We start from the raw sequence: 46,696 nt of genomic DNA, 5'->3' as shown, positions 1-46,696 counted from the left end.
CGGAAACTCTAGAGCGAAGGTCATCGTCGCCAGCAGCGCCGCCGCCCTCGTTCAGTGACGCGGCTTATAGACCCTACCCCTTTTCTAAGTCAACTCCACTCAACAAAGTTTTTTGACATTTTTGTAACATGCTGATTTTAAAAGGGAAATTTGAGCGACCAGTTTGGGGATAACCAATCGCGTCGAAGGCGCCCCAAAACGAGCCGCAATCACCCTGGTTTTCGCCGAATCCCGAGGCTGGAAGCCGCCCAAAATCAACAAAGCTAATATATAGGGCCCTTGAGACGGCTTTCCAGCCCGGCTTGCGCCCAAGCATCCAGTTGCTAGTTTGACCGCTCATATTCTGACCAAGGAGAACGGAATGCTTGTCCTCGACGAAGCCCACACGCGCGCTGCCCTCCCATGGAGGCCGCTCATCGAGGCAATCGCAGCCATGTTTGCCGGCGAATGCGTGATGCCGGTGCGCCATCACCACGACATGGAGGTACCGGGCGAGGAAAATGCCACGCTGCTCCTGATGCCCGCCTGGGTGCCGGGCCGATATGCCGGCGTCAAGATGGTCTCCGTCTTTCCGGGAAACGCAAGCCGTTCGCTACCGGCAATCTTCGGTACCTATATCCTGTCATCGGCCGCAACCGGCCAAGTGCTTGCCGCCATCGATGGGGGCGAGCTCACGGCGCGTCGGACAGCTGCGACCTCGGCGCTTGCCGCGCGCCATCTCGCACGCGCCGATGCCGCCGAACTGCTTGTTTGCGGGACCGGCCGCCTTTCCCTCAACATGATCCAGGCCCATGCCGCCGTTCGGAACCTTGCGCGCATCCGCGTCTGGGGACGCAACCGGGACGCAGCCGAGAAGATCGCCGAGGAAGCCCGGGCAATCGGGCTTCCTGCAGAGGCGGCCGCCGATCTGGAGGCAGCGACGCGAGACGCCGACGTCATCTCCTGCGCGACGCTTTCCAGCGAGCCGCTCATTCGTGGAGAATGGCTGAAAGCCGGCGCCCATCTCGACCTCGTCGGCGCCTTCAAGCCGACCATGAGGGAAACAGACGACGAGTCGATAAGGCGCTCCCTCGTCTTCGTCGACACGCGGGCAGGGGCGCAAGCGGAGGCGGGCGACATCGTACAGCCACTGAAGAGCGGGCTCCTCAGGCAAGAGGATATCAGGGCGGAGCTTTCCGAGCTCGTGCGCGGCAGCCGGCCGGGCCGCACGGACGACAGCGCGATCACGCTGTTCAAATCGGTCGGCGCAGCGCTCGAGGATCTCGCCGGTGCAATTCTCGCCTATGAGAGATCGCGCTGATAGTCTAGACGCGGTCCAAGACTCGACGGCCCCCGGTTGCGGCGCCCGGACGAACCGGCGCCGGGCCACGCAAGCAACGAAGACGAGCAGCCTCATGCCGTTAACCCTGCCGGAGCTTCCGGTTTCCCACATCCTCCCCGAGATCGGCGACGCACTTTCCGAGAGAAGACGGGCCGTGCTTTCCGCCCCGCCGGGCGCCGGCAAGACGACCCTCGTGCCGCTCTACCTGCTCGAGCAAGCATGGCGCGGCGATGGCAAGATCATCCTGCTCGAACCGCGGCGGCTCGCCGCGCGCGCAGCCGCAGGCCGGATGGCCTCCCTTATCGGCGAGGAGGTCGGCGAAACTGTCGGTTATCGCATGCGCCTCGACAACAGGGTATCCGCCAGGACACGCATCGAGGTGGTGACGGAGGGTGTGTTCGCACGGATGATCCTCGACGATCCCGAGCTTTCGGGCGTCTCGACGGTACTTTTCGACGAATTCCACGAGCGGTCGCTGGACGCCGATTTCGGCCTGGCGCTCGCCCTCGACGTGCAGTCGGCGCTGCGTGAGGACCTGCGGCTCCTCGTCATGTCGGCGACACTCGATGTCGAGCGTGTTGCAACCCTGCTTGGCGATCCGCCGGTCATCGAAAGCATGGGGCGCAGCTACCCCGTCGAACTGCGCTATCAGGAGCGGCCGAGCGGCGAGCGTGTCGAGGACACCGTCAGCCGCGCGATTGACGCGGCGCATGCGGCAGAGCATGGCTCGATCCTCGCCTTCCTGCCGGGGCAGGCGGAGATCACGCGCACTGCGGAGCGACTGGAGGGGCGCTTCGGCGCGGATACGTTGATTGCGCCGCTCTACGGCAACCTGACCCAGAAGGAACAGGACGCCGCCATTCGCCCGGCGCCAGCGGGCAAGCGCAAGATTGTCCTTGCCACCTCGATTGCCGAGACCTCCATCACCATCGACGGTGTCAGGATCGTCATCGACAGCGGCCTGCAGCGCCTTCCGGTCTTCGAGCCTTCGACCGGCATTACGAGGCTGGAAACGGTCCGCGTCTCCCGGGCCTCGGCCGACCAGCGCGCCGGCCGTGCCGGCCGCACCGAGCCCGGCATCGCGATCAGGCTCTGGCATCAGGGGCAGACGGCCGCCCTTCCCGCTTTCACGCCGCCGCAGATCCTCTCTAGCGATCTTTCGGGCCTCGTGCTCGACCTCGCCCATTGGGGCGTCCAGGATCCGCAAACGCTCGCCTTTCCCGACCAGCCTTCGGCGGGCGCGATCAAGGAGGCGCGAATCCTCCTTCGGCAACTTGGGGCACTCAACGAGGATGGCTCGCTGACGGCGCGGGGAAGATTGATGCGCGAACTCGCGCTTCCTCCGCGCCTTGCCTCGATGGTGGTTTCAGCGGGAGAGTCTGGCCATTCCCGGGAGGCGGCTTTGCTCGCCCTGCTGCTCACCGAGCAAGGCCTCGGCGGAACGAGCATCGACCTCGAGGAACGGTTGCGCCGGTTCAAGCAGGAAAGAGGCGAGAGGGCCGAATCGTCGCGACGCCTCGCAATGCGTCTGGCTTCGGCCGCCGGCGGCACCAAGGGGGATACTGTTCCGCCATTGCCTGGCGCATTGCTGCTGCACGCCTTTCCGGACCGCATCGCCCTGCAGCGGGGCGGACGGGGCCGCTTCGTCATGGCAAACGGTCGCGGAGCGGAGCTGCCGGAGACGGAACAGCTTGCCGGCGCGCATATGCTGGTCGTCGCGGACCTCACCGGCAGGGCCGCGCAGGCACGCATCCTCGCCGCGGCTGAAATCTCCCGCGCCGATGTCGAGGAATACCTGCCGGACGAGATCAGGAGCGAGGATCAATGCATCTTCGACAGGGCCAGCCGCCAGGTGCGCGCGCGCCGGGTCACGCGGCTCGGGGCGATCATTCTCGACGAAAAGCCCCTGCCGCGCCCCGTCGGAGAAGCGGCAGCTCGGGCACTGGCCGAGGGGGTTCGCGAGCTGGGGCTTGGCGTGTTGCCGCTCTCGAAGGAAACAGCCCAGCTCCGCGATCGTATCGGCTTCCTGCACCGGACGATCGGCGATCCCTGGCCTGACGTCAGCGACGAGGCGCTCCTCGAACGGCTCGACGACTGGTTCGTGCCGTTCCAGACCGAGACGCGCGGCCTTGCAGACATTTCCGGCGCGAGCCTCGCCAACGGGCTGATGTCGCTGGTGCCGCACGAGGCGCAGCGAGAGCTCGCGCGATTGGCGCCGACGCATTTCGAGGCGCCCACCGGGCAACGCCACCCCATCCACTACGACGGCGAGGAGCCCGTGCTCGCCATCCGGGTGCAGGAGCTTTTCGGACTGAAGGTCCATCCGACGATCGGCGGCGGCCGTCTGCCGCTGCTTCTCGAGCTCACCTCGCCGGCACACCGGCCGATCCAGACAACGCGTGACCTGCAGGGTTTCTGGGCAGGATCCTGGAAGGACGTGCGTGCCGAGATGCGCGGGCGCTATCCCCGTCATCCCTGGCCGGAAAGCCCCAGCGAAGCGATACCGACGACAAGAGCGAAGCCTCGTGGTACATGATCTCCAGGGCGCATTGAAATACGAAGATGACCGACGAAGCGGCGAACAAACAGCAGGACGATCAGCACACAAGCCGAAGGCTGCGACTGCAGACGCTCGTGCGTCTGCGATGGCTTGCGGTCGCCGGTCAGACGGTCACGGTGCTGATCGTCGCCTTCTGGTTGAAATTCGGGTTGCCGCTGACGGCATGCGCTGTTCTGATCGGGCTGCTCTCGGCAATCAACTTCTACCTGACGATCCGCTTCAAGCCGACGCATCGCCTGGAGCCGCCCGCCGCATTCGCGCTGCTTGCAACCGATCTCCTGCAGCTCTGCGCGCTGCTCTTCATCACGGGCGGGTTGGTCAATCCCTTCTCGGTGCTCGTTTGCGTGCCGGTGATCATTTCCTTTGCCTCACAGCCGATCCGCTACAGCACTGTGCTGATCACGCTCGCGATGATCTGCATCACGATCCTCGCCTTCTCGCCCTTCCCGCTACCCTGGTTCGAGGGCGCAGAGCTCAGCGTCCACAGCATCATGCAGCTGGGCCTCTGGTGCTCGATCGCCTCAACCATGTCTTTCGCCGCCTTCTACGCCTACCGTGTCTCGATGGAGGCGACGCAGCTCGCCGACGCGCTTTCGGCGACCGAACTGGTGCTGCTGCGCGAAAAGCATCTCTCCCAGCTCGACGGGCTGGCGGCCGCTGCGGCGCACGAACTCGGCACCCCGCTTGCCACCATCAGCGTGGTTGCGAAGGAGATGGAGCGCGAACTCATCCATGACGAGCGGTTCCGCGAGGACATATTGCTGCTGCGCAGCCAGAGCGAGCGTTGCCGCGATATCCTCCGCCGCCTGACGACGCTGTCGTCCGAGGGCGAGGCTCATATGAGCCGGCTGCCACTTTCATCGATGATCGACGAGATCATCGGGCCGCACCGGGAGTTCGGCATTACCGTGGAACTGGTGGAGAAGAGCCCGCGAAGGGGCGAGCCCGTGCCGAACCGCAATGCGGGCATCATGTATGGCTTGGGAAACCTCGTCGAAAACGCGGTGGATTATGCAAGAAGCAAGGTCATCGTCACGGTAGAATACGATTCCGAAAGGGTCGTCGTCGTCATAGAGGACGACGGTACTGGATACTCGCCCGACATCCTGACGCGTATTGGAGACCCCTATGTCACCGAGCGGCAGCGGGACGCGCGGGCGGGCGGATTGGGGCTAGGATTGTTCATCGCAAAGACTTTGCTGGAGCGCTCGGGTGCGACTCTCCTCTTCGAAAACCGGCTTCCTGAAAATTCCGGCGCGCGCATTCGCGTCGAGTGGCCGCGCATGCTGATGGATACGAGTTCGACAAAATGAGTTTTGCGGCATAAATGAACATGTAACCAACAGCCGTATGGACAGGCCAAGGGCCACCGGGATTTTATATCATGATGGAGAAAAACCAGAACCTCAGTGTCGAGCACACCGAAACAGCCAAGGCGCCAGTAGTCCATCTCGGACCCGACGCGACGCTTCTGATCGTCGATGACGACGGACCGTTTCTGCGCCGCCTGGCGCGTGCCATGGAAACGCGAGGCTTTTCGGTCGACACCGCCGAGTCGGTTGCCGAAGGCGTGACCAAGTCTCGGGCGAACCCGCCGAAATACGCGGTCGTCGACCTGAGGCTCGGCGACGGCAATGGCCTCGACGTGATCGAGGCGATCCGCCAGCGCCGCGACGACACCCGCATCATCGTCCTGACGGGCTACGGCAACATCGCAACCGCGGTGACCGCCGTGAAGCTTGGCGCAGTCGACTATCTTGCAAAGCCTGCCGACGCGGACGATGTTTTCGCGGCGCTCACGCAGCGTCCCGGTGAAAAGGCCGAGCTGCCCGAGAACCCGATGTCGGCCGACCGCGTGCGCTGGGAGCATATCCAGCGTGTTTACGAGATGTGCGAGCGCAATGTCTCCGAGACCGCGCGCCGGCTCAACATGCATCGCCGCACCCTGCAGCGTATCCTCGCCAAGCGGGCGCCCAAGTAAGCCTCATTCACCGGAGATCGGCTTTCCCGCCGCCCATTCCGCCAGCATCAGGCGCTCGGCGGCGGTGCGCGAGAAGCTTAGCGTCACGGCCTTGCGCCTTGCCGGCGCAAGCCTGTGTTCAGGCGCCTCCCTGATCAGGTGCGCGCCGTAGCCATCGGAAAGAAAGAGGCCGCAATCCTCCGGGAAGATATCGAGCGGTACGTCCTTGTGGGTGGCGAAGAAGAGCCTGTCGCAATGCATTCGGTAGTCGGGCCACTTCCGGTCGACGCGGAAGTCTTCGATCGAGGATTTGATCTCGATGATCCAGATCTCGCCCCGCTCCGACAGCGTTATGAGATCGGCACGCCGGCCGCTCGCAAGCGGCAGTTCGGGAAGCACCGCAAGGCGCATCTCGCGCAGCAGGATTTGCATGCCGCGGCGCACGTGCATGGCCCTGTCGGACTGCCTTCCGTCTATTAACGGATTATTATTGTAAACACTCAAAATCGTCATGGATACGCGGCAAAGGCTCCCAATCATTGTTGCAAAAAAACAATGCGTTTCTAATTTGCACTGCAGATGAACTTCATCGCACTGCAGCACCTTGCAAAGATGAATTTAATCGAAAATAAGCTATATTCAAAGATGGTTGGAACAACCAGATTTCCCTCGCCAGATCCCAAGAGACATCCATGCAACTGCGCAATGCATTGACCGTTTTCGGCCTCGTGGCGGCGTTTGCCGCGGCCGGCGTTCCCGCCGTTTCCCAGGCCACCGCCGTGGACAAGACCTCCACAGGCTCGACCAGCCAGACCATCCAAACTTTTGACGACGCTTACGGGATCACGAAGGATGCAAGCTTCTCCTTGCCGGCGATCCCGATCAATCGTGTCGATCCGCGGTTCCACCGTCAGGTGGTGAGCTTCGAGACGACCGAGCGCCCCGGAACGGTCATCGTGAACACCAAGGAGCGCTTCCTTTATTACATCCTGCCGAACGGCCGGGCGATGCGCTACGGGATTGGCGTCGGCAAGCAGGGCTTTGCCTGGGCAGGCACGGCCTACGTGGCCTGGAAGCAGGAATGGCCGACCTGGCATCCGCCGAAGGAGATGGCCGAGCGCAAGCCGGAAGTCGCGAAATATCTCGAAGGCGGCATGGGACCTGGTCTCAGCAATCCGCTCGGTGCGCGCGCGATGTACCTCTTCAACGAGCAGGGCCAGGACACGCTTTTCCGGTTGCACGGCACCCCTGAATGGGCCTCGATCGGCACCGCTGCATCGTCCGGCTGCATCCGCCTCATAAACCAGGACGTCATCGACCTTTACAGCCGCGTTCGTCCCGGAAGGAAGACCAAGGTCATCGTGATCCAGTAGGATCAGGCACCCTCAAATCAGAAAGGCCGCGGATCGTCTCCGCGGCCTTTCTTTTTGCTCTGGCCGATCAGCCGGCAAGCTTCGCCTTCAATTCCTGGCGACGGCGATGCAGAACCGGTTCCGTATAGCCGTTCGGCTGCTCCCTGCCCTTCAGGACGAGTTCGAGCGCGGCCTGGAAGGCAACCGATCCTTCGAAGTTTCCGGCCATCGGCCAATAGTCCGGATCGGAGGCATTCTGCCCGTCGACAACGGCGGCCATGCGCTTCATAGTCTCGACGACCTGCCCTTCTGTAACGACCTTGTGGTGCAGCCAGTTCGCCATGTGTTGTGCTGAGATGCGGAGCGTCGCGCGGTCTTCCATCAGGCCGACATTGTTGATGTCCGGTACCTTCGAGCAGCCGACGCCCTGGTCGATCCAGCGCACGACGTAGCCGAAAATCCCCTGCGCATTGTTGTCCAGCTCACGCTGGATCTCCTCAGGCGTCCAGTTGGGCCTGACAGCCACCGGAACCGAGAGGATATCGGAGAGCTTGGCGCGGGCGCGATCCTCCAGCCCGTGCTGCAGCCGCGCGACGTCGACGCGGTGATAGTGAGTGGCATGCAGCGTTGCCGCCGTCGGTGACGGAACCCATGCGGTATTGGCGCCCGCCTTCGGGTGGGCGATCTTCTGCTCCAGCATCGCTGCCATCAGGTCCGGCATCGCCCACATGCCCTTGCCGATCTGCGCATGGCCGGAAAGGCCGCATTCGAGGCCGATGTCGACGTTCGAGTTCTCGTAGGCGGCGATCCACGGCGCGAGCTTCATGTCGCCCTTGCGTATCATCGGCCCGGCTTCCATCGACGTATGAATCTCGTCGCCGGTGCGATCGAGAAAGCCGGTATTGATGAAGAACACCCTTTCCTGCGCTGCGCGGATGCACTCCTTGAGATTGACGGTCGTGCGCCGCTCCTCATCCATGATGCCCATCTTCAGCGTGTTGCGAGGGACGCCCAACGCTTCCTCCACACGCGCAAATATTTCGGATGCAAAGGCGACCTCCTCCGGCCCGTGCATCTTCGGCTTGACGATGTATATCGAGCCGCTGCGCGAATTCCTGCGGCGACCATTCAGTCCGATATCATGGAGCCCGACGAGGGAGGTGATCACTGCATCCATGATGCCTTCCGGTACCTGGTTGCCATCGCGATCCAGAATAGCCGGGCTTGTCATCAGGTGGCCGACATTGCGCACGAGCATCAACGAGCGGCAGTGCAGCGCGAAGGCGGAGCCGTTCGGGGCCGTGTAATCGATATCCGGGTTGAGCTTGCGCGTGAAGCTGCGACCTGCCTTCGAGACTTCCTCCTGCAGGTCGCCCTTCATCAGGCCCAGCCAGTTGCGGTAGACGACGACCTTGTCCTCGGCATCGACGGCCGCGACCGAATCCTCGCAGTCCATGATCGTGGTGATCGCGGATTCCAGCCGCACGTCGGAGATATGCGCCGGATCGGCCTTGCCGATCGGCGTCGACGCATCGATGGCGATCTCGATGTGGATCCCGTGGTTCCTGAAGAGGATGTGGGTCGGCGCGGCCGGATCGCCGAGATAGCCGGCGAAGTGCCCCTCGTCCGCGAGCGCCATGTGCTCCCCGTCGGTGGCGCTGATCGACAGCGTACCGTCGTTAACCGCAAACGTCTCGACGTCCGTCCAGCTTGCGCCCTCGAGCGGGATGGACGCATCGAGGAAATCACGGACCCAGGCAATCACCTTGGCGCCGCGCCGGGGATTGTATTGCGCACCCTTCTCCGCACCGTCGCTTTCGGGAATGGCGTCCGTGCCGTAGAGTGCGTCGTAAAGGGAGCCCCAACGGGCGTTCGCGGCATTCAACGCGTAGCGGGCGTTCATCACCGGAACGACCAGCTGCGGCCCGGCGATCGAGGCAATCTCCGGGTCGACATTGGCGGTCGAGACCTGGAAGTCCGTCCCCTCCGGAACGAGATAGCCTATTTCATGAAGGAAGCCTTCATAGGCCAGCATATCGGTCGGGGCGCCATTGCGACGATACCAGTCGTCGAGGGCGGCCTGGAGCCGGTCGCGCTTGGCCAGGAGTTCGCGATTCCTCGGCGCAAGGTCGTGGACGATCACAGAAAAGTCGTTGAAGAACTTGTCCTCCGCGATACCCAAACCCGGCAGGGCCTCCTTGACGAGGAAGTCATGGAGCACCGCCTCAAAGGCCAGTCCGCTTCTTTCGATACGACCCATCTGACTGTCCCCCTCATCCCTTGTGCAGCTCTCTTGATGCTGCCAGTTTGAACGGCTTTCATTGATAGTCAATTCAGCGACAATTCCAAAGATTTATGCCTTTGTGGAAATAATCAGGCGGAAGCGATGCGTGGCCTGCCGCTTGCGGTCGCAACGAAGCGCGCCTCGACGAGCTTCCGGTTACCCTCGACATCCGGCGCGTCGATCTGCTCGTCGATGGTCACCACGGGGTCGTCGGCACCATTTAGCCGTGCCTGTTCGATCGCTGCCCGGACTGCCCGATCACGGGCGAGCGCGAAGCCGGCTGCTTCGTCGGTCGTCCTCAGCGTCTCTCCGGCGCCATTCAGGATGTAGATGCCGTCCTCCGGCATGGTCACAAAGACCGTGGCGCTCGCCCGCACCTGTCCAACGACGGCGCCGACCGCATTCGCGACATCAGCTTCACCGGGTATGACGCTTTCGGCCGAAAGCATGTCAGCGACCGCCGGATAGTAGGCCGGTGCCGAGGCGCCCAGCCCGACAAGCGGCCGATCCAGCGAGACCGCAAAACGGACGATACCGGGCGCGCGGCGAAGGGCGCGGCCGACAGACACCGATTTCACGGGATCGATTTCGCCGACCCCGTCCTCTGCAAGGCAGGCGGTAAGAATCACGTCGGCGGACTGGCGCGTCAGCCGGTCGACGATCTTCTGCGCCAGTTCCTCTGGGGAGGACGCAATCGGCCTTGCCGAGCCGTCCTTCATGCGCGCCGCGACGGCAAGGCCGAGCCGCGCTGCTTCCGCGTTCCATTGATTCTGCCGTCCGAGGGCATGCATCGCATCCGAAGGCGTCAGCCCCGCGATGTGGACGAGACCGCGGGCGACCAGTCCGTCCAAAACCGCCTTCTGCGAAGTCGCGGTCAGGAGTTGGTCCAGCGGCAGGGGCAGGCTTCCGATCCGCTCGAACAGCGCCTGCGCCTGCGGCGAAAGTCCACTGGCCAGATGATCCGGCACACCGGTCCTCACCGCAAAGCGGCCGTCGTGGCGGCCGAGATGAGTCGCTCGCCGCTGCCGCTCGAGATTGGCGATGACGGTTTCCGGATGGTTTGCAGCAATGAGACTGAGAGGCAGGAACCGACGCGGTCCGAGTTCGAAGGTCGCGTTCAATCCGCGGCAATCGATTCGCACCTCGGAATCACCGCCGAGACCATAGGTGCGCATCGCCACCGCCTCCACCATGGTGCGATGGCCGCCGACGAACGCGCCGTCGGCATCGAGGCGTGGCCGGCCGCCCTCCAGGACCGCGACATCGGTGGTCGTGCCGCCGATATCGGAAACGACAGCGTCATCGAGACCGGTAAGATAGCGGGCGCCGACAAGACTGGCGGCGGGGCCCGAAAGGATCGTTTCGATCGGACGCAGCTTTGCCTCCGCCGCCGAAATCAAGGCGCCATCGCCGCGCACGACCATCATCGGCGCCGAGACGCCGGCCGTCTCGAGGAACCGCTCGCAGGCGCCGACAAGGCGATCGATCATCGAAACGAGCCGCGCATTCAGCAGGGTGGTGAGAGCCCGGCGCGGACCGCCGAGCTTGGAAGACAGCTCATGGCTGCAGGTGACCGGCAGATGCGAGATATCCCGGATTCGCTCCCGCACGCGGATTTCGTGAGCCGGATTGCGAACCGCGAAATAACCGGCGACGGCAAAGGAGGAGACGGTCTGCGCCAGGGCCGGCAGGGCCTCCTCAAGCGGCCCGAGGTCCAACGGCCTTTCGGTGCCGTGCACATCATGGCCACCGGGGAGAAAGATGACCGGGTCCGATCCCAGCGCCTGGGCGAGCCCGTCCCTTTTCAGATCGTCCGGCGAAAAGCCGATCATGACGAGCCCGGCCCGGCCGCCCTGCCCCTCGACCAGCGCGTTGGTGGCGAGCGTCGTCGAGAGCGAGACGAGGCTGATCGCCGAGACCGGAACGCTGGCACGCGCGATCACCGCGTCAACCGCACCGGCAATGCCGACGGCCAGGTCATGGCGCGTCGTCAGCGATTTCGCCTTGGCGACCACACCCTTGTGTTCGTCGAAGAGAACGGCATCGGTATAGGTGCCACCGGTATCGATGCCGAGCAGGAAATGGGATGTCACGCGCCTTCGCTTCCCTTGAAACTGTTGGAGCCGAGCGGCTCCTGACGGAATCTCCGACACGCTTATGGCATTCGCCGGGCAGGCTGCGCTAGCCGCTGGACGCCAATTTCCGGCGACAAACGGCTCTTTCGGGGTCAATGAGGCGCGGTCAGGCGGAGCGGATCGTGACGCGCATGGGCAACCCGTTCTGCGGCTGGGTCGTCAGCTTCTGCACCGGCCAGGGATTGGTCGCGGCCGTCACATCGAAGCGATAGCGACGCATCAGCACCGCAAGCGCGATTGCCGCCTCCTGCAGTGCGAAGGTCGCGCCGATGCAGACGCGCGGACCCGCGCCGAAGGGCAGGAACTGGAAGCGGTTGATCTTCTTCCGGTTTTCGTGAAGGAAGCGCTCCGGCATGAAGGCGCGCGGCTTTTCCCAGTGGAGTTCATGCCGATGCAGCGTCCAGGGCATCATGAGAACCGTGATCCCGGCGGGGATCTCGACACGCTCTCCCTTGGGGCTGGTCCAATGATCGTCGGCGATCGCTGCACGATTGATCGAGGGGGCGGGTGGATAAAGGCGCAGTGCTTCCTCGAAGGCGGCGCGAACATTCGGCATCAGGTCGAGCCACTCGACCGGCTCCGCGCCGGTCGCCAGAATCCGGTCGATCTCCTCCTCCATCGCATCGCGCACATGCGGGCTGTTGGCGACGCAATAGAACGTCCAGGCGAGAGCACGCGCAGTCGTCTCGTGTCCTGCACCGATGAAGGTCAGGATATTGTCCTCGATCTCGTCCATGGTCAGGCCCTCGGGGCCTGCCTGTTCGAGAAGCAGCGTCAGGAAATCGTCCGGCACGGCGGCGCGGTCCGCCTTCATCTTGGCGAGCCGCATGTCCATCGTCTGGTGGACGATCCCGCGGAACTTGTCGAGCACCTTGCGCCCGCCGATGCGCGTGATGCGCGGCACCCAGGAGGGCGCGCGCATGAGATCCATCGGATCGACGCGGCCCATGCGATGCAGCAACTGGTTGACGTCGTCCGCGAAGTTGTCGGACGCAGTCGCAATCTCGCCGGAAAAAAGCGTCTCGGAAAGGATGGCGAAGGTGAGCTCCGTCATGTCGACGGCGATGTCGAATTCCCTGCCGCCGGTTGCCGCTGCCTCGTATTTCCGGGCATACTTCTCGGTCTGCTGCAGCATCTGGCCGGCAAAGCCCTGTGCATGGCGCGGCGTGAAGACGGGCGCCACGGCCTTGCGCGACCGTTTCCACACGTTGCCTTCGGCCGTCAGCAGGCCGTCGCGAAGGATCGGACGGAGGATGAGCTGGCGAATATCCGACATCCGGTAGTTCGACGCATTGTCGACGAGCACGTGCTTGATCAGCCCGGGATCGTTGACGATCAGCGTCTGCTCACGGAAGAAGCGAGTGTGGATCCACGGAAGCGTGTAGGAGGGCTCCCCCCAGAGTTCGAGAGGATTGCGCAGAATGGTGCGGATGATTTCGAGCCGGGAGGGCGGCACCGTGCGCGGCATCGGCGCGGGCGGCACGAAGGGTTCTGGACGCATGTCCATGGGATCAGCCTTTCCCGGAGGATGACATCCTCCGGCCAGGCACCAGACTAGAGCAGCGCTTTCAGCTCGTCCAGCTTGTCGTTGACGAGCCAGCCATAGTAGTTCTCTTCCGGCCAGACCGTTGCGCCACCCTGGTTTCTCGCTGCAAGGGCCGCCGCACGCTGCCTGGAATTGCCGACATTGTAGAGCGTTGCCGTCACACCGGGATTGTGGGAGATATCCATGCCGGCGATCGATTTGTAATCGTCGATCGACTTGCGGATCGAAGCTGCGACGAAGGCGAGCGAAATATCCGGCTCCATGATGGCGCGGTAGACGGCGCCCGCATCCTTCTCGTCGAGCCTGTCATAGCCCGAAACCTGGTGCACCAGATCGGAGAGCATCAGCGCCGTCAGCGGATTGACCTGGCCGAGCCCGAAGGTCTGACCTGCATAGAAGGGCTGGAAGAAGACCGCGCTGAAGCGATTGTCGGGAAAGCTAGTGCCATCGACGGTCTTGCCCCTGAACTTTGCCTCCCAGACCTCCTCTCGGCAGGTCCAGAGACCGTAGGAATCTTTCTTGGTCTCGCAGGCGGCGAATTGCGGCCTCGCCACGAAGCTATCGACACTTTCGCCGTTGTAGGCGAAGCGGAAGCTCTCGCCTGCATAGGACGCCGCCTTCACGTAGTAGGTCTGCAGGCGATCGTAGGCATCGACGTTGTAGGTGTGTTCACCGACGATCGCGCCAACGATGTGAATCGGGTCGATTCCATAAGCGCGGGCCACTGCCTTGATCTTTGAAACGAGTTCGTGATCATTTGCCAGCAGGTCACGAACCTTCTCGTATTTCCGGTCGAAGCTGGTCTTGGTGCCCTTCGTGCGTCGCACCGAGGCACCCGGAACGGGCGGCTGCTCGACATTGCGATTGCCTGGCGGGACGACCAGGACGTCCGCAAAGGCGGGCATCCATGCAAGGCTGGCAATGACGGTCAGGAAAATTATCAAGAAGCGTCGCACGATCAGCATCCTGTCGAAGTTCGGTGGAATTCGCCGCGATGCGGCCGACGCGCCAGATCCTGGCTGAATGGCGTGCCGGTCAAAAACAAGACGGGCCTTCACTAAAAAGTAAAAGGCCCGCTGTCGAGAGCTCAATGCAGCAAAACACCGGCGTCGTGCTCAATCGCCGCAGCCGATGCGACTATATCACAGAATAAAGCGCGAAAGATCCGTGTTGCTGGCGAGGTCGCCGACATGTTTGCGAACATATTCCGCATCGATCGTCACCGCCGTGCCGCCGCGATCCGGAGCATTGAACGAAATCTCGTCCAGCACGCGTTCCATCACCGTCTGCAAACGGCGCGCGCCGATGTTCTCGACGGAGGAGTTCAGGTGGACCGCCACGTCGGCAAGCGCATCGATGGCATCGTCCGTAAAGTCCAGCGTCAGGCTTTCCGTCTCCATGAGCGCCTTGTACTGGCGGATAAGACTTGCCTCGGTCTCCGTAAGGATGCGGCGGAAGTCCTCCTTGCTGAGCGGCTTCAGCTCGACGCGGATCGGCAGGCGGCCCTGCAGCTCCGGCAGCAGGTCCGACGGCTTTGCCACATGAAACGCACCGGAGGCGATGAACAGGACGTGGTCCGTCTTGACCGGCCCGTACTTCGTCGAGACCGTCGTCCCTTCGACCAGCGGCAGCAGATCGCGCTGAACACCTTCGCGGGAAACACCCGCACCCATGCCGCCGTCGCGGGCGGCGATCTTGTCGATCTCGTCGAGGAAGACGATGCCGTCGTTCTCCACCGCGCGGACCGCCTCGCGCTGGATGACTTCGTTGTCGATCAGCTTGTCGGATTCATCGCGGATCAGGTCGGTATAGGAGGCCTTGACAGTTGTGCGAACCTTCTTGGTCCGGCCGCCCATCGCCTTGCCGAACATCTCCGAAAGGTTCAGGACGCCGATATTGGCCCCCGGCATGCCGGGAATTTCGAACCCGGGCATGCCCGAGCCCGTATCGGCGACCTCGATATCGATTTCCTTGTCGTCGAGCTCACCGCCGCGCAGCTTCTTGCGGAAGCTTTCGCGTGTTGCCGGCGATGCGGTGCTGCCCACCAATGCGTCGAGCACGCGCTCCTCCGCGCTCATGTGCGCCTTGGCCTGCACCTCGGCCCGCTTCTTGTCGCGCGCCAGACCGATGCCGACTTCCACGAGGTCGCGGACGATCTGCTCGACATCGCGGCCGACATAGCCGACCTCGGTGAACTTCGTCGCTTCTACCTTGATGAAGGGCGCGCCAGCGAGCTTGGCAAGGCGCCGCGAAATCTCGGTCTTGCCCACGCCGGTCGGGCCGATCATCAGGATATTCTTCGGCATGACCTCGTCGCGAAGATCCTCATCGAGCTGCTGGCGGCGCCAGCGATTGCGCAGGGCAATGGCAACGGCGCGCTTCGCCTCATGCTGGCCGATGATGTAGCGGTCGAGTTCGGAGACGATCTCGCGGGGGGAAAATGTGGTCATTCTTTCATTTCTCCTGACGGTCGAGGGCCATGAGCAGCGCCCTGCCATAATTTGTCGTAGCTTCACCGAGCTCTGCGAATCCGGCCTTCGCATAGGCCCGGATGGCAATCGCGTTCTCCGGATGGGGATCGACAAGGATCCGCCTCGCCCCGCGGTCGAACAGCCTGGTGCAGAAGAGTCGCATGAATGCAGGGCCGTAGCCCCTGCCTGTCATTGAAACCGGCCCGATGAACTGGTCGATTCCGAAAGTTGCTGCCGGTTGGTCCGCCAAGGCCTGGTCCTCTTCCTTGCCGAGGTCGGCGGATTGAATGAAGGCGAAGTCCTTGCCGTCCAGCGCAACCATGAACGCCTCCACCTGATATCCGTCCAGATGCTCGTCGATCGACGCGATCGCTTCAGCGGGATCGCCCCACCAACGCCTCACATGGGGCGTTTCCAGCCACTCGGCCAGGAGCCCGAGATCGGCCCTGGCCGCTGGCCTGAAGGCGATGCGCTCAGCCCTCGACATCCAGCGTTTCCACCACGATGTTGTGGTTGGTATAAACGCAGATATCGGCAGCGATATCCAAGGCGCGGCGAGCGATTTCTTCAGCGGACTTGTCGCTATCCATCAAGGCCCGTGCCGCGGCGAAGGCATAGTTGCCGCCCGAGCCGATCGCGATTGCGCCATGCTCCGGTTCGAGGACGTCGCCATTGCCGGTGACCGCGAGCGTGATCGACTTGTCGGCGACCAGCATCATCGCTTCGAGATTGCGAAGATACTTGTCAGTACGCCAGTCCTTGGCGAGCTCGACGGCGGCGCGCATCAGCTGACCCGGATATTGCTCGAGCTTCTTTTCAAGGCGATCGAGCAGCGTGAAGGCATCGGCGGTCGCACCGGCGAAGCCGGCGATGACCTCGCCCTTGCCGATACGCCTGACCTTGCGGGCGTTGCCCTTCATCACCGTCTGGCCAAGGCTGACCTGGCCGTCGCCCGCCATAACCACCTTGTCGCCCTTGCGAACAGTAATAATCGTTGTCATCAAACACCTGTTTGCCCAATATCGGGATTGTTTCACGGGCCGTGGCAGCCCTGTTCAGCCGTATGTAAGAGGGCTTTTCACGATTGCAAATGTCACCCCACGCATTTCCATCGCGCCGACTGCCAAAGCCACATTAAAGCTTCGTAACTTCTGGATATTTGCTTGGGTGCCTGATAAGGAACGGCGTGTTTTCCCATGGAGGGCCATATGGCCGAAGCAGCATCAAGCCGCACGGGCAGCGTTTCGCGCAAGACGAACGAGACGTCTGTCACCGTGTCCGTCAATCTGGACGGCACGGGCAAGTCGACAATCTCGACCGGCGTCGGCTTCTTCGACCATATGCTTGACCAGCTTGCCCGACATTCGCTGATCGACATGGAGATCGAAACCAAAGGCGACCTCCACATCGACGACCACCACACCGTGGAAGACACGGGAATTGCGATCGGCCAGGCGATTTCGAAGGCGCTCGGCGACCGCCGCGGCATTGCGCGCTACGCATCGATCGACCTTGCCATGGACGAGACGATGACCAAGGCCGCCGTGGATCTTTCCGGGCGCCCCTTCCTCGTCTGGAACGTCAAATTCAGTGCACCGAAGATCGGGGCCTTCGATACCGAGCTGGTGCGCGAGTTCTTTCAGGCGCTCGCCCAGAATGCCGGGATCACCTTGCATGTACTCAACCACTATGGTGCCAACAATCACCATATAGCCGAGACATGCTTCAAGGCCGTCGCCCGCGCGTTGCGCACGGCGACAGAGATCGACCCCAGGCAGGCAGGACGCGTCCCCTCGACAAAGGGCACGCTCGCCTGAGCCTCACATGAGCACAGCGAAGCGATGGCGAGTTATCTGATCTTCACCCCGCCCGGCGGGCCTGACGGAAATCACGAGCGGACGCGATTCATCCGGGACGGCTTTTCCTGGCTGGCATTCCTCTTTCCGCTCTTCTGGCTGCTTGCGCATCGGCTCTGGCTGCATGCCATTGCCATCCTGGTCCTGCAGGGCATCGGAAGCAGCATCGCGGAAACGCCTGGCCTCTGGCCGGCCGGTGCCGCGATCCTCTTCGGCACGAGCCTGCTTGCCGGGCTCGAGGGCCGCGCCCTCTACGCCCGCAGCCTCATCGCCAAAGGATGGGGTGAGGAGGGCCTGGTCTCCGCTGCGTCTCTCGACGAGGCCGAAGAGATCTATTTTTCGAACATAGAGACCACGTCCGAGAAACCGACCGTACCGACCCCGCCGTGGAACCCTCCGGCGCCGGATGGCCAGGTTGGCCGTGACGGCCCGGCATTCGGTCTCATCGGATTTGACGGAGGACGCTGACATGATGCGCGTCGCAATCATCGACTACGGTTCCGGCAACCTGCGCTCGGCCACGAAGGCCTTCGAGCGCGCCGCGCGCGAGGCCGGCATCGAGGCCCATATCGACCTCACCGACAAGGCCGAGCGCGTCGCCACCGCCGACCGCATCGTCCTTCCCGGTGTCGGCGCCTATGCCGACTGCCGCGCCGGGCTCGATGCCGTACCAGGCATGACCGAGGCGCTTATCGACGTCGTCGAGCACAAGGCGCATCCCTTCCTCGGCATCTGCGTCGGCATGCAGCTCATGTCCTCGCGCGGCCTTGAAAAGACAACCACACAGGGTCTCGGCTGGATTCCCGGTGATGTCATCGAGATGACCCCCGCCGATCCCGCTCTCAAGATCCCGCAGATCGGCTGGAACACGCTGGACCTCAGGCACCCGCACCCGCTCTTCGACGGCATTCCGACGGGCCTGGACGGACTGCACGCCTATTTCGTCCATTCCTATCATCTTGCGGCCGAGAAGGAGCGCGACGTGATTGCCACGACCAGCTACGGCGGGCCGATGACCGCCTTCGTTGGTCGCGACAACATAGCGGGCTCGCAGTTCCACCCCGAGAAGAGCCAGAAGCTCGGCCTCGCGCTGATTGCCAATTTCCTGCGCTGGAAGCCCTGAGCTCGCGCAGACCGAACGGAAGAAGCAGATGATCCTATTTCCCGCAATCGACCTCAAGGACGGCCAGTGCGTGCGCCTGAAACTCGGCGACATGGACCAGGCGACCGTCTACAATCCCGATCCGGCCGCGCAGGCGAAGGCCTTCGAGGACCAGGGTTTTGAATGGCTGCATGTGGTCGACCTCAACGGCGCCTTTGCCGGGGAGAGCGTAAACGGCGCTGCCGTCGACGCGATCCTGAAGGCGACCAGAAATCCCGTGCAGCTCGGCGGCGGCATCCGCACGCTGGCGCATATCGAAAGCTGGCTCGCACGCGGGCTCAGCCGCGTCATCCTGGGTACCGTCGCCGTGCGTGACCCGGCGCTGGTCATCGAGGCCTGCAAGGCCTTTCCCGGCCGCGTCGCGGTCGGCATCGACGCCAAAGGCGGCAAGGTCGCCGTCGAGGGCTGGGCCGAGGCTTCCGAGCTCGGCGTCATCGAGCTTGCCAGGAAATTCGAAGGCGCCGGCGTTGCCGCCATCATCTATACCGACATCGATCGCGACGGCATCCTTGCGGGCATCAATTGGACCTCCACGCTGGAGCTTGCGGAGGCTGTTTCGATCCCAGTGATCGCTTCCGGCGGCCTCGCCTCGCTCGACGACATCCGCCGCATGCTCGAACCCGACGCCCGCAAGCTCGAAGGTGCGATTTCGGGCCGGGCGCTGTATGATGGACGCATAGACCCCAATGAGGCGCTGGCGCTAATCAGGAACGCGCGCGGCAGGGAGGCAGTTCAATGACCCTCAAGGCCCGCGTGATCCCCTGCCTCGACGTCAAGGACGGCCGCGTCGTCAAGGGCGTCAACTTCGTAAACCTCATCGATGCCGGCGATCCGGTGGAGGCGGCCAAGGCCTATGACGCGGCCGGTGCCGACGAATTGTGCTTCCTCGACATCACGGCGTCCTCCGACAATCGCGAGACGATCTTCGACGTCGTCGCCCGCACCGCCGACCAGTGCTTCATGCCGGTCACCGTCGGCGGCGGCGTGCGTGCCATTGCCGACATCCGCAAGCTGCTGCTCAGCGGGGCCGACAAGGTCTCGATCAATTCGGCAGCGGTCAAGAATCCCGATTTCGTTGCGGAAGCGGCGGACAAGTTCGGAAACCAGTGCATCGTGGTGTCGATCGATGCCAAGAGGGTTTCCGCCAAGGGAACGCCGGCTCGCTGGGAAATCTTCACCCATGGCGGGCGCGAGCCGACCGGCATCGATGCCATCGAATTCGCCGGGAAGATGGTCGAACGCGGCGCGGGCGAGTTGCTTGTCACTTCCATGGATCGCGATGGTACGAAGGTCGGGTACGATATCGAACTGACGCGCGCGATCGCCGATTCCGTGCGCGTTCCGGTGATCGCTTCGGGCGGCGTCGGCAACCTCGACGATCTCGTCGTCGGCGTGAAGGAAGGGCATGCGACGGCGGTGCTTGCCGCCTCCATCTTTCACTTCGGCACCTATTCCGTTGGCGAGGCCAAGCGCTATATGAGCGACCATGGAATCGCGATGCGACTCGATTGAGAGAGAAAAAATGAGCGGTTTTACCCTTTCCGATCTCGAAAGCATCGTGGAGCAGCGGGCAAAGGCCTCGCCCGAGGAATCCTGGACAGCAAAACTCGTAGCCGCCGGCCAGGTGAAAGCGGCCAAGAAACTCGGCGAGGAGGCCGTCGAGACGGTCATGGCTGCGGTCATGGACGATCGCGTGAATTTGACGCACGAGGCGGCCGACCTCCTCTATCACCTGATCGTCGTATTGAAGATTGCAGGCGTCCCGTTGCAGAATGTGATGGGCGAACTGGAGAAGCGCACCGGGCAATCCGGTCTCACTGAAAAGGCCAGCCGGCAGAGTTCATGACCCTAGCGAAGCAAACTGCGGGAGCGGCGGAACCGCTCGACCACTTTCAGGCGAATGCCTATTCGCCCTACCATTTCTTTTCTTCCGCGGAATGGGCGCGCTTCCGGGCCGACACGCCGCTGACGCTGACGGCAGACGAAGTGACGCGCCTGCGCTCGATGGGCGACCCGATCGACCTTGAAGAGGTGCGTCGGATCTATCTTTCGCTATCGCGCCTGCTGTCGTCTCATGTCGAGTCTTCACAGCTGCTGTTCCAGCAGAGGAACCGCTTCCTCAGCCTCTCCGACGTCGCCAAGACCCCGTTCGTGATCGGCATCGCGGGCTCGGTCGCCGTCGGCAAGTCGACAACCGCCCGTATCCTGAAGGAACTGCTAGGACGCTGGCCCTCCAGCCCGAAGGTCGACCTCATCACCACGGACGGTTTCCTTTATCCGAACGCCGTGCTGACCCGCGAAAAGATGATGGACCGCAAGGGCTTTCCGGAAAGCTACGACACCGCGGCGCTGCTGCGCTTTCTGTCGGCGATCAAGGCCGGCCAGCCGAACGTCAAGGCGCCCTGTTATTCGCATCTCGTCTATGACGTCCTGCCCAGCGAATTCCGTATTGTCGACCGTCCCGACATCCTGATCTTCGAGGGCATCAACGTCCTGCAGTCGCGTGACCTGCCGGCCGACGGCAAGATCGTGCCGATGGTTTCGGATTTTTTCGATTTCTCGATCTATATCGATGCCGAGGAAAGCCTGATTCACAGCTGGTATGTCGGGCGCTTCATGAAGCTCAGGGAAACGGCCTTCCGGGATCCGAACTCCTATTTCCATCGCTATGCTTCGATCAGCGAGGAAGAGGCGCTTGCGATCGCCGAAGGTCTTTGGACGAACATCAACCTGAAAAACCTGCGCAAGAACATCCTGCCCACCCGGCCGCGCGCCGACCTCATCCTGCAGAAGGGTAACGACCACCTCGTCGAAAAGGTCGCCCTGAGGAAGCTTTAAGCGAGCGCCTCGGAGCGTGGGGCCGACCTGCCTCCCACCAGAAGCGCAGAACTGACGAGCAGGATCGGCACTAGGACGCCGATCCCTATCCCCTCGTGATTTACTCTATGGACATAGAGCGGATACAGCCAGACAAAAGCAAGCAGCCACTTGTTCACACGAGTGTCCGTCACGAAAAGGAACGCCGCGGTCACGCACATCGGAATGGTGTCATAGCTGTAGCCGTAAGGCGATGCGACGATTGAAAGCGTCGCAGTGATGCAAACCCGCTTGGCATGTTCGATTGAACTCGAAGGGCGCCAGAGATAGGCGACCAAAGCCGCACATCCAAGAAGAACGACCCCCTGGACGACATAGGCGCCAGCCACGTCCAGCCCCAGCCAGCGGGCCATGACAAAGACCGTCATCGCATGCGAGTGGTAGGTCTGCGGGTATGGCGCTTCCAGGATGGACGACATCATGGGCGCGGTCTTCTCCATGAACACCTGCCAGACGTCGAATCCAAGAGCGAGCCCCGTGACCAGGAAGAGCAGGACGGCCGTCACCGTGGCAGACAAGAAGGCGCGATAGCTCCCGCTGGCAAGCAGACAGATTGGAATCAGAAGACCGAGATGCGGCTTCATTGTGAGAAGCCCGAAGAGTATGCCTGCGATAACCGGTCTCGAGAACACCAGCGACAAGCCGCCGATTAACAGGGCAGCGGTCAGCGCTCCGTTTTGCCCTAAAGCAGCATTGATGAACCCTGCCGGGCTAAGCAGGCAGGCAAGATGAGCAAGCGGAGGCAATGAAAGCGGACGCAAGGCGAAATGCAACAGCGCGATTGTTCCCGCAGTCCATAGGACATATGCCGGGAATATCGGCAATTGCGAAAGCGGTATTCCGATCAGCAGTATGGACGGAGGATAGCTCCATTCCTGATCGGCAAGCCGTGGCGTGAACATTTGCCGCAAGAACGCGCGATAGGATTCAACGTCGAATATCGTCTCGACGCTTCCGTTTGAAGCAAGAACACCACCCGCCCAGAGATTGGTAAAATCCCAGTATGGAAGCTTCTCGCTCACGGGCGAAAATCCGTCGGCCTCAAGGTGCCACAGGTGGACATGGTAGCCGAAACCGATCACGAGCCCAAAGAGCACGATGATCAGCGCCGAAACGGCATCGAACTTGCTGCGCTTCGCAAGCATGCATTTTCCAACATGAGCAACAACGCAACTTTACGAAACGCGTCTTAACGTGAGATTTATTCTGCCCCCGTTTTTGAGGAGCGTCGAAGTGGACGGATAGATCCGATCAACACCGTGAAAGCACAAACGACCCGCGCCGCCGAGCACAACAACGTCACCGCTTGCGAGCTTTATTGACTGTGTGCGGTCATTGCGAGATAGGCCGCCGACTCGGAAGAGACAGCTGTTGCCGAGTGATACGGAAACGACCGGCGCACCGAAATCCTGCTCATCCTTATCTTGATGGAGGCCCATCTTGGCATCGTCCGAGTAGAAATTGATGAGGCATGCCTGCGGCGGCAACGGGTAATCCGACACGGCGTTCCAGATATCCAGCAGGGGCTCGGGCATCGCCGGCCAAGAGCGGCCAGTGGCCGGATGCGTCGCCTGATACCGATAGCCGCGCTCCTTGTCCGTCACCCAGCCGAGCGGGCCGCAATTCGTCATCCTTACGGACATCGGCTTGCCAGTTCCCGGCATGACCGGGATAAAAAGGGGAGCCTCAGCGACAATGCCGCGGACGATCTCTACAAGCGACTGCTGCCCAGCGCGTTCAAGATAGCCGGGAAGATGGCGAATGCCGTTGGCAATCTCGAGCATATCACTCCCCGCCGGCCGGCCGGCTGCGCATCTTCTTGGTTTCGGAACGTCCCGACTTTTCCTTGAGACGGCGTTCGATCGATCCCTTTGTCGGTCGTGTCTTGCGGCGAGGCGGCGGTGGCGGCTCCGCCGCCTTCAGGATCAGTTCCTTCAGCCGTTCGCGGGCGTCCTCGCGGTTGCGCTCCTGGCTGCGGAAGCGGCTCGCCTCCAGCATCAGCACGCCCTCCTTGGAGGCGCGCCTGCCGGCAAGACGCAGCGCGTTCGCCTTCACCCGGTCGTCAAGCGATGGCGAGTTGCGCATATCGTAGAACAGCTGAACGGCCGTCGAGACCTTGTTGACATTCTGCCCGCCGGGACCACCCGCCAGAACGAATTGTTCGGTGAGTTCCCACCCCGCGATGGTGATCCGGTCGTTGATGACGAGTGCTTCGCTGGCCATGATTGTCTCCGGCGCGTTCTATCTCACATCATCCGTCGCTTGAAAACATCGCTATCGCCAAAAGAAGAAAACCCGGCGGATGGACCGCCGGGTTTCACGTGAATCACCAGGGGCTTGGCGGCTATTGAGCCGCAAGCTGCATGCCCGGAGCGGCATCGCGGACATTACCGTCGACGTGGTCCTCGAACTTGGCGAAGTTGGCGACGAACATCGCCACAAGCTTCTTTGCCTGCGCATCGTAACCATCGCCATCGGCCCAGGTCGAACGAGGATCGAGAATGCCGGTATCGACACCGTCGACGGCGACCGGAACGGCAAAGCCGAAATTCGGATCGAGACGGAACTCGGCATTGTCGAGGTCGCCCTGCAATGCCGCCGTCAGGAGCGCGCGGGTCGCCTTGATCGGCATGCGGCGTCCGGTGCCATAGGCACCACCCGTCCAACCCGTGTTGACGAGCCAGCAACGAACGCCGTGGCGGCCGATCAGCTCCTTCAGCAGGTTGCCATACTCTGCCGGGTGGCGCGGCATGAAGGGTGCACCGAAGCAGGTCGAGAATGTCGCCTCGGGTTCCGTCACGCCCTTTTCGGTGCCGGCCACCTTGGCGGTGTAGCCGGAAAGGAAGTGGTACATGGCCTGTTCCGGCGACAGCCGCGCGATCGGCGGCATGACGCCGAAGGCATCCGCCGTCAGCATGATGATCGTCTTCGGATGACCGGCAACGCCCGTTGCCGAGGCATTCGGAATGAAATGCATCGGATAGGCGCAGCGCGTGTTCTCCGTCAGCGAACCGTCATCGAAATCCGGCTCGCGGTTCTCGTCGAGGACCACGTTTTCCAGCACGGTGCCAAAGCGCTGCGTCGTCGCGTAGATTTCCGGCTCGGCGTCCGCCGACAGGCGGATGGTCTTGGCGTAGCAGCCGCCTTCGAAGTTGAAGACGCCGTGCTCGCCCCAGCCATGCTCGTCGTCGCCGATCAGCGTGCGCGCCGGATCGGCCGAAAGTGTCGTCTTGCCGGTGCCGGACAGGCCGAAGAAAATCGCCGTGTCACCCGCCGGGCCGACATTCGCCGAGCAGTGCATCGGCATGACGCCCTTCGCCGGCAGCAGGTAGTTGAGCACGGTGAAGACGGATTTCTTCATTTCGCCGGCATAGGAGGTGCCGCCGATCAGTACGAGGCCGCGCGTCAGGTCACAGGCAATCACGGTCTCCGTGCGGCAGCCATGGCGATCGGGATCGGCGCGGAAGCCCGGCAGGTCGATGATCGTCAGCTTCGGCACGAAGCTTGCGAGCTCCTCCCGCTTCGGGCGGATCAGCAGGTTGCGAATGAACAGCGAGTGCCACGCAAACTCGGTGACGACCCGGGCGGTCAGCGTGTTCTCCGCGTCGGCACCGCCGATGAGATCCTGCACGAAGAGTTCCTTGCCCTGCGCATAGGCGAGCATGTCCTGATGCAGGATCGAGAAATGCTCCGGCGAGAGCGGCTTGTTGTTGTCCCACCAGATCTGGCTCTCGGTATCGGCATCCCGGACGACGAACTTGTCCTTCGGCGAGCGGCCCGTATGCTGGCCGGTAAGCGCGCGCAGCGCACCCTGTGCCGTGAGGTCGGCCTCGCCGCGGCGAATCGCCTCTTCATAGAGTCGCGCCTCGGAAAAGTTGTAGCGGACGCTCGCCACGTTATCCAATCCGATCGTCGCCAGTCCTACGACCGGGTTGTGCACTCCGAACTCCTCCATGGGCCTGCTTTCCTTCGTTGGGGCTCGTTGCCGTTGAAAGTAAATGAAGGCTAGAGGGAGATTTTAAAAAAGACAAGCGTCCGCATTCAAGAAAATCTAATGATATCAAATAATTAATCGATTTAAATCAAATTCCTTAATTTTAAATCGTTTGAAAGCCGTCAGCGTGAGCAAATTTGTCGCACCATCTCTGGTTGCGTGCTCGCGACTGTTTCACTACGGCCTCTTTATCTTTGCCACAATTTGTTCCACCTTTATCCCGATAAGCGCGCCGGTTACCAAGACCGGCCTTGGCTGGATTCCGAATCCGGAGACGCGCATCATGATGGCGGAGATAAGTACGATGCAGACAATCGCGCTCGTTGACGACGACCGCAATATCCTCACCTCGGTGTCGATCGCACTTGAGGCCGAAGGATATAAGGTCGAGACCTACACGGACGGTGCCTCCGCGCTCGACGGACTGCTCGCCCGCCCGCCACAGCTGGCCATCTTCGACATAAAGATGCCCCGGATGGACGGAATGGAGCTGCTGCGCCGCCTCCGCCAGAAATCCGACATTCCAGTCATCTTCCTGACCTCGAAGGACGAGGAAATCGACGAACTATTCGGACTGAAGATGGGTGCCGACGACTTCATCACAAAGCCCTTCTCGCAGCGGCTGCTCGTCGAACGCGTCAAGGCTGTCCTGCGCCGCGCCTCCAGCCGCGAAGCCGCGGTCGCGACCGCCGGAACCACGCCGAAGCCGGGCGCGGTTCAGCAAGCGCGCTCGCTGGAGCGTGGCCAGCTGGTGATGGACCAGGAGCGCCATACCTGCACGTGGAAGGGCGAGCCGGTAACGCTAACCGTCACCGAATTCCTCATTCTCCACTCCCTCGCCCAGCGGCCCGGCGTGGTGAAGAGCCGCGATGCCCTGATGGATGCCGCCTACGACGAGCAGGTCTATGTCGACGACCGAACCATCGACAGCCACATCAAGCGCCTGCGCAAGAAATTCAAAATGGTCGATACAGATTTTGATATGATTGAAACGCTCTATGGAGTGGGCTACCGCTTCCGCGAAGCAGCCTGATGCGGCCGACAGAGGCAGCAAGGGTGAAATGATCAGGGCGGAGCCAGCGCAAGCGGGCACCGCCCCTCGAAAGGGCCGATAGTTGGCGCAGCTGGTGCAGGAACGGGATCTGGACGACGCGGAGGTGCCGCCCGGCCGCCGCGTCAAAGGACGACGCTGGTCGCATCCCTTCACGCTCATCCGCCGAATCTTCGGAAACGCCGTCTTCTCGAGCCTGACGCGGCGCATCCTCTTCTTCAATCTCGCCGCACTGCTCGTTCTCGTCGGCGGCATCCTCTACCTCAACCAGTTTCGCGAAGGGCTGATCGATGCCCGCGTCGAGAGCCTTCTGACCCAGGGCGAGATCATCGCCGGCGCGATCTCGGCTTCCGCGTCGGTCGATACCAATTCGATCACCATCGACCCGCAGAAGCTCTTGGAACTCCAGGCCGGCCAGAGCATTACGCCCGTCCCTAACGACGAGGATCTTGAGTTTCCGATCAATCCGGAACGCGTCGCGCCCGTTCTTCGCCGACTGATCTCGCCGACGCGCACCCGCGCGCGCATCTTCGACGCCGATGCGAACTTGCTGCTCGACTCCCGGCACCTCTACTCACGCGGCCAGGTTCTCCGCTTCGACCTGCCGCCGGTCGATGACGAGGCGCAGAACTGGACCGACTGGTTCGGTGCCATGTTCAACAAGATCCTTCAGCCGGGCAACCTGCCGGTTTACAAGGAAGCACCCGGTGGTGACGGCTCGATCTATCCCGAAGTCATGAACGCGCTCACCGGCGTGCGCGGCGCTGTCGTCCGCACGACGGAAAAAGGCGAGCTCATCGTTTCCGTCGCCGTGCCGATCCAGCGCTTCCGTGCAGTGCTCGGCGTCCTGCTTCTCTCCACGCAGGCCGGCGATATCGACAAGATCGTGCATGCCGAGCGCCTGGCGATCATGCGCGTCTTCGGTGTCGCGACCCTCGTCAACGTCGTGCTTTCGCTTCTCCTGTCGTCGACGATCGCCAATCCATTGCGCCGCCTGTCGGCCGCCGCCATCCGCGTGCGCCGCGGCGCACGAGAGCGCGAGGAAATTCCTGATTTCTCTGCCCGCCAGGACGAGATCGGAAACCTGTCCATTGCCTTGCGCGAGATGACGACCGCGCTTTACGACCGCATCGACGCCATCGAAAGCTTCGCCGCCGACGTCAGCCACGAACTCAAGAACCCGCTGACCTCGCTCAGAAGTGCAGTCGAGACGTTGCCGCTTGCCAAGACGGACGATTCCAAGAAGCGGCTGATGGACGTCATCCAGCATGATGTCCGCCGGCTCGACAGGTTGATCAGCGACATTTCCGACGCCTCGCGGCTCGATGCGGAACTTGCCCGTTCCGATGCCCGTCCCGTCGATATCGAAGTTCTCCTGCGCGATCTGATCGAACTCTCCAAGCAGATAAGAGGGAAGAAGAAACAGGTGCAGATCGACTATATCGTCGATCGCAAACCCGGCTCCAAGACCAGCTTCATCGTAACCGGCCATGACCTCCGCCTCGGCCAGATCGTCACCAACCTGATCGAGAATGCACGCTCCTTCGTCCCAGAGATCGGCGGCCGGATCACCGTACGCCTAGTGCGCACGAGGACGCGCTGCGTGATCTACATCGAGGACAACGGTCCCGGCATCCAGGCCGAGAATATCGATCGCATCTTCGAGCGCTTCTATACGGACCGCCCGGAGTCGGAAGGCTTCGGCCAGAACTCCGGCCTCGGCCTTTCCATCAGCCGGCAGATCGCCGAGGCGCATGGCGGGTCGCTGCGGGCAGAAAATATCATCGACGCAGAAACCGGCGCCCTGACGGGAGCGCGTTTCGTCCTGTCGTTGCCGGCAGACGCCCACGCATGACCGATATCAGGCACAACGTTCATGGAACAGCGATCGTGGTCGGCACGACAGGCTTCCTCTTTGTCGGAGGTTCAGGAGCAGGCAAGTCGTCCCTCGCCCATGCCTGCATCACCGCAGCCCAGTCCCGCGGGCTCTTTTCGGCGCTGGTTTCCGACGACCAGGTCTTCCTCTCGCTTCGAGGCGGGCGTGTCCTTGCAGAGGCGCCGCCCACCATCGCCGGGTTGATCGAGCTGCGCGGCGTCGGCATCGTTGCCGCCGAGCATATTTCGCCGGCACTCATGCAGTTTGCGGTGATGCCCGTAGACCTTTCCAAGGCACCACGCCTTCCGGATGAGGGGGACTACCACGAAGTGGTGCCCGGCATTGCGCTGCCGCTCCTCCGCCTGCCAGTCACCGCCATCGATCCGCTTGGATTGCTGATGGCCCAGATCCCCCAAGGGTAGCGTAGATTGCCGAATCCAGCCTGTTCAGACCCAATGCATCCTCATTTTTGTCTTGCACTTCGCCTTTTCATGGCGAAGATGTCCCCCCACCGGTGGACGAGATTGCTGCATTGCGATATGGGCCACCTGTTTGCTTATGCGATGGGAGCAGTAAAATCATGATCGGACTTGTGCTTGTCACTCATGGCAAGCTGGCTGAAGAGTTTCGTCATGCGGTGGAGCATGTCGTTGGTCCGCAGAAATTCATCGAGACGGTATCCATCGGTCCCGAGGATGACATGGATCAGCGGCGCCAGGACATTCTGGGGGCAGTCTCCAGCGCCGACGACGGTCATGGTGTCATCATTCTCACCGACATGTTCGGTGGCACGCCTTCCAATCTCGCCATCTCGGTCATGAACAGCGGCCATACGGAGGTCATCGCCGGCGTCAACCTTCCCATGCTGATCAAGCTTGCCGGCGTGCGCGGCGAAAACAACATGGAAAGAGCCTTGGTCGAGGCGTCCGAGGCGGGCCGGAAATACATCAATGTGGCAAGCCGCGTGCTGAGCGGTAAATGACGAGATCCCTTCATGTCCACCGCGACTTCGCTCTCCCGTGAACTGCTGATCATCAACAAGAGGGGCCTTCACGCCCGCGCATCGGCGAAGTTCGTCCAGACCGTCGATAATTTCGATGCCACTATCACCGTCTCCAAGGACGGAATGACAGTCGGCGGAACCTCCATCATGGGTCTCATGATGCTTGCGGCGAGCCCGGGGTGCAGCGTCCTCGTCACGGCAAGCGGGCGCGAAGCCACCGAGGCGCTAAACGCCCTCGACAGACTTGTCCAGGACAAGTTCGGCGAAGAGATGTAACTCCCCTCCAAACGGATATAAAGACTTCTTTATATCTTTATTGCTTTTCAAGCTGAAGACTGGTAAACGGCTTTCATCGTCCGCGCTCTTGCGGATTGTCTTGCATCCTGTGCCGGCACCAGGGCATCGCGTACTGGCCGGGATGTTTTCCAGGCTGGAGGCCCTCGTGAGCACTGAAAAAGATTACGTCGTCGCTGACATCGGCCTTGCGGATTTCGGCCGCAAGGAAATTTCAATCGCCGAAACGGAAATGCCGGGCCTGATGGCCTGCCGCGCCGAATTCGGCGAAGCCAAGCCGCTCAAGGGCGCGCGCATCACCGGCTCGTTGCACATGACGATCCAGACGGCGGTGCTGATCGAGACACTCGCCGCTCTCGGCGCCGAAGTCCGTTGGGCCTCGTGCAACATCTTCTCGACGCAGGACCATGCCGCTGCGGCGATCGCCGCTTCCGGCGTCCCGGTCTTTGCCGTCAAGGGCGAGTCCCTCGAGGACTACTGGATCTACACCGACAAGATTTTCCAGTGGGCCGACGGCGGTCTTTCCAACATGATCCTCGACGATGGCGGCGACGCCACGATGTATATCCTGCTCGGCGCCCGCGCCGAAGCCGGTGAGGACGTGCTTTCCAATCCGCATTCGGAAGAAGAGGAAATCCTCTTCGCCCAGATCAAGAAGCGCCTGAAGGCATCGCCTGGCTGGTTTACCAAGCAGCGTGAGGCCATCAAGGGTGTCACCGAAGAGACGACCACAGGCGTCAACCGCCTTTACCAGCTCAGCCAGAAGGGCCTGCTTCCCTTCCCTGCGATCAACGTCAACGACTCTGTCACGAAGTCGAAGTTCGACAACAAGTACGGCTGCAAGGAATCGCTGGTCGACGGCATTCGCCGCGCCACCGACGTGATGATGGCCGGCAAGGTTGCCGTCGTCTGCGGCTACGGCGACGTCGGCAAGGGTTCGGCAGCGTCTCTTTCCGGCGCCGGCGCTCGCGTCAAGGTGACGGAAGCCGATCCGATCTGCGCGCTGCAGGCTGCAATGGACGGCTATGAGGTCGTGCTGCTCGAGGACGTCATCGCCTCGGCGGACATCTTCATCACCACGACCGGCAACAAGGACGTCATCCGCATCGATCACATGCGCCAGATGAAGGACATGGCGATCGTCGGCAACATCGGCCACTTCGACAACGAAATCGAAGTCGCCGCGCTGCGTAATCTCAAGTGGACGAACATCAAGCCTCAGGTCGACATGATCGAGTTCCCGAAGGGCAACCGCATCATCCTCCTGTCCGAAGGCCGCCTGCTCAACCTCGGCAATGCGACGGGCCATCCGTCCTTCGTCATGTCGGCGTCGTTCACGAACCAGACGCTGGCCCAGATCGAGCTCTTCACCAAGCCCGGCCAGTACAAGAACGAGGTCTATGTCCTGCCGAAGCAGCTCGACGAGAAGGTGGCTCGCCTGCATCTCGCCAAGCTCGGCGTCAAGCTCACGCAGCTTTCCGAACAGCAGGCCGCCTATATCGGCGTCTCGCCGAAGGGCCCGTTCAAGTCGGATCACTATCGCTATTAATATTTGAGTGGGAATCCACAATATGTGGTAGCCGCCGCCTTGACAAAGGCTGCGGCTTATTTTTTGGCCGGCTACCTTCCCGCAGATTCTATTAGGCAGTATCCTTTTTGGACTTGATTCGTGGCCTCAGCGCATAGCTCGCGGCCGCAGAAATGGGATGTCTTGTCGAGATGCGGCACATTAAAGGACGGAGACATACCGCGGATGTGGGAAGTCAAAAACAGCCTGCCTGAAGGGCCGGAGGGGTGCGTTTGCGCGGCTGATCGCGCAGTGCAGGCCATCCGCGGGCGGCAGCTTTCGGGCAAGGTGAGGCAGCGTGGTCCGCTTGCCTCCTTGCGGCGTTTCTGGATGCTCTGCATTTCATGCACGGCGTTCTCCGCGCCCGCATGGCCGGTCTTCGCCCGCGAGGCACCGACCGCTTCCGTTACGCGTCTTTTCACCTCTTCGGAGATGATGACGTTTTCCCTCGTCATCGGCGTGATTTCCGCAGCCTTGCTTTCCACCATCTGGCTCGTTCGCCAGCGCGGCAATCTCGAAAGCGAGAGCCGGGAAATGCGGTCTGCCCTCTCCGACGCCAACCAGCGGATTTCGCAGTATCAGGCGTTGATCGCCGACAAGAACCGCAGGATCGTCATCTGGGATGGCCCGAACGAAAGACCGGAATTGCTGGGGCAGCTGCCGGTCGAAACCGGCGCGCCGCAGGACAACGACTTCCTCGCCTTCGGCCGCTGGCTGAAGCCGTGGTCGGCCTCCGAGCTCGAGAAGGCCATCGACCAGCTGCGGGGCAAGGCGCAGAGCTTCGACATGGTCGTCGAAACGACCCGCGACGAGATCCTGGAGGCGCAGGGCCGCGTCTCCGGCGGCCGGGCCTTCGTACGCTTCATTGCACTCAACAATCTTCGTGCCGAGCTCGCCGAGCTCAAGATCGAGCGCGACCGGCTGATGATCGCGATATCCACGTTCCAGAACCTGCTCGACGCCATCGACCTGCCTGTCTGGCAGCGCGATCCGAGCGGAAAGCTCACCTGGGTGAACCATGCCTATGGCGAAGCGGTCGAGGCCGTCTCGACCATGCAGGCCGTCGACGAAGGACGGGAGTTTCTGAGCACGATCTCGCGGGAGCGCATTCGCGCCGCCGCGACCGTGGAATTGCCATTCCACGAAAAGATCTCGACCGTCGTTCGCGGCAACCGCACCTTCTTTGACGTGATCGACGTCAGGGCACCGGGCGGCTCGGCCGGAATGGCCATCGACGTCTCCGAAACGGAGGCCGTCCGCGCGGAGCTGGAACGCACGCTGAAGAGCCACGCCGAGACGCTCGATCATCTCGCGACGCCGGTCGCAATCTTCGACGGCGAGCGCCGCCTGCAGTTCTACAACCAGGCTTTCGCCACCCTCTGGGGCTTCGATATATCGTTCCTCGAAAGCAAGCCGGACAACGGCGAAGTGCTGGAGCGGCTACGCGCCGCCAAGAAGCTGCCGGAGCAGCTGAGCTGGAAGACCTGGAAGGAGAATGCCCTCTCCGTCTATCGCTCGCTCGACACGCAATCGGACCTCTGGCACCTGCCGAACGGGCAGATCCTGCGGGTCTTCGCGACAGCTCATCCGCAAGGCGGCGCGACCTGGGTCTTCGAAAACCTGACGGAACAGGTCAACCTCGAAACACGCTACAACACCCTGGTCAAGGTGCAGGGCGAGACGATCGACCACCTTTCCGAAGGCGTGGCGGTCTTCGGCGCCGACGGGCGCATCCGGCTTTCCAACCCGGCTTTCCGGGCGCTCTGGGGCATCACCGAGGATGAGGCGAAGCCGGGCACGCATATCCGCGCGCTCGCAGAGGCCTGCGGCCCCTCCTACGACCGGCCGGATGGCTGGAGGCGATTTGCAGAGCTGATTACCAGCTTCGACGACGAGCGCCCCTCGAGCCAGGGAACCCTGGAACTCTTCTCCGGCCTTGTCCTCGACTATGCCGTCATTCCCTTGCCCAATGCGCAGACCATGCTCACCTTCGTCAACATGACGGACAGCGTGCGTGCGGAGCGAGCATTGACCGAAAAGAACGAAGCCCTGCTGAAGGCCGACGAGCTGAAGAACGACTTCGTTCAGCACGTCTCCTACGAACTGCGCTCGCCGCTCACCAACATCATCGGCTTTGCCGACCTGTTGAAAACGCCCGGCATCGGGCCGCTCAACGAGCGGCAGGCCGAATATATGGACCACATATCGACGTCCTCGTCGGTGCTGCTGACGCTGGTCAACGACATTCTTGACCTCGCCACCGTCGATGCCGGCATCATGCATCTCAACTACTCCGAGATCGAGCTGGACGATCTTCTCGACGACGTCTCGATGCAGATCGCCGATCGGCTGCAGGAGAGCGGCGTCAGCCTGGAAATCGTCGCGCCCGCCTATCTGGGCACGATCGTCGCCGATCCTCAGCGCCTGAAGCAGATCCTTCTCAAGCTCCTTGCCAATGCCGCAAACTTCGCGCCCGAGGGGTCGGTCATATCGTTGACCTGCCAGCGCACGGGACCGGATTTCGTCTTCTCGGTCGCCGATAGCGGTCCCGGCATTCCGCAGGATATGATCAAGTCCGTCTTCAATCGCTTCGCGACGGACAGCAAGGGCGGCAAGCGCAGTGGCGCCGGCCTCGGGCTGTCGATCGTCGAAAGTTTCGTGACGCTGCATCATGGTGAGGTTTCCATCGAGAGCCGCGCCGGCAAGGGCACGACCGTCACCTGCCGCATTCCCTCCGGAGAGTTGCCGCGGGTCGTGGCCGCCGAATGATCACGCCTGACGGTGCCATTTCGCTCATCCTCGAGAACGATGCCGCAACGGCCCGCCTCGGGGAGGACCTGGCGCTCGCCCTTAGGGCCGGCGACTGCCTGGCCCTTTCGGGAGACCTCGGTGCCGGAAAGTCCTCGCTTGCCCGCGCACTTCTGCGCGCCATGGCCGACGACGACGAGCTGGAGGTGCCGAGCCCGACATTCACGCTCGTGCAGTCCTACGAGCTGCGGATCCCCATCCATCACTTCGACCTCTATCGGCTGAGCAATGCGACCGAGCTCGACGAACTCGGCTTCGACGAAGCACTGCAGAGTGGCATCTGCCTCGTCGAATGGCCGGAAATGGCCGACGGCGCCCTGCACGCCGACATCATTCACCTGCGCCTCGAGCACGAAGGCGAGGGCCGCCGGGCGACCATCAGCGCGCCGGAGCGGCAGATGGCACGGATCCTTCGCGTCCTCAAGATCCGCGATTTTCTCGACAGTCATGGTCTTGCCGGCGCGAAACGGCGGTTTCTGACGGGTGACGCCTCGGCGCGTGCCTATGAGGCCATCTATCCGCATGACGGCGCGCGCCTCATCCTGATGGATTGGCCGCGTCAACCGAAGGGTCCCGTCGTGATGGACGGCAAGACCTACCCGCAGGTTGCCCACATCGCCGAGGATGCCTATCCGTTCGTCGCGCTGGCGCGCACGCTGCGCGCCAGGGGTTTCGCAGCACCGGAGGTCTATGAGGCGGATTTCGATGACGGCATCCTGCTGCTCGAGGACCTCGGCAGCGACGGTGTTCTTGACGGAGAAGGAAAGCCGATCGCCGATCGCTACCGCGCAAGCGTCGCCTGTCTTGCCCATCTCCACTCGATGGCTATCGATCGCGAAATTCCCGTTACGGCGACACATTTGCACCGCATTCCGGATTTCGATCCGACCGCCATGAAAATGGAAGTCCGCCTGCTCCTCGACTGGCACCTGCCGTGGAAGCGCGGCAGCGAGGCCACAGCGGAGGAACGCAACGAATATCTTGCGATATGGGACGAGCTGATCCTCGCGCTGCAGCCGGCGGAAAAGAACCTGCTTCTGCGCGACTTCCACTCGCCGAACATCATCTGGCGCGAGAAGGAGAGCGGCGTCCGACGCGTAGGCCTCATCGATTTCCAGGATGCGATGATCGGGCCGACGGCCTATGACCTCGCGTCGATCATCCAGGATGCGCGCGTGACGATCGAGCGCAACCTCTTCGACGAACTCATGGCCGACTACCTGAAGCTCCGCCACGCTCAGGGCGGCTTCGACGAGGCGGGCTTCCTGAAGGCCTGGTCGATCATGGCGGCACAGCGTGCGTGCAAGCTTGCCGGCCTCTGGGTCCGCCTCCTGCGGCGCGACGGCAAGCCGGCTTACATGAAGCACATGCCGCGCACGCTCGCCTATCTCGGCGTGGCTCTGGAACATGATGCACTCGCCCCCTTGCGCGAATGGTGCGCACGGGCTGGAATAGGCCGGAACGAATCATAAATTCCGGATCAGCATGACCATCAGACAAGCCATGGTTCTGGCCGCAGGCCTCGGAACCCGCATGCGGCCGATCACCGATACCATTCCGAAGCCGCTCGTGAAGATCGCCGGCAAGCCGATGATCGACTATGCGCTCGACTGCCTCGCTGAGGCCGGGGTAGAAAAGGCGGTCGTGAACGTCCACTATCTCGCCGAGCAGATGGTCGAGCACCTGGCGGGCTATTCGCGCCTCGGCATCGTCATTTCCGACGAGCGCGACGCCTTGATGAACTCAGGCGGCGGCCTGGCAAAGGGGCTGAAACTGCTCGATCGCAGCACGCTCTTCGTCATGAATGCCGATCTCTTCTGGATCGGCGAGCCGAGGGGCGACAAGACCAATCTGGAGCGGCTCGCGGCCTTCTTCGATCCTGAGAAGATGGACATGGCATTGCTTTGCGTGCCACTCGAGAATACGACGGGGCACAATGGCAAGAAGGACTTCAACCTCGCCGGCGATGGCCGCCTCACGCGCTATCGCGATGGCGATCCGAATCCGACCGTCTATGCAGGAGCGATCGTGATGAACCCTTCGCTGTTTGACGATGCGCCTGCCGACGCTTTCAACCTCAACATCTATTTCGACAGAGCAATCGCGACGGGGCGCCTCTACGGCCTTTCGCTGGAGGGCCATTGGCTGACCGTCGGCACGCCGGAGGCGATCGGCGAGGCGGAGGAAACAATCCGGCGTTTCCGGGAGCTTGCCTGAGCCATGGAACGGCGCCACCGGCAGCGGGTTTTGACAATTCCGGCGGGCCTGCCCTTCCTGAAGACCCTGGCTGCCGCGCTTTGCGACGGTCGCCTGACCGAGCATTTTCGTCACGACCCAGCCGATCCGCTTTCCCTTGCCAAGGTGACGATCTTCCTGCCGACACGGCGCGCGGTTCGCGTATTGCGGTCGGAATTCGTCGATCTCCTCGGCGGCCGTTCCGCCATCCTGCCCGTCATCCGGCCGCTCGGCGAGACAGATGACGACAGCGGTTATTTCGAAGAGGACATGCCCGAGACCTTCGATCTCGCGCCGCCGCTCCCCAATACGGCGCGGCTGCTCGAGCTCGCACGGCTTATCCTTGCCTGGCGCAACCGGCTGCCACAGATCGTGCGCGACGTTCACTCGGATTCGCCGTTGGTGGCACCGGCAAGCCCCGCCGACGCCATCTGGCTGGCGCGCAATCTTGCAGAACTCATCGATTCGATGGAGACCGAGGAACGGGAATGGGACGAGCTTGCCCGGCTCGACGCCCGGGACCATGCCCTCTGGTGGCAACTGACCGCCGAATTCCTGCGGATTGCGAGTGCCTTCTGGCCCGAACGCCTCGGGGAACTCGGCCGATCCTCGCCCGCGCGGCACCGAAATGCAATCCTGCGTGCCGAGGCCAAGAGAATTGCGGCACTCGCGGATTCCGGCCCGGTGATCGTCGCCGGTTCCACCGGCTCGGTTCCCGCCACCGCCGATCTGATCGCCGCGGTGGCCTCACTGCCGCAGGGCGTCATCGTCCTTCCCGGCCTTGATCTTTCGATGCCGGACGCCGACTGGGATCTCGTCGATCCGCCGGAGGAGCCGAGCCAAGGTCGCGACGCCGCCGGCCGCGGCCACCCGCAATACGGCCTCTCAAGACTGCTCGGCCGCCTGCAAATGACCCGCAGGGATGTCGATGCCCTGGGCATGGTCGACCCGGACATGCACCTTCGCGCCGAGATCCTCTCCCGCGCACTCGCCCCTGCCAAGGCGACCAGCAATTGGAACGCATGGCAGAAGGGCCTTCTCCCGGAGGCCATTCAGGGCGCCTTTGCCGATGTCTCGCTGATCGAGTCGGCCAACGAGCGTGAGGAGGCGACAGCGATCGCCATCGCGCTGCGGCTGGCGCTGGAGGAGCCCGGACGGAACGGCGAAAGCCAGGCCGCCCTGATCACGCCTGATCGCAACCTCGCCCGTCGTGTCACCGCCGAGCTTGCCCGCTTCGGGATCGTGGCGGATGATTCTGCCGGTACGCCGCTTTCGGCGACGCCGCAGGGAACGCTGCTGCAGCTCCTTCTCGAAGCGACGCTTCGGCCCGGCGACCCGGTCGCCATCGTCTCGTTGCTCAAGCATCCGCTCGCCCGTTTCGGCCTTGACCGGGACCGTCTCGATCGCGCCGTCGCGGCATTGGAGCTGCTCGCCATGCGCGGCGGCGTGGCCGACGTCGCCATCGATGGACTGGAACCACTGCTCGACATCCGCCTCGCCGAAGAGGCATCGGAGCGTCACAGCCCACAATGGCGCAAGGCGCTTACCGGCGATGCTGCCGACGAGGCGCGTCTCCTTGCCCGGCGCATTGCCGGCGCGGTCGAGCCCCTGGCGTCGGCGCTGGTGCGCAGATCGCATGGCGGCCAGAGGCTGACGACCGCCTTCATGCTTTCCGAATGGGCCGAACGCACCGGGCGCGCACTCGAAGCAGTCGCCGCAGATGAGCGCGGCAACCTTGCAGCTCTATGGTCCGGCGAAGCCGGCGACGCGCTCTCAAGCCTGCTTGGCGAGATCATCGAGACCGAGGGGCAGATGGAGGCGGACGGTCCGCAGTGGATCGACATCATGGCGGCCTTCACCGCCGGCCAGGCCGTCAAGCCCCGCGCACTCAGTCATCCGCGCATCTTCATCTTCGGTACGCTGGAGGCCCGCCTGCAGAGCGTCGATACGCTCGTCCTCGGCGGTCTGAACGAGGGGGCCTGGCCGAACCAGACATCCAACAACCCGTTCATTTCACGCACGATGAAGACGGAGATCGGGCTGGAGCCGCCGGAAAGGCGGGTCGGTCAGATTGCACATGATTTCGAGATGGCGAACGGTACGCGTCGGCTCGTCTATTCGCGCGCGCTCCGCCAGGGATCGGCGCCCACCGTTGCCTCCCGCTGGCTGCAGCGATTGCTCGCCCTCGGCGGCAAGGATCTGGAAAAGGCGCTGAGAGCCCGTGGCGATCGCTTCCGCCACTGGGCCAACCTCATCGACGAGGGAGAGAACCAGAATCCGGCGCAACGGCCGGCCCCGAAGCCGCCCCAGACGCTGCAGCCGAAGAGCTATTCCTTCAGCGAGGTCGGGCGCCTGCGGCGCGATCCCTATGCCATCTACGCGCGGCGCATCCTGCGTCTAGATCCGGTCGACGCTTTCAACCGCGGTCCGGGGGCTGCCGAACGCGGGACGCTGTACCACGCGATCATCGACCGCTTTATTCGCGAGGGACATGCCGCCGGCACGCCGGCGGGCGCGACCGCCATGGAGCGCATCCTCTCCGAGCTTTTCGATGCTGAGCAACTGCCGTCCCACATCGACAGCGTGTGGCGGCCACGCTTTCGGGAGGTCGCGCGCGCCTTCCTCGCCTGGGAAGAAGAACGGCGGCCGCAGATCCGCAGAACGCTGACGGAGGTTCCAGCCGGCATGGAGCTTGATGTCGCTGGCATCCGGCTCACAGGTGTTGCCGACCGAATCGATATCAAGGGGCCCGGCGCCGCCGATATCATCGACTACAAGACGGGCTACAATCCCTCGCCCGCGCAGGCCCGCGCGCTCCTCGACCCGCAGCTGGCGCTCGAGGCGGCGGCACTTCGCGCGAGCGCATTCCGGGATGCGGGCAACCTCGCGCCGGAAAATCTTCTCTATGTGCGACTCCGACCGGGAAGCCGTTTCCGCACGGACCAGGTCAACAACGAACTTTCGAACCGGGATCCCACCAAGGCGAAATCGGCCCTGCAACTTGCCGAGGAGTCGATCGACCAGCTCACCAAGTTCGTCCTGCTGCTGAAGAGCGGCGAGCGCGGCTTCTCGTCCCGGCTCATCCCGGCGCAGCAATATGACTATGGCGGCGACTACGACCATCTTGCCCGCGTCTCCGAATGGGCGACGGCCGAGACCGAAGAGGAGGCGCCCGATGAGTGAGCATCTCCCGCTTCCCGAAGGCAACGAACCGGAGACCTGGCTCGGCTGGACAACGCGTCAGCAGTCACTCGCTTCCGATCCCGCCCGGTCCGCCTGGGTTTCGGCCAATGCCGGCTCCGGGAAAACGCATGTGCTCACGCAGCGGGTTATCCGCCTTCTTCTCGCCGGCGCACGGCCGTCTGCGATCCTCTGCCTTACCTACACCAAGGCCGCGGCCTCCGAGATGTCGAACCGCGTCTTCGCGCGCCTCGCGGAATGGGCAACGCTACCGGACGAGGAATTGAAAGCGAAGATCGCGCAAGTCGAGGGAGCTGGTCCCGACCATCTCAAGCTTGCCGAGGCGCGGCGGCTCTTCGCCAAAGCGCTGGAAACGCCCGGCGGCCTCAAGATCCAGACGATCCATGCCTTCTGCGAGGCGCTGCTCCACCAGTTTCCGCTGGAGGCCAATGTCGCGGGACACTTCTCGGTGCTGGACGACCGCGCCGCTGCCACGCTGCTTGCCGAGGCGCGGCGCTCGCTTCTGAACGCAACGGGGCCGGAGGAGGACGCCGAACTCGCCGAAGCTTTCGCCTATGTACTCGATCTTGCCGATGAATCCGGCCTCGACGCGCTGCTCGCCGACATCGTCGCGAAGCGCAATGCCATCCAGCGCTTCACCCAAGCGGCGGACCAACACGGCGGCATGGATGCAGCCCTGAGGCGGCGTCTTGGGCTTAATGAGCGAGATACGGAAAGCAGTGTCGCCGCGGAATACTGGCCCCTGCCCGGCCTTTCCGGCACGGTGCTCGATCTCTACCTGCAGCTTGCCGACCGGAAGGGCGGATCGAAGGCGCAAGACGCCGCCTACGCGCTGCGGCTTGCCGCGCGAGAGGCCGATCCCGCCGCCCGCGCCGATATCCTCGATAAGGTGATGCTGACGGCAAAGGGCGAGCCCAAGACCTGCGGCCAGTTCTTCGTCAAGGCGATGCTTGCGGAGGCGCCACATCTCGTCGATGCGATCGCTGCGGCGCGGGAGCATGTCCTACTCTGCCGCGACCGGCTACGGCGGATGCGCATGTATCGCGCGACCCATGCCGCACTGACCCTTGCCGACCGGCTGAACCGCGATTACGCGGATCTGAAGAAGAGCCGCAGCCAGCTCGATTTCGAAGACCTGATCACCCGCACGGCCGATCTGCTGACCAAGAGCGGCATCGGCCCATGGGTCCACTACAAGCTCGACCAGGGCATCGACCACATTCTCGTGGACGAGGCGCAGGATACGAGCCCGGTCCAGTGGAGCGTCATCCGCTCGCTCGCCGAAGACTTCTTTTCGGGGCAGAGCGCCCGACAGGCGACACGTACCCTGTTTGCGGTCGGCGACGAGAAGCAATCCATCTATTCCTTCCAGGGCGCCCGGCCGGAGCGTTTTTCCGAGGAGAGCGAGATCACGCGGCGGCGCGTCACCGGAAGCGGGCAGGCCTTTTCGCCGGTCCGCCTGCCGCTTTCCTTCCGTTCCACGGCCGACGTGCTCGCAGCTGTCGACCATGTCTTCGCCTTTCCGGAAAATGCCCGCGGCCTCAGCGCTCAGGGCGAACCGGTCGTGCATCGTTCGAGCCGGATTGGCCATCCGGGTTCTGTCGACCTCTGGGAGATGATCGCACCGGAACCTTCCGCAAAGGAGGAGGACTGGACGGCACCGTTCGACGCAACGCCTGAAGGGGCACCTTCGGCAATCCTGGCGCGGCGGATCGCCGAGACGATCGGAAACCTCGTCGGTCGCGAAATGATCATCGAGCACGGCCGGCAGCGCTTCATCGAGGCCGGCGACGTGCTCGTGCTCGTTCGCAAACGGGATGCCTTCGTGAATGCGTTGACGCGTGCCCTGAAGCGGCGGGGCGACATCCCCGTTGCGGGTGCCGACCGGCTCGTTCTTTCGAGCCATATCGCCGTGCAGGATCTTCTTGCGCTCGGCCGCTTCCTGCTTCTGCCGGAGGACGATCTTTCGCTCGCCGCTCTCCTCAAGAGCCCGCTCTTCGATCTTTCGGAGGACGATGTCTTTGCCATCGCCGCCTTGCGAGACGAAAACGAGAGCGTCTGGAGCCACCTGCAGAAATTTGCAGCCGACGGCAACGAGCGGATGGCGGCAGCCGTCGAGCGCCTGCGCGGATTCATGGCTCTGTCGCGATCCTCCTCCGTCCATGATTTCTACGCGCGCGTCCTCGGCCGTCATGGCGGGCGCCGGCAGTTTCTGGCGCGCCTCGGCACCGAGGTCAGCGACATCCTCGATGAATTCCTGTCATTCACGCTGGCGCATGAGACGGCCGGCCTTCCAGGGCTTCAGTCCTTCGTCTCGACGCTCGAGATCGAGGCACCTGAGATCAAGCGCGAGCAGGACAAGGGTCGCAACGAAGTCCGGATCATGACCGTGCACGCCTCCAAGGGTCTGGAGGCACCGATCGTCTTCCTCGTGGACGGCGGCTCCAAGTCGTTCATCCACACGCATCTTCCGAAGTTGCGCCTCCTCGAAGGGGCCGCGGAGGAAATTGCCATTCCGGTCTGGGTGCCGGTCAGCGTCCTCGGTAACTCGCTCACCCAGGCAAATACGGCCCGGCTTCAATCGCTTGCGGAAGACGAATACCGTCGGCTTCTCTATGTGGGGATGACGCGCGCCGCAGACCGGCTGATCATCTGCGGCTATCGCGGCCAGCGGGAAAATGCGGATACATGGCATGCTATGATTTCCGCGGCGCTGCGTGAGGAAAGCGAGAACTGCACGGCCGTCGCCTTCTCCGGGGCAGATGGCGAATGGAATGGCTTTCACTGGCGCATCGGTGAGCCGACACGTGCATTCGACCAGCATCCGCCCCGCGCCACCACGTCGACGCAGGAAGGCTTGCCTCCGGCGCTTGGGCAGCCTTTGCCGCCGCAGCGTCGCCTTCCCCGGCCGCTCAGCCCTTCCGGCGCGGGCACGATTGTCGATGACGAGGCTGAAGACCTCATCGTCGTTTCACCGCTCTTCGGCGAGAAGGGCAGGCCCGACCGATCGCTGCACAAGGGAAGACTGCTGCACCGCCTGCTGCAAACGCTGCCCGACATGCCGGCCGAGGAACGAGCCCAGGCCGGTCGACGTTATGTCGAGCGTGGCGCCCGCCACTGGCCAAGGGAGGAACGGGATGCGGTTGTCGATGCCGCCCTTTCCGTCCTCGCCCATCCCGATCTTGCCGGCATCTTCACCGCCCACGGCCGGGCTGAAGTCTCCATCATGGGGACCTTCCGGCTGGACGGCGAGAACTATGCGGTTTCCGGCCGCGTCGATCGGTTGGCCGTTCTCGACGACAGGGTCGTCATCCTCGATTACAAGACGAACCGCCGCCCGCCGTCATCGCTGAGTGGCATCTCCGAGGCCCACAAGGCACAGCTTGCGATCTACCGGGAGGTGCTTGTGCCGCTTTACCCCGGCAAGCGCTTCGATTGCGTGCTCGTCTACACGGAGGACGCTTCGGTCTTCCGCCTTCCCGACGAAACGCTCGCGTCCGCCCTTGCAGGACTCAAGACAAAGTGAAATACCGGTCATTGAAATTCCGATCACGCACCCTCACATGTGCTTCAACAGTAAATCCGGTAAAGGAGAAGTTTATGGCTACCGTGAAAGTCGATGGATCCAATTTCAAGTCCGAGGTTCTGGAATCGGCCGAACCCGTTGTCGTCGATTTCTGGGCTGAGTGGTGCGGCCCGTGCAAAATGATCGCTCCGAGCCTCGAAGAGCTCGCGGTCCAGTTTGCCGGCAAGGTCAAGGTTGCAAAGCTGAATATCGACGAGAACCCGGAACTTGCCGCCCAGTTCGGCGTGCGCTCCATTCCGACGCTCGCCATGTTCAAGGCCGGCGAAGTGGCCGATATCAAGGTTGGCGCAGCTCCCAAGACGGCGCTGTTGAACTGGATTTCCAGCGCCGCCTAAGACTAAGTTGGATCTGAATTTGAAAAGCCCGGCACCGACCGGGCTTTTTCATGTCGGCGGTGTGCCGTTGTCGGAAAGAACCTCGCCGACGAGATAGAGCGAGCCGCCGATCAGGATGCGCGGCGCCGGTTCGCTCGCCTCAACGATGTCGCGAATGGCTTCGAGAGCCTGGCTGACCGATGACATCGGTTCGGCGACGAGGCCGGCATCATAAGCAGCGTTGGCGAGAATGACGGGGTCGATCATCGAGTCACTGCCATGAATCGGCACGCAGAAGACACGCTCTGCGAGGCCGGCGAAAGCCTTGAAATAGCCCACCGGATCCTTCGTGTTGATCATGCCGGTGATCAGGAACAGAGGACGCGCCTGCCGCTCTTCGAAGGCCGCCATGGCTTCGGCAATGACTTCGCCGGCACCAGGATTGTGACCGCCATCCACCCAGATCTCCGCCCGCTCGGGCGCGCTTGCAAGCAGCTGGCCCTCGCTCAGGCGCTGAAGCCGGCCCGGCCATTCGACCGTGGCCATTGCCTCTTCGATCACCGCATCCGTCAAGATGAAGCCTGCCGCCTTGAGTGCGCGGATCGCCGCAGCTGCATTGGCATACTGGTGCCGGCCCGGCAGGCGCGGCAGCGGCAAGTCGGCAAGGCCGAACTCGTCCTGGTAGATCAGCCGGCCATATTCCTCATGGGCAGAGTAATCCTGCGCGAAGACCGCGGTCGGGCAATTCAGCCGCTCGGCGGTCGACATCAGCACTTCAAGGGCTGCATCATAGGGCTGCTGTCCGATGACCACCGGACGCCCGCGCTTCATGATGCCGGCCTTTTCGGCCGCAATCAGCTCCACGCGATCGCCAAGATAAGGCTGGTGATCGAGGGAGATCGGCATAATCACCGAGACCGCCGGATCGTTGATCACGTTCGTTGCATCGAAACGGCCGCCGAGACCAACCTCGATGATGGCCGCATCTGCCGGATGCTCGGAGAAGAGAAGAAAGGTTACAGCGGTCAGGATCTCGAAGACGGTAATCTTCTGCCCGCCATTGGCTTCAGCCACCCGTCGGACGGCATCGGCGAGCACGGCATCCTCGACGAGCTGGCCACGACCGCCCTTGACGCCCATGCGATAGCGTTCATGCCAATTTACCAGATGCGGGGAAATATGGACATGGACGCTCAGGCCAGCAGCTTCAAGGAGTGCCCGGCAGAACGCCGTGACCGAGCCCTTGCCGTTGGTGCCGGCAACATGGATCACCGGCGGCAGCCTGTGATGCGGGTTGCCAAGCGCTTCAAGCAGCCTGGTAATCCGATCAAGCGAGAGATCGAAGCCCCTGGGATGCAGCGCGAGCAGCTTGTCGATTTCTCGGCCAGCCTCGCTCGTGACGGATTGGTTTATGGACGTCATCTGTCAAACTCCCGCCCCAAGGGCAACCGTTTGATTTCCGATCAGCCGTTGACGGCGATGGGCAATGCTGCTGCGTCCAAAACCTCGGACTCAAGCGCTTCCTCGCGCTGCTTCATCAGAATCTTCAACAGCCGGGCAAGCGTCGCCGGTATGTCATGGCGCTTGATCACCATGTCGACCATGCCGTGCTCAAGCAGGTACTCCGAAGTCTGGAACCCCTCCGGCAGCTTTTCGCGAATCGTCTGCTCGATCACGCGCTTGCCGGCAAAGCAGATCTCGGCACCGGGTTCTGCGAGATGTACGTCGCCCAGCATCGCGTAGGAGGCCGTGACACCGCCGGTCGTCGGATTGGTCAGAACGACGATATAGGGAAGGCCAGCTTCCTTCAGCATGTCGACGGCAACCGTCGTGCGCGGAAGCTGCATGAGCGAAAGGATACCCTCCTGCATGCGCGCGCCGCCGGAAGCCGGGAACATCACCAGCGGGCACTTCTCGGCGATCGCGCGCTCGAAGGCCCTGACGATCGCCTCACCGGCTGCAATGCCGAGCGAACCGCCCATGAAATTGAACTCGTGGACGACAGCGACGAGCTTGAGGCCCTGGACCTTGCCTACGCCGGCGAGGATGGTGTCCTCCTGCTCGGTCTTGATGCGGCTGTCCTTGAGGCGGTCGACATATTTCTTGGAGTCGCGGAAGCGAAGCGGGTCCTGCGCGACCTTCGGCTGCGGCAGCGCTTCATAGTCGCCATTGTCGAAGAGGTCGGCCAGGCGAGCCTTCGCAGGCATCTTCATGTGATAGCCCGAAGCGGGAATGACCCACTTGTTGCTTTCGAGATCCTTGTGGAAGACCATCTCGCCGGTTTCGGGGCATTTGATCCAGAGATTCTCCGGAACCTCGCGCCGGCCCAGCATGGAATTGATCCGCGGGCGAACGAAATTCGTGATCCAGTTCAATTCGAATACTCCTGGTTGACCAGTGCCAATGTGGGGAATTTATTCGGCAGCAACAAGGCGCGCCGAACGCGTTCCCGTGGATAGGCCGCGAACAAGGGTCGCCACGGACTGAACGGTGTCCGGTGAAGCCTTGCCGTCCTTCGTGAGGCTGGTTGCGATCTGGTTGACGATCGCGGTGCCGACGACGACGCCATCAGCTGCAGCCCCGATCAGCTTAGCGTGCTCAGCCGTCTTCACGCCGAAGCCGACGCAGACCGGCAGCGCGGTGTGGTTCTTGATCCGCCTTACGGCACCGGAAACGACTGAGGGATCCGGCAGGGTCGAGCCTGTGATGCCGTTCATCGACACATAGTAGACGAAGCCGGACGTATTCCTCAAAACAGCAGGTAGGCGGCGATCGTCCGTGGTCGGGGTCGCCAGCCGAATGAAGTTGATACCCTTGCGAAGCGCCGGGATGCAAAGCTCGTCATCCATCTCCGGCGGCAGGTCGACGACGATCAGACCGTCTATGCCGGCTGCCAGCGCATCGTCGAGAAACCGATCCACACCATAGATGTAGATCGGATTGTAGTAACCCATCATGACTATCGGGGTGCGATCATCCGTCTTTCTGAACTCCTCGGCGAGCTGCAGCGTCTTCTTCAGCGTCTGGCCGCCCTTCAGCGCCCGCTGCCCGGCCCTCTGGATCGCCGGACCGTCTGCCATCGGATCGGAAAACGGCATGCCGAGCTCGATCACGTCGGCACCGGCTTCGGGCAGCGCCTTCATGATGCCGAGCGAGGTCTCGTAATCGGGATCGCCGCCCATGAAATAGGTCACCAGTGCCGGGCGGCCCTCGGCCTTGAGCTCGGCAAAGCGTTTGTCCATG

39 protein-coding genes (1 of these 39 only partly in view) are annotated in these 46,696 nt (G+C 62.7%); 24 read left to right on the top strand and 15 right to left on the bottom strand.

All coding sequences use genetic code 11. The features are described from left to right. The first annotated feature begins 361 nt into the window (after window positions 1-361). The 4 genes from EV286_RS12845 (at window position 362) to EV286_RS12830 (ending at window position 5,862) form a co-directional block, all read left to right on the top strand. Entirely contained in the window at window positions 362-1,300 is a 939-nt protein-coding gene (locus EV286_RS12845; RefSeq protein WP_132957506.1) for an ornithine cyclodeaminase family protein, read from the top strand. Window positions 1,301-1,394: 94 nt separating this feature from the next. Continuing rightward, window positions 1,395-3,857 (top strand): ATP-dependent helicase HrpB, encoded by a 2,463-nt coding sequence (hrpB, locus tag EV286_RS12840; RefSeq protein ID WP_132957505.1) that lies wholly within the window; start codon window positions 1,395-1,397, stop codon window positions 3,855-3,857. Window positions 3,858-3,883: 26 nt separating this feature from the next. Continuing rightward, on the top strand, window positions 3,884-5,194 hold the full coding sequence (locus EV286_RS12835; protein ID WP_132957504.1) for an ActS/PrrB/RegB family redox-sensitive histidine kinase: 1,311 nt from the start codon (window positions 3,884-3,886) through the stop codon (window positions 5,192-5,194). A gap of 74 nt (window positions 5,195-5,268) precedes the next feature. Further along, a complete protein-coding gene (locus tag EV286_RS12830; protein WP_132957541.1) occupies window positions 5,269-5,862 on the top strand; it encodes an ActR/PrrA/RegA family redox response regulator transcription factor in 594 nt (197 codons plus the stop codon). Between the two features lie 3 nt (window positions 5,863-5,865). Here the strand turns inward: EV286_RS12830 and EV286_RS12825 are convergent, their stop codons facing one another. After that, a complete protein-coding gene (locus tag EV286_RS12825) occupies window positions 5,866-6,354 on the bottom strand; it encodes an MmcB family DNA repair protein (protein ID WP_132957503.1) in 489 nt (162 codons plus the stop codon). 179 nt (window positions 6,355-6,533) lie between these two features. Here EV286_RS12825 and EV286_RS12820 point away from each other — a divergent pair, with 179 nt between their 5' ends. Then, window positions 6,534-7,214 (top strand): L,D-transpeptidase, encoded by a 681-nt coding sequence (locus EV286_RS12820; protein WP_132957502.1) that lies wholly within the window; start codon window positions 6,534-6,536, stop codon window positions 7,212-7,214. A gap of 67 nt (window positions 7,215-7,281) precedes the next feature. Here the strand turns inward: EV286_RS12820 and EV286_RS12815 are convergent, their stop codons facing one another. The 7 genes from EV286_RS12815 to hslV form a co-directional block, all read right to left on the bottom strand. Continuing rightward, window positions 7,282-9,453: a malate synthase G gene (locus EV286_RS12815; RefSeq protein WP_132957501.1), complete on the bottom strand. Its 2,172-nt coding sequence runs from the start codon at window positions 9,451-9,453 to the stop codon at window positions 7,282-7,284. Between the two features lie 113 nt (window positions 9,454-9,566). Continuing rightward, complete coding sequence (locus EV286_RS12810; protein WP_132957500.1) at window positions 9,567-11,570, bottom strand: hydantoinase/oxoprolinase family protein; 2,004 nt, start codon at window positions 11,568-11,570, stop codon at window positions 9,567-9,569. 148 nt (window positions 11,571-11,718) lie between these two features. Next, the gene (locus EV286_RS12805; protein WP_132957499.1) at window positions 11,719-13,119 is read right to left on the bottom strand and encodes a cytochrome P450; all 1,401 of its coding nucleotides are present in this window, start codon (window positions 13,117-13,119) and stop codon (window positions 11,719-11,721) included. A gap of 47 nt (window positions 13,120-13,166) precedes the next feature. Then, entirely contained in the window at window positions 13,167-14,063 is an 897-nt protein-coding gene (locus EV286_RS12800; RefSeq protein ID WP_245500700.1) for a DUF1402 family protein, read from the bottom strand. A gap of 237 nt (window positions 14,064-14,300) precedes the next feature. Continuing rightward, window positions 14,301-15,608: an ATP-dependent protease ATPase subunit HslU gene (gene hslU, locus EV286_RS12795; protein ID WP_132957497.1), complete on the bottom strand. Its 1,308-nt coding sequence runs from the start codon at window positions 15,606-15,608 to the stop codon at window positions 14,301-14,303. Window positions 15,609-15,612: 4 nt separating this feature from the next. After that, window positions 15,613-16,116, bottom strand: a complete 504-nt coding sequence (locus tag EV286_RS12790; RefSeq protein WP_132957496.1) for a GNAT family N-acetyltransferase — start codon at window positions 16,114-16,116, stop codon at window positions 15,613-15,615. Further along, a complete protein-coding gene (gene hslV, locus EV286_RS12785; protein WP_132957495.1) occupies window positions 16,103-16,630 on the bottom strand; it encodes an ATP-dependent protease subunit HslV in 528 nt (175 codons plus the stop codon). The genes EV286_RS12790 and hslV overlap by 14 nt, the downstream gene beginning before the upstream one ends. A gap of 207 nt (window positions 16,631-16,837) precedes the next feature. On the opposite strand from hslV, the gene hisB reads away from it, so the two are divergent. From hisB to coaA, 7 genes are read left to right on the top strand one after another with little or no spacing between them, the layout of a single operon-like run. Then, window positions 16,838-17,446 (top strand): imidazoleglycerol-phosphate dehydratase HisB, encoded by a 609-nt coding sequence (gene hisB, locus EV286_RS12780; RefSeq protein ID WP_132957494.1) that lies wholly within the window; start codon window positions 16,838-16,840, stop codon window positions 17,444-17,446. Window positions 17,447-17,470: 24 nt separating this feature from the next. Then, entirely contained in the window at window positions 17,471-17,953 is a 483-nt protein-coding gene (locus EV286_RS12775) for a DUF2628 domain-containing protein (RefSeq protein ID WP_132957493.1), read from the top strand. Window positions 17,954-17,957: 4 nt separating this feature from the next. Then, the gene (gene hisH, locus EV286_RS12770; protein ID WP_132957540.1) at window positions 17,958-18,608 is read left to right on the top strand and encodes an imidazole glycerol phosphate synthase subunit HisH; all 651 of its coding nucleotides are present in this window, start codon (window positions 17,958-17,960) and stop codon (window positions 18,606-18,608) included. Between the two features lie 28 nt (window positions 18,609-18,636). Next, window positions 18,637-19,386: a 1-(5-phosphoribosyl)-5-[(5-phosphoribosylamino)methylideneamino]imidazole-4-carboxamide isomerase gene (gene hisA, locus EV286_RS12765; RefSeq protein WP_132957492.1), complete on the top strand. Its 750-nt coding sequence runs from the start codon at window positions 18,637-18,639 to the stop codon at window positions 19,384-19,386. Beyond that, window positions 19,383-20,159, top strand: coding sequence for an imidazole glycerol phosphate synthase subunit HisF (gene hisF / locus EV286_RS12760; protein WP_132957491.1), 777 nt, complete (start codon window positions 19,383-19,385; stop codon window positions 20,157-20,159). Before hisA ends, hisF begins: the two co-directional genes overlap by 4 nt. Window positions 20,160-20,169: 10 nt before the next feature. After that, window positions 20,170-20,493, top strand: a complete 324-nt coding sequence (locus tag EV286_RS12755; RefSeq protein WP_132957490.1) for a phosphoribosyl-ATP diphosphatase — start codon at window positions 20,170-20,172, stop codon at window positions 20,491-20,493. Beyond that, a complete protein-coding gene (coaA, locus tag EV286_RS12750; RefSeq protein WP_132957489.1) occupies window positions 20,490-21,485 on the top strand; it encodes a type I pantothenate kinase in 996 nt (331 codons plus the stop codon). Before EV286_RS12755 ends, coaA begins: the two co-directional genes overlap by 4 nt. Here the strand turns inward: coaA and EV286_RS12745 are convergent. The 4 genes from EV286_RS12745 to EV286_RS12730 form a co-directional block, all read right to left on the bottom strand. Continuing rightward, window positions 21,482-22,669: a glycosyltransferase family 87 protein gene (locus EV286_RS12745; protein ID WP_132957488.1), complete on the bottom strand. Its 1,188-nt coding sequence runs from the start codon at window positions 22,667-22,669 to the stop codon at window positions 21,482-21,484. The genes coaA and EV286_RS12745 overlap by 4 nt on opposite strands. 30 nt (window positions 22,670-22,699) lie before the next feature. Continuing rightward, window positions 22,700-23,308: an alpha-ketoglutarate-dependent dioxygenase AlkB gene (locus EV286_RS12740; RefSeq protein WP_132957487.1), complete on the bottom strand. Its 609-nt coding sequence runs from the start codon at window positions 23,306-23,308 to the stop codon at window positions 22,700-22,702. Between the two features lies 1 nt (window position 23,309). After that, complete coding sequence (arfB, locus tag EV286_RS12735) at window positions 23,310-23,747, bottom strand: alternative ribosome rescue aminoacyl-tRNA hydrolase ArfB (protein WP_132957486.1); 438 nt, start codon at window positions 23,745-23,747, stop codon at window positions 23,310-23,312. A 121-nt stretch (window positions 23,748-23,868) separates the two neighbouring features. Continuing rightward, the gene (locus EV286_RS12730) at window positions 23,869-25,479 is read right to left on the bottom strand and encodes a phosphoenolpyruvate carboxykinase (RefSeq protein ID WP_132957485.1); all 1,611 of its coding nucleotides are present in this window, start codon (window positions 25,477-25,479) and stop codon (window positions 23,869-23,871) included. A gap of 343 nt (window positions 25,480-25,822) precedes the next feature. Between EV286_RS12730 and chvI the strand changes: the two genes are divergently transcribed. From chvI to trxA, 12 genes are all read left to right on the top strand, one after another. Further along, window positions 25,823-26,551: a two-component system response regulator ChvI gene (gene chvI / locus EV286_RS12725; protein WP_207909818.1), complete on the top strand. Its 729-nt coding sequence runs from the start codon at window positions 25,823-25,825 to the stop codon at window positions 26,549-26,551. Between the two features lie 109 nt (window positions 26,552-26,660). Then, complete coding sequence (locus tag EV286_RS12720) at window positions 26,661-28,424, top strand: sensor histidine kinase (RefSeq protein ID WP_245500699.1); 1,764 nt, start codon at window positions 26,661-26,663, stop codon at window positions 28,422-28,424. Then, window positions 28,421-28,867, top strand: coding sequence for an HPr kinase/phosphorylase (locus EV286_RS12715; protein ID WP_132957483.1), 447 nt, complete (start codon window positions 28,421-28,423; stop codon window positions 28,865-28,867). Before EV286_RS12720 ends, EV286_RS12715 begins: the two co-directional genes overlap by 4 nt. 158 nt (window positions 28,868-29,025) lie before the next feature. Then, on the top strand, window positions 29,026-29,427 hold the full coding sequence (locus tag EV286_RS12710; protein WP_132957482.1) for a PTS sugar transporter subunit IIA: 402 nt from the start codon (window positions 29,026-29,028) through the stop codon (window positions 29,425-29,427). 12 nt (window positions 29,428-29,439) lie between these two features. Then, a complete protein-coding gene (locus tag EV286_RS12705) occupies window positions 29,440-29,724 on the top strand; it encodes an HPr family phosphocarrier protein (RefSeq protein ID WP_132957481.1) in 285 nt (94 codons plus the stop codon). 166 nt (window positions 29,725-29,890) lie between these two features. Further along, on the top strand, window positions 29,891-31,291 hold the full coding sequence (ahcY, locus tag EV286_RS12700) for an adenosylhomocysteinase (RefSeq protein WP_132957480.1): 1,401 nt from the start codon (window positions 29,891-29,893) through the stop codon (window positions 31,289-31,291). A gap of 348 nt (window positions 31,292-31,639) precedes the next feature. Next, complete coding sequence (locus tag EV286_RS12695) at window positions 31,640-34,078, top strand: PAS domain-containing sensor histidine kinase (protein ID WP_245500698.1); 2,439 nt, start codon at window positions 31,640-31,642, stop codon at window positions 34,076-34,078. Further along, a complete protein-coding gene (tsaE, locus tag EV286_RS12690) occupies window positions 34,075-35,589 on the top strand; it encodes a tRNA (adenosine(37)-N6)-threonylcarbamoyltransferase complex ATPase subunit type 1 TsaE (protein WP_132957478.1) in 1,515 nt (504 codons plus the stop codon). The genes EV286_RS12695 and tsaE overlap by 4 nt, the downstream gene beginning before the upstream one ends. Window positions 35,590-35,602: 13 nt before the next feature. Beyond that, window positions 35,603-36,334 (top strand): nucleotidyltransferase family protein, encoded by a 732-nt coding sequence (locus tag EV286_RS12685; protein WP_132957477.1) that lies wholly within the window; start codon window positions 35,603-35,605, stop codon window positions 36,332-36,334. A gap of 3 nt (window positions 36,335-36,337) precedes the next feature. Continuing rightward, the gene (gene addB / locus EV286_RS12680; RefSeq protein WP_132957476.1) at window positions 36,338-39,535 is read left to right on the top strand and encodes a double-strand break repair protein AddB; all 3,198 of its coding nucleotides are present in this window, start codon (window positions 36,338-36,340) and stop codon (window positions 39,533-39,535) included. Next, window positions 39,528-43,079: a double-strand break repair helicase AddA gene (gene addA, locus EV286_RS12675; protein WP_132957475.1), complete on the top strand. Its 3,552-nt coding sequence runs from the start codon at window positions 39,528-39,530 to the stop codon at window positions 43,077-43,079. The genes addB and addA overlap by 8 nt, the downstream gene beginning before the upstream one ends. Before the next feature lie 74 nt (window positions 43,080-43,153). Beyond that, the gene (gene trxA / locus EV286_RS12670) at window positions 43,154-43,474 is read left to right on the top strand and encodes a thioredoxin (protein ID WP_132957474.1); all 321 of its coding nucleotides are present in this window, start codon (window positions 43,154-43,156) and stop codon (window positions 43,472-43,474) included. 48 nt (window positions 43,475-43,522) lie between these two features. Here the strand turns inward: trxA and EV286_RS12665 are convergent, their stop codons facing one another. The 3 genes in view from EV286_RS12665 to trpA are tightly spaced (at most 41 nt apart) and all read right to left on the bottom strand, a layout consistent with a single transcriptional unit that may run on beyond the window. Continuing rightward, window positions 43,523-44,875, bottom strand: a complete 1,353-nt coding sequence (locus EV286_RS12665; RefSeq protein ID WP_132957473.1) for a folylpolyglutamate synthase/dihydrofolate synthase family protein — start codon at window positions 44,873-44,875, stop codon at window positions 43,523-43,525. Between the two features lie 41 nt (window positions 44,876-44,916). Further along, window positions 44,917-45,828, bottom strand: a complete 912-nt coding sequence (gene accD / locus EV286_RS12660) for an acetyl-CoA carboxylase, carboxyltransferase subunit beta (RefSeq protein WP_132957472.1) — start codon at window positions 45,826-45,828, stop codon at window positions 44,917-44,919. Between the two features lie 39 nt (window positions 45,829-45,867). Further along, window positions 45,868-46,696: the 3' portion of a tryptophan synthase subunit alpha gene (gene trpA / locus EV286_RS12655; protein WP_132957471.1), read on the bottom strand. It continues 11 nt past the right edge of the window; 829 of the gene's 840 nt are visible here — the last part of the coding sequence; its start codon lies off the right edge, out of view — the gene reads right to left on this strand; its stop codon occupies window positions 45,868-45,870.

The sequence above is a fragment of the Rhizobium sp. BK251 genome, assembly GCF_004345245.1.
Taxonomy (GTDB): domain Bacteria; phylum Pseudomonadota; class Alphaproteobacteria; order Rhizobiales; family Rhizobiaceae; genus Rhizobium.
This window is presented reverse-complemented; position numbering and strand designations above follow the sequence as displayed.

What these genes read in the sequence shown, in the direction of transcription:
- addB (WP_132957476.1), top strand. Translation starts at nt 36,338, where the DNA reads ATGGAACGGCGCCACCGGCAGCGGGTTTTGACAATTCCGGCGGGCCTG.
- EV286_RS12800 (WP_245500700.1), bottom strand. Translation starts at nt 14,063, where the DNA reads ATGCCCGCCTTTGCGGACGTCCTGGTCGTCCCGCCAGGCAATCGCAAT.
- EV286_RS12710 (WP_132957482.1), top strand. Translation starts at nt 29,026, where the DNA reads ATGATCGGACTTGTGCTTGTCACTCATGGCAAGCTGGCTGAAGAGTTT.
- hisA (WP_132957492.1), top strand. Translation starts at nt 18,637, where the DNA reads ATGATCCTATTTCCCGCAATCGACCTCAAGGACGGCCAGTGCGTGCGC.
- tsaE (WP_132957478.1), top strand. Translation starts at nt 34,075, where the DNA reads ATGATCACGCCTGACGGTGCCATTTCGCTCATCCTCGAGAACGATGCC.
- hisB (WP_132957494.1), top strand. Translation starts at nt 16,838, where the DNA reads ATGGCCGAAGCAGCATCAAGCCGCACGGGCAGCGTTTCGCGCAAGACG.
- hslU (WP_132957497.1), bottom strand. Translation starts at nt 15,608, where the DNA reads ATGACCACATTTTCCCCCCGCGAGATCGTCTCCGAACTCGACCGCTAC.
- chvI (WP_207909818.1), top strand. Translation starts at nt 25,823, where the DNA reads ATGCAGACAATCGCGCTCGTTGACGACGACCGCAATATCCTCACCTCG.
- EV286_RS12730 (WP_132957485.1), bottom strand. Translation starts at nt 25,479, where the DNA reads ATGGAGGAGTTCGGAGTGCACAACCCGGTCGTAGGACTGGCGACGATC.
- EV286_RS12830 (WP_132957541.1), top strand. Translation starts at nt 5,269, where the DNA reads ATGGAGAAAAACCAGAACCTCAGTGTCGAGCACACCGAAACAGCCAAG.
- addA (WP_132957475.1), top strand. Translation starts at nt 39,528, where the DNA reads ATGAGTGAGCATCTCCCGCTTCCCGAAGGCAACGAACCGGAGACCTGG.
- EV286_RS12745 (WP_132957488.1), bottom strand. Translation starts at nt 22,669, where the DNA reads ATGCTTGCGAAGCGCAGCAAGTTCGATGCCGTTTCGGCGCTGATCATC.
- hisF (WP_132957491.1), top strand. Translation starts at nt 19,383, where the DNA reads ATGACCCTCAAGGCCCGCGTGATCCCCTGCCTCGACGTCAAGGACGGC.
- EV286_RS12845 (WP_132957506.1), top strand. Translation starts at nt 362, where the DNA reads ATGCTTGTCCTCGACGAAGCCCACACGCGCGCTGCCCTCCCATGGAGG.
- EV286_RS12705 (WP_132957481.1), top strand. Translation starts at nt 29,440, where the DNA reads ATGTCCACCGCGACTTCGCTCTCCCGTGAACTGCTGATCATCAACAAG.
- hisH (WP_132957540.1), top strand. Translation starts at nt 17,958, where the DNA reads ATGCGCGTCGCAATCATCGACTACGGTTCCGGCAACCTGCGCTCGGCC.
- EV286_RS12820 (WP_132957502.1), top strand. Translation starts at nt 6,534, where the DNA reads ATGCAACTGCGCAATGCATTGACCGTTTTCGGCCTCGTGGCGGCGTTT.
- EV286_RS12815 (WP_132957501.1), bottom strand. Translation starts at nt 9,453, where the DNA reads ATGGGTCGTATCGAAAGAAGCGGACTGGCCTTTGAGGCGGTGCTCCAT.
- EV286_RS12755 (WP_132957490.1), top strand. Translation starts at nt 20,170, where the DNA reads ATGAGCGGTTTTACCCTTTCCGATCTCGAAAGCATCGTGGAGCAGCGG.
- EV286_RS12825 (WP_132957503.1), bottom strand. Translation starts at nt 6,354, where the DNA reads ATGACGATTTTGAGTGTTTACAATAATAATCCGTTAATAGACGGAAGG.
- EV286_RS12790 (WP_132957496.1), bottom strand. Translation starts at nt 16,116, where the DNA reads ATGTCGAGGGCTGAGCGCATCGCCTTCAGGCCAGCGGCCAGGGCCGAT.
- EV286_RS12740 (WP_132957487.1), bottom strand. Translation starts at nt 23,308, where the DNA reads ATGCTCGAGATTGCCAACGGCATTCGCCATCTTCCCGGCTATCTTGAA.
- arfB (WP_132957486.1), bottom strand. Translation starts at nt 23,747, where the DNA reads ATGGCCAGCGAAGCACTCGTCATCAACGACCGGATCACCATCGCGGGG.
- EV286_RS12685 (WP_132957477.1), top strand. Translation starts at nt 35,603, where the DNA reads ATGACCATCAGACAAGCCATGGTTCTGGCCGCAGGCCTCGGAACCCGC.
- hrpB (WP_132957505.1), top strand. Translation starts at nt 1,395, where the DNA reads ATGCCGTTAACCCTGCCGGAGCTTCCGGTTTCCCACATCCTCCCCGAG.
- EV286_RS12805 (WP_132957499.1), bottom strand. Translation starts at nt 13,119, where the DNA reads ATGGACATGCGTCCAGAACCCTTCGTGCCGCCCGCGCCGATGCCGCGC.
- trxA (WP_132957474.1), top strand. Translation starts at nt 43,154, where the DNA reads ATGGCTACCGTGAAAGTCGATGGATCCAATTTCAAGTCCGAGGTTCTG.
- coaA (WP_132957489.1), top strand. Translation starts at nt 20,490, where the DNA reads ATGACCCTAGCGAAGCAAACTGCGGGAGCGGCGGAACCGCTCGACCAC.
- EV286_RS12665 (WP_132957473.1), bottom strand. Translation starts at nt 44,875, where the DNA reads ATGACGTCCATAAACCAATCCGTCACGAGCGAGGCTGGCCGAGAAATC.
- EV286_RS12835 (WP_132957504.1), top strand. Translation starts at nt 3,884, where the DNA reads ATGACCGACGAAGCGGCGAACAAACAGCAGGACGATCAGCACACAAGC.
- EV286_RS12775 (WP_132957493.1), top strand. Translation starts at nt 17,471, where the DNA reads ATGGCGAGTTATCTGATCTTCACCCCGCCCGGCGGGCCTGACGGAAAT.
- EV286_RS12695 (WP_245500698.1), top strand. Translation starts at nt 31,640, where the DNA reads ATGCTCTGCATTTCATGCACGGCGTTCTCCGCGCCCGCATGGCCGGTC.
- EV286_RS12715 (WP_132957483.1), top strand. Translation starts at nt 28,421, where the DNA reads ATGACCGATATCAGGCACAACGTTCATGGAACAGCGATCGTGGTCGGC.
- hslV (WP_132957495.1), bottom strand. Translation starts at nt 16,630, where the DNA reads ATGACAACGATTATTACTGTTCGCAAGGGCGACAAGGTGGTTATGGCG.